The 56,885-nt window shown below is 69.9% G+C and carries 55 protein-coding genes (1 of these 55 running past the window's edge); 29 read left to right on the top strand and 26 right to left on the bottom strand.

What is annotated here, in order from left to right:
• A protein-coding gene (locus tag ABZX02_RS27940; protein WP_355302259.1) for an RtcB family protein crosses the window boundary here: on the bottom strand, positions 1-711 show its 5' portion. 468 nt of this gene lie to the left of the window's left edge; the window shows 711 of its 1,179 coding nt (coding positions 1-711); the start codon lies at positions 709-711; its stop codon lies off the left edge, out of view.
• A 130-nt stretch (positions 712-841) separates the two neighbouring features.
• Between ABZX02_RS27940 and ABZX02_RS27935 the strand changes: the two genes are divergently transcribed.
• Complete coding sequence (locus ABZX02_RS27935) at positions 842-2,161, top strand: NAD(P)-binding domain-containing protein (RefSeq protein ID WP_355302257.1); 1,320 nt, start codon at positions 842-844, stop codon at positions 2,159-2,161.
• Positions 2,162-2,357: 196 nt separating this feature from the next.
• A complete protein-coding gene (gene cpt / locus ABZX02_RS27930) occupies positions 2,358-2,942 on the top strand; it encodes a chloramphenicol phosphotransferase CPT (RefSeq protein ID WP_355302255.1) in 585 nt (194 codons plus the stop codon).
• A gap of 55 nt (positions 2,943-2,997) precedes the next feature.
• Here the strand turns inward: cpt and ABZX02_RS27925 are convergent, their stop codons facing one another.
• The 3 genes from ABZX02_RS27925 to ABZX02_RS27915 are packed head-to-tail and all read right to left on the bottom strand — an operon-like array spanning position 2,998 to position 6,152.
• Positions 2,998-4,500: an aldehyde dehydrogenase (NADP(+)) gene (locus tag ABZX02_RS27925; RefSeq protein WP_355302253.1), complete on the bottom strand. Its 1,503-nt coding sequence runs from the start codon at positions 4,498-4,500 to the stop codon at positions 2,998-3,000.
• Positions 4,497-5,321: an NAD(P)-dependent oxidoreductase gene (locus ABZX02_RS27920; protein ID WP_355302251.1), complete on the bottom strand. Its 825-nt coding sequence runs from the start codon at positions 5,319-5,321 to the stop codon at positions 4,497-4,499. Before ABZX02_RS27920 ends, ABZX02_RS27925 begins: the two co-directional genes overlap by 4 nt.
• A 42-nt stretch (positions 5,322-5,363) precedes the next feature.
• Positions 5,364-6,152, bottom strand: a complete 789-nt coding sequence (locus tag ABZX02_RS27915; RefSeq protein ID WP_355302249.1) for an IclR family transcriptional regulator — start codon at positions 6,150-6,152, stop codon at positions 5,364-5,366.
• A 126-nt stretch (positions 6,153-6,278) separates the two neighbouring features.
• Between ABZX02_RS27915 and ABZX02_RS27910 the strand changes: the two genes are divergently transcribed.
• From ABZX02_RS27910 to ABZX02_RS27875, 8 genes are all read left to right on the top strand, one after another.
• Entirely contained in the window at positions 6,279-7,598 is a 1,320-nt protein-coding gene (locus ABZX02_RS27910; RefSeq protein WP_355302247.1) for a sugar ABC transporter substrate-binding protein, read from the top strand.
• A 77-nt stretch (positions 7,599-7,675) separates the two neighbouring features.
• Positions 7,676-8,566, top strand: a complete 891-nt coding sequence (locus tag ABZX02_RS27905; RefSeq protein ID WP_355302245.1) for a sugar ABC transporter permease — start codon at positions 7,676-7,678, stop codon at positions 8,564-8,566.
• A complete protein-coding gene (locus tag ABZX02_RS27900; protein WP_355302243.1) occupies positions 8,563-9,441 on the top strand; it encodes a carbohydrate ABC transporter permease in 879 nt (292 codons plus the stop codon). Before ABZX02_RS27905 ends, ABZX02_RS27900 begins: the two co-directional genes overlap by 4 nt.
• 8 nt (positions 9,442-9,449) lie before the next feature.
• Complete coding sequence (locus ABZX02_RS27895) at positions 9,450-10,352, top strand: 5-dehydro-4-deoxyglucarate dehydratase (protein WP_355302241.1); 903 nt, start codon at positions 9,450-9,452, stop codon at positions 10,350-10,352.
• Between the two features lie 13 nt (positions 10,353-10,365).
• Complete coding sequence (locus ABZX02_RS27890) at positions 10,366-11,625, top strand: glucarate dehydratase family protein (RefSeq protein WP_355302239.1); 1,260 nt, start codon at positions 10,366-10,368, stop codon at positions 11,623-11,625.
• Positions 11,619-12,749 (top strand): hypothetical protein, encoded by a 1,131-nt coding sequence (locus ABZX02_RS27885; protein WP_355302237.1) that lies wholly within the window; start codon positions 11,619-11,621, stop codon positions 12,747-12,749. Before ABZX02_RS27890 ends, ABZX02_RS27885 begins: the two co-directional genes overlap by 7 nt.
• A gap of 53 nt (positions 12,750-12,802) precedes the next feature.
• On the top strand, positions 12,803-13,273 hold the full coding sequence (locus ABZX02_RS27880; RefSeq protein ID WP_355302236.1) for a hypothetical protein: 471 nt from the start codon (positions 12,803-12,805) through the stop codon (positions 13,271-13,273).
• A gap of 138 nt (positions 13,274-13,411) precedes the next feature.
• Entirely contained in the window at positions 13,412-13,957 is a 546-nt protein-coding gene (locus tag ABZX02_RS27875) for a hypothetical protein (protein ID WP_355302234.1), read from the top strand.
• 512 nt (positions 13,958-14,469) lie between these two features.
• On the opposite strand, the gene ABZX02_RS27870 is transcribed toward ABZX02_RS27875, so the two are convergent.
• The 6 genes from ABZX02_RS27870 to ABZX02_RS27845 form a co-directional block, all read right to left on the bottom strand.
• Positions 14,470-14,826 carry a glyoxalase gene (locus ABZX02_RS27870; protein ID WP_355302232.1) on the bottom strand — a complete coding sequence of 119 codons (357 nt, stop codon included), beginning with the start codon at positions 14,824-14,826 and terminating at the stop codon, positions 14,470-14,472.
• A 58-nt stretch (positions 14,827-14,884) separates the two neighbouring features.
• Positions 14,885-16,540 (bottom strand): fumarate hydratase, encoded by a 1,656-nt coding sequence (locus ABZX02_RS27865; RefSeq protein ID WP_355302230.1) that lies wholly within the window; start codon positions 16,538-16,540, stop codon positions 14,885-14,887.
• A 270-nt stretch (positions 16,541-16,810) separates the two neighbouring features.
• On the bottom strand, positions 16,811-17,800 hold the full coding sequence (locus ABZX02_RS27860) for a sigma-70 family RNA polymerase sigma factor (RefSeq protein ID WP_355302227.1): 990 nt from the start codon (positions 17,798-17,800) through the stop codon (positions 16,811-16,813).
• Between the two features lie 268 nt (positions 17,801-18,068).
• Positions 18,069-18,494: a D-aminoacyl-tRNA deacylase gene (dtd, locus tag ABZX02_RS27855; RefSeq protein ID WP_355302224.1), complete on the bottom strand. Its 426-nt coding sequence runs from the start codon at positions 18,492-18,494 to the stop codon at positions 18,069-18,071.
• On the bottom strand, positions 18,491-19,963 hold the full coding sequence (locus ABZX02_RS27850; protein WP_355302221.1) for a methyltransferase: 1,473 nt from the start codon (positions 19,961-19,963) through the stop codon (positions 18,491-18,493). Before ABZX02_RS27850 ends, dtd begins: the two co-directional genes overlap by 4 nt.
• 10 nt (positions 19,964-19,973) lie before the next feature.
• Positions 19,974-21,458, bottom strand: a complete 1,485-nt coding sequence (locus ABZX02_RS27845; RefSeq protein ID WP_355302219.1) for a helix-turn-helix domain-containing protein — start codon at positions 21,456-21,458, stop codon at positions 19,974-19,976.
• A gap of 76 nt (positions 21,459-21,534) precedes the next feature.
• On the opposite strand from ABZX02_RS27845, the gene ABZX02_RS27840 reads away from it, so the two are divergent.
• Positions 21,535-21,849: a DUF3099 domain-containing protein gene (locus ABZX02_RS27840; protein ID WP_355302216.1), complete on the top strand. Its 315-nt coding sequence runs from the start codon at positions 21,535-21,537 to the stop codon at positions 21,847-21,849.
• Between the two features lie 191 nt (positions 21,850-22,040).
• On the opposite strand, the gene ABZX02_RS27835 is transcribed toward ABZX02_RS27840, so the two are convergent.
• Both ABZX02_RS27835 and ABZX02_RS27830 read right to left on the bottom strand, forming a co-directional pair.
• Entirely contained in the window at positions 22,041-22,919 is an 879-nt protein-coding gene (locus tag ABZX02_RS27835; RefSeq protein ID WP_355302215.1) for a sugar kinase, read from the bottom strand.
• Entirely contained in the window at positions 22,916-23,806 is an 891-nt protein-coding gene (locus tag ABZX02_RS27830) for a pseudouridine-5'-phosphate glycosidase (protein ID WP_355302213.1), read from the bottom strand. Before ABZX02_RS27830 ends, ABZX02_RS27835 begins: the two co-directional genes overlap by 4 nt.
• 31 nt (positions 23,807-23,837) lie before the next feature.
• Between ABZX02_RS27830 and ABZX02_RS27825 the strand changes: the two genes are divergently transcribed.
• Positions 23,838-24,086, top strand: a complete 249-nt coding sequence (locus ABZX02_RS27825) for a DUF3039 domain-containing protein (protein ID WP_355302211.1) — start codon at positions 23,838-23,840, stop codon at positions 24,084-24,086.
• A gap of 60 nt (positions 24,087-24,146) precedes the next feature.
• Here the strand turns inward: ABZX02_RS27825 and ABZX02_RS27820 are convergent, their stop codons facing one another.
• Positions 24,147-25,232 carry a YihY/virulence factor BrkB family protein gene (locus ABZX02_RS27820; RefSeq protein WP_355302209.1) on the bottom strand — a complete coding sequence of 362 codons (1,086 nt, stop codon included), beginning with the start codon at positions 25,230-25,232 and terminating at the stop codon, positions 24,147-24,149.
• 168 nt (positions 25,233-25,400) lie between these two features.
• Between ABZX02_RS27820 and ABZX02_RS27815 the strand changes: the two genes are divergently transcribed.
• On the top strand, positions 25,401-27,086 hold the full coding sequence (locus ABZX02_RS27815) for a DEAD/DEAH box helicase (RefSeq protein WP_355302207.1): 1,686 nt from the start codon (positions 25,401-25,403) through the stop codon (positions 27,084-27,086).
• 3 nt (positions 27,087-27,089) lie between these two features.
• On the opposite strand, the gene ABZX02_RS27810 is transcribed toward ABZX02_RS27815, so the two are convergent.
• Positions 27,090-27,878 carry a class I SAM-dependent methyltransferase gene (locus tag ABZX02_RS27810; RefSeq protein ID WP_355302205.1) on the bottom strand — a complete coding sequence of 263 codons (789 nt, stop codon included), beginning with the start codon at positions 27,876-27,878 and terminating at the stop codon, positions 27,090-27,092.
• A gap of 246 nt (positions 27,879-28,124) precedes the next feature.
• Here ABZX02_RS27810 and ABZX02_RS27805 point away from each other — a divergent pair, with 246 nt between their 5' ends.
• From ABZX02_RS27805 to ABZX02_RS27790, 4 genes are all read left to right on the top strand, one after another.
• Entirely contained in the window at positions 28,125-29,249 is a 1,125-nt protein-coding gene (locus tag ABZX02_RS27805; protein WP_355302203.1) for a substrate-binding domain-containing protein, read from the top strand.
• Positions 29,250-29,326: 77 nt separating this feature from the next.
• On the top strand, positions 29,327-30,103 hold the full coding sequence (locus ABZX02_RS27800) for an ATP-binding cassette domain-containing protein (RefSeq protein ID WP_355302202.1): 777 nt from the start codon (positions 29,327-29,329) through the stop codon (positions 30,101-30,103).
• A 20-nt stretch (positions 30,104-30,123) separates the two neighbouring features.
• The gene (locus tag ABZX02_RS27795) at positions 30,124-31,554 is read left to right on the top strand and encodes an ABC transporter permease (RefSeq protein ID WP_355302200.1); all 1,431 of its coding nucleotides are present in this window, start codon (positions 30,124-30,126) and stop codon (positions 31,552-31,554) included.
• Positions 31,555-31,559: 5 nt separating this feature from the next.
• Entirely contained in the window at positions 31,560-32,717 is a 1,158-nt protein-coding gene (locus ABZX02_RS27790; RefSeq protein ID WP_355302198.1) for an ROK family protein, read from the top strand.
• A 61-nt stretch (positions 32,718-32,778) separates the two neighbouring features.
• Here ABZX02_RS27790 and ABZX02_RS27785 read toward each other — a convergent pair whose 3' ends face one another.
• From ABZX02_RS27785 to ppgK, 4 genes are all read right to left on the bottom strand, one after another.
• Positions 32,779-32,961: a hypothetical protein gene (locus ABZX02_RS27785; protein ID WP_045316573.1), complete on the bottom strand. Its 183-nt coding sequence runs from the start codon at positions 32,959-32,961 to the stop codon at positions 32,779-32,781.
• A 380-nt stretch (positions 32,962-33,341) separates the two neighbouring features.
• Positions 33,342-33,884 (bottom strand): helix-turn-helix domain-containing protein, encoded by a 543-nt coding sequence (locus tag ABZX02_RS27780; protein ID WP_355302196.1) that lies wholly within the window; start codon positions 33,882-33,884, stop codon positions 33,342-33,344.
• A gap of 143 nt (positions 33,885-34,027) precedes the next feature.
• Positions 34,028-35,338, bottom strand: coding sequence for an RNA polymerase sigma factor (locus ABZX02_RS27775; protein ID WP_355302194.1), 1,311 nt, complete (start codon positions 35,336-35,338; stop codon positions 34,028-34,030).
• A gap of 218 nt (positions 35,339-35,556) precedes the next feature.
• Complete coding sequence (ppgK, locus tag ABZX02_RS27770) at positions 35,557-36,318, bottom strand: polyphosphate--glucose phosphotransferase (protein ID WP_355302192.1); 762 nt, start codon at positions 36,316-36,318, stop codon at positions 35,557-35,559.
• A gap of 115 nt (positions 36,319-36,433) precedes the next feature.
• Between ppgK and ABZX02_RS27765 the strand changes: the two genes are divergently transcribed.
• On the top strand, positions 36,434-37,228 hold the full coding sequence (locus ABZX02_RS27765; protein ID WP_355302190.1) for an inositol monophosphatase family protein: 795 nt from the start codon (positions 36,434-36,436) through the stop codon (positions 37,226-37,228).
• Between the two features lie 121 nt (positions 37,229-37,349).
• Here the strand turns inward: ABZX02_RS27765 and ABZX02_RS27760 are convergent, their stop codons facing one another.
• Positions 37,350-37,880: a PH domain-containing protein gene (locus tag ABZX02_RS27760; protein WP_355302188.1), complete on the bottom strand. Its 531-nt coding sequence runs from the start codon at positions 37,878-37,880 to the stop codon at positions 37,350-37,352.
• 31 nt (positions 37,881-37,911) lie between these two features.
• The gene (cei, locus tag ABZX02_RS27755) at positions 37,912-38,631 is read right to left on the bottom strand and encodes an envelope integrity protein Cei (protein WP_355302186.1); all 720 of its coding nucleotides are present in this window, start codon (positions 38,629-38,631) and stop codon (positions 37,912-37,914) included.
• 421 nt (positions 38,632-39,052) lie between these two features.
• Here cei and ABZX02_RS27750 point away from each other — a divergent pair, with 421 nt between their 5' ends.
• Complete coding sequence (locus tag ABZX02_RS27750) at positions 39,053-39,352, top strand: DUF4193 domain-containing protein (protein ID WP_030474775.1); 300 nt, start codon at positions 39,053-39,055, stop codon at positions 39,350-39,352.
• 69 nt (positions 39,353-39,421) lie between these two features.
• Here the strand turns inward: ABZX02_RS27750 and ABZX02_RS27745 are convergent, their stop codons facing one another.
• Positions 39,422-39,883: a DUF3093 domain-containing protein gene (locus tag ABZX02_RS27745; protein ID WP_355302183.1), complete on the bottom strand. Its 462-nt coding sequence runs from the start codon at positions 39,881-39,883 to the stop codon at positions 39,422-39,424.
• 24 nt (positions 39,884-39,907) lie between these two features.
• Between ABZX02_RS27745 and dut the strand changes: the two genes are divergently transcribed.
• Positions 39,908-40,381 (top strand): dUTP diphosphatase, encoded by a 474-nt coding sequence (dut, locus tag ABZX02_RS27740; protein ID WP_355302182.1) that lies wholly within the window; start codon positions 39,908-39,910, stop codon positions 40,379-40,381.
• A gap of 4 nt (positions 40,382-40,385) precedes the next feature.
• Positions 40,386-41,003, top strand: a complete 618-nt coding sequence (locus tag ABZX02_RS27735; protein WP_355302180.1) for a DUF3710 domain-containing protein — start codon at positions 40,386-40,388, stop codon at positions 41,001-41,003.
• Here the strand turns inward: ABZX02_RS27735 and ABZX02_RS27730 are convergent.
• Positions 41,000-41,656, bottom strand: coding sequence for an alpha/beta hydrolase (locus ABZX02_RS27730; RefSeq protein WP_355302178.1), 657 nt, complete (start codon positions 41,654-41,656; stop codon positions 41,000-41,002). The two genes, ABZX02_RS27735 and ABZX02_RS27730, sit on opposite strands and share 4 nt — an antisense overlap.
• Before the next feature lie 69 nt (positions 41,657-41,725).
• Here ABZX02_RS27730 and ABZX02_RS27725 point away from each other — a divergent pair, with 69 nt between their 5' ends.
• The gene (locus ABZX02_RS27725) at positions 41,726-42,106 is read left to right on the top strand and encodes an OB-fold nucleic acid binding domain-containing protein (protein WP_355302176.1); all 381 of its coding nucleotides are present in this window, start codon (positions 41,726-41,728) and stop codon (positions 42,104-42,106) included.
• Positions 42,103-42,885 (top strand): DUF3159 domain-containing protein, encoded by a 783-nt coding sequence (locus tag ABZX02_RS27720; RefSeq protein ID WP_355302174.1) that lies wholly within the window; start codon positions 42,103-42,105, stop codon positions 42,883-42,885. Before ABZX02_RS27725 ends, ABZX02_RS27720 begins: the two co-directional genes overlap by 4 nt.
• Before the next feature lie 66 nt (positions 42,886-42,951).
• Here the strand turns inward: ABZX02_RS27720 and ABZX02_RS27715 are convergent, their stop codons facing one another.
• From ABZX02_RS27715 to ABZX02_RS27700, 4 genes are all read right to left on the bottom strand, one after another.
• Positions 42,952-44,412, bottom strand: a complete 1,461-nt coding sequence (locus ABZX02_RS27715) for a ricin-type beta-trefoil lectin domain protein (protein ID WP_355302172.1) — start codon at positions 44,410-44,412, stop codon at positions 42,952-42,954.
• Positions 44,413-44,461: 49 nt separating this feature from the next.
• Entirely contained in the window at positions 44,462-46,996 is a 2,535-nt protein-coding gene (locus tag ABZX02_RS27710; protein ID WP_355302170.1) for a LuxR C-terminal-related transcriptional regulator, read from the bottom strand.
• Positions 46,997-47,246: 250 nt separating this feature from the next.
• The gene (locus tag ABZX02_RS27705) at positions 47,247-47,903 is read right to left on the bottom strand and encodes a TrkA family potassium uptake protein (protein ID WP_355302169.1); all 657 of its coding nucleotides are present in this window, start codon (positions 47,901-47,903) and stop codon (positions 47,247-47,249) included.
• Positions 47,903-48,565 carry a TrkA family potassium uptake protein gene (locus tag ABZX02_RS27700; protein ID WP_355302168.1) on the bottom strand — a complete coding sequence of 221 codons (663 nt, stop codon included), beginning with the start codon at positions 48,563-48,565 and terminating at the stop codon, positions 47,903-47,905. Before ABZX02_RS27700 ends, ABZX02_RS27705 begins: the two co-directional genes overlap by 1 nt.
• A gap of 82 nt (positions 48,566-48,647) precedes the next feature.
• On the opposite strand from ABZX02_RS27700, the gene ABZX02_RS27695 reads away from it, so the two are divergent.
• The 6 genes from ABZX02_RS27695 (at position 48,648) to ABZX02_RS27670 (ending at position 56,540) form a co-directional block, all read left to right on the top strand.
• Positions 48,648-50,633 (top strand): APC family permease, encoded by a 1,986-nt coding sequence (locus ABZX02_RS27695; RefSeq protein WP_355302167.1) that lies wholly within the window; start codon positions 48,648-48,650, stop codon positions 50,631-50,633.
• Positions 50,630-51,820, top strand: a complete 1,191-nt coding sequence (locus ABZX02_RS27690) for a class I SAM-dependent RNA methyltransferase (protein ID WP_355302166.1) — start codon at positions 50,630-50,632, stop codon at positions 51,818-51,820. The genes ABZX02_RS27695 and ABZX02_RS27690 overlap by 4 nt, the downstream gene beginning before the upstream one ends.
• Before the next feature lie 62 nt (positions 51,821-51,882).
• Complete coding sequence (gene dxs / locus ABZX02_RS27685; RefSeq protein WP_355302165.1) at positions 51,883-53,787, top strand: 1-deoxy-D-xylulose-5-phosphate synthase; 1,905 nt, start codon at positions 51,883-51,885, stop codon at positions 53,785-53,787.
• Positions 53,788-54,019: 232 nt separating this feature from the next.
• Positions 54,020-54,661 (top strand): SPFH domain-containing protein, encoded by a 642-nt coding sequence (locus ABZX02_RS27680; protein WP_355302164.1) that lies wholly within the window; start codon positions 54,020-54,022, stop codon positions 54,659-54,661.
• 64 nt (positions 54,662-54,725) lie between these two features.
• Positions 54,726-55,409, top strand: a complete 684-nt coding sequence (locus ABZX02_RS27675) for a response regulator transcription factor (protein WP_285647383.1) — start codon at positions 54,726-54,728, stop codon at positions 55,407-55,409.
• Positions 55,410-55,412: 3 nt separating this feature from the next.
• A complete protein-coding gene (locus ABZX02_RS27670; protein ID WP_355302162.1) occupies positions 55,413-56,540 on the top strand; it encodes a HAMP domain-containing sensor histidine kinase in 1,128 nt (375 codons plus the stop codon).
• The last annotated feature ends 345 nt before the right edge of the window (positions 56,541-56,885 follow it).

The raw sequence follows: 56,885 nt of genomic DNA, 5'->3' as shown, positions 1-56,885 counted from the left end.
GCGGTTGCGTCGCGCGTAGTCCTGAGCCCAGTACAGGTCGTGACGGTAGGACGCCATCTCGGTCGTGCCCGCGAGGAACACCGCGAGGTCCGGGTCCGGCAGCTCGGCGTTGTGCGCGAGCGTGCGCGCCACCGCGATGTGGTGCTGCGCCAGCTCGTTGCCAATGCCGCGCGACCCCGAGTGCAGCATGACCCACACCCGCTGGTCGCCGTCCAGGCAGACCTCCAGGAAGTGGTTACCGCCCCCGAGCGTGCCCATCTGGTGCATCGCCTTGTCGGCGCGCGCCTTCACGGACGGCGTGAGGTCGTCGAACTTCCTCCAGAAGGTGCCCCAGTCGGACGCGTCCCTCTCGGTGAACGCGGTCGCCTTGTGCTGACCGAACCCGACGGGGACCACGGCCTCCATGCGCGACCGCAGGCCACGCAGAGTCGCCGGCAGGTCGTTGGCCGTGAGCGAGGTGCGCACGGCGGTCATGCCACAGCCGATGTCCACGCCGACGGCCGCGGGGGAGACGGCGTCGCGCAACGCGATCACCGAACCCACCGTGGCACCCTTTCCGTAGTGCACGTCGGGCATGACCGCGATGTGCTTCACCGCCCAGGGCAGCGCGGAGATGTTCTGGAGCTGTCGCATGGCGAACTCCTCGACCTCGTCCGGCCGAGTCCACATTCGGATGTCCACGTTCTGGCCGCGGACCACAGTTGCTGCCATGCCCACGAGGTTAGGTGGCGTTCACTCCGCTCCACAAAGGAGTTTCTTGCACGCCAACGAACTGGCCCGGTCCGGCTCCGCGCGGCGTTCGGTGATTGACAGCCGAGGCGAACGTGAAAATACTTCAGCCATGGACCGCGTGTGCGTCATCGGGGCAGGATCGTCCGGCATCGCCGCCTGTCAGGTGCTGGGGGCCCGCGGCATCGAGTACGACTGCTTCGAGACAGGCTCGGAGATCGGCGGCAACTGGCGCTACCTCAACGACAACGGCATGTCCTCGGCCTACCGGTCGCTCCACATCAACACCTCGCGGCAGATGATGGAGTTCAAGTCGTTCCCGATGCCCGCGCACCTGCCCGCGTACCCGTCGCACTTCCAGATCGCCGAGTACTTCGACGACTTCGTGAAGCACCACGGTTTCCGCGACCGCATCCGGTTCCGCACCGAGGTCACGTCGGTCTCCGCCGCACCCGGTGGCTACACCGTCACGACGCGCGACCGCGACACGGGCACCGAGGACTCGGCCGTCTACCGCTCGGTCGTCGTCGCGAACGGCCACCACTGGTCGCCGAGGCTGCCCGAGCCCGCGTTCCCCGGCACGTTCGACGGCGAGCAGATGCACGCGCACTTCTACAAGACGCCCGAACGCTTCGCGGACAAGAAGGTGCTGGTGCTCGGCATCGGCAATTCGGCCTGCGACATCGCCGTCGAGTCGTCGCGCGTCTCGGCGCGGACCTTCCTCGCGATGCGCCGCGGGGCGCACATCATGCCGAAGTACCTCTTCGGAATGCCGACCGACCACCTGACGACCTCGCCGCTCGCCCGGTTCGCGCCGGGATGGCTGCAGGGGCTGTCGCTGCGGGCGATGCTGCGGCTGGCCCGGGGCAGGCTGTCCGACTACGGGCTGCCGGAGCCGTCGCACGGCATCCTCGCCGCGCACCCGACGGTGTCCGACGACCTGCTCACCCGGCTCGGGCACGGCGACATCGTGGTGAAGCCGAACGTCGAGCGGCTCGACGGGGCCGGGGTCGTGTTCGCGGACGGGTCGCGCGAGGACGTCGACGTGATCGTCTACTGCACCGGGTACAAGGTGGAGTTCCCGTTCCTCGACGCCGCCGAGTTCCCCGCCGTGTCGTCTCCCGACAACGACGTGTCGCTGTACCGGCGGGTCGTGGACCCGGCGCATCCCGGGCTGTACTTCCTCGGGCTGATCCAGCCCCTGGGGGCGATCATGCCGCTGGCCGAGGCGCAGGCGGAGTGGATCGCGGACCTGATCTCCGGGCGTGGGGCGCTGCCGTCCGTGCCGGAGATGAAGGCCGAGATCACGACCTACCGCGAGCGGTTGCGGCGGCGGTACGTGAAGTCGAAGCGGCACACGTTGGAGGTCGACTTCCTCGGGTACCAGCGGGAGCTGGCGGAGGAGCGGCGGGCCGGCGTCGCCCGACGCTGACCGGCCTCCGGTGCCGTGTCCGGTCGCCCGCGAACGATCTTTGCAATGGGTCTTTTGACTTCGTCCGCAAACGTTTTTTGCATCCCGGAGTGCGGCGATGTGTTGCCGCGATCGGCGATAAAGCGTTGAACTGCGGTTTTGCAATGGATCTTTTGACGACGACCGCAAAAGATCTGTTGCAAGGGGTCGGGCGGCGGTGCCCGAGGAGTGGGTGCCGGGGCGGCTGGGTACGGTCGAGGGCGTGTCGTCGAGTGCTCAGGTGATCGTTCTCAACGGTGGGTCCAGCTCGGGCAAGTCGGGGATCGCGCGGTGTCTGCAGGCGGTGTTGCCGGGGGCGTGGCTCGCGATCGGGGTCGACACGTTGATCGACGTGATGCCCGCCCGGCTGCGGCTCGGGTCGGAGGGGATCGGGTTCGGCGGTGACGGCGAGGTCAGCGTCGGGGCAGAGTTCCGGGTGCTCGAGGACGCGTGGATGACCGGCGTCGCCGCGATGGTGCGGGCCGGCGCGCGGGTGATCGTGGACGACGTGTTCCTCGGCGGCGCCGAGTCGCGCGGGCGGTGGGAGCGGGCGCTCGACGGGCTGGACGTGCTGTGGGTCGGGGTGCGGTGCGAGGCCGCCGTCGCCGTCGGGCGGGAGCTCGCGCGCGGTGACCGGGTCGCCGGGATGGCCGAGGCGCAGGCCGAGGTGGTGCACCGCGGGATGAGCTACGACGTCGAGGTCGACACCGCGAAGGCCGAGGCCGTCGAGTGCGCCAGGGTGATCGCCGCGAAGCTGTCCTGAACAGCGAAAACGGGGCCGCCGACGTCGAGTCGACGGCCCCGTCTCGTCACACGGCTCAGTGCACGCCGAGCACGCCGTCCACCCGGCGCGGGATGCCGAGCGGGTTCGCGTCCTGCAGTTCGGCCGGCAGGAGTGCGTCCGGCCAGGACTGGTACGTCACCGGGGCGATCCAGCGGCGGATCGAGGTGGCGCCCACCGACGTGTGCAGCGGGTTCGTCGTCGCGGGCCACGGGCCGCCGTGGTGCTGGCCCCACGCCACCGCGACGCCGGTCGGCCAGGCGTTGAAGATGATCCGGCCCGCCACGCGCCGCAGGACCTCGGCGACCTCACCGGCCTCCGCGTGGTCCGACTCGGCCGCGTGGACCGTGCCGGTCAGCGTGCCGGGCAGCTTCGCGAGGACCGAGTGCAGCTCGGCCGGCGACGAGTACGTCACGACGAGCGCGGCCGGGCCGAAGTGCTCCTCGGTCAGCTTCTCGAGGTTCTCCTCGAAGGTCTTCACCGACGTGCTGAACAGCAGCGGCGCCACGGCCCACGCCTCGTCCGGGCGGGTGCCCGTCGACACCACGGAGACGAGGTCCGACGCGGCCAGCGCGTCCGTGCCCGCCTTGTAGGAGTCGCACATCCGCTCGTTCAGCATCGCGCCGCCCGACGACGCCGCGACCGCCTCGCCCAGTGCGGGCACGATCGACTCCGGCGCGAACACCAGACCGGGGTTGGTGCAGAACTGGCCGACGCCCATCACCAGCGACTGCGCGAAACCGGCCGCGATGTCCGGGGTGGCCGCGCCCGGCAGGATCACCGTCGGGTTCACGCTGCCGAGCTCGCCGTAGAACGGGATCGGGTCCGGCCGGCCCTGCGCCAGGTCGAACAGCGCACGGCCGCCACCGGTCGAGCCGGTGAAACCGACGGCGCGTACCGCGGAGTGCTTCACCAGCGCGACACCGGCCTCGGTGCCGTACACGATGCCGAACACGCCCTCGGGCGCACCGGCCTCGCGCAGCGCGTCCACGACGACCCGCGCGGTCTCGCGCGACGTCGACGGGTGCGCCGAATGTGCCTTCACCACAACGGAACAGCCGGACGCGAGCGCGGACGCCGTGTCACCACCGGCCACCGAGAAGGCGAACGGGAAGTTCGACGCGGAGAACACCGCGACCGTCCCCAGTGGACGGAGCACGCGCCGCAGCACCGGCCGCGGCGGGATGATGTCCGGGTTCGCCGAGTCCAAAGTGGCCTCGACGTAGCTGCCCTCGCGCAGCACCTCGGCGAACAGCCGCAGCTGGTTCGTCGTGCGCTTCAGCTCGGTCGTCAGCCGCGGCACGCCCAGCGCAGTCTCGGTGTCCGCCGTCTCGACGAGCAACGACGACTCGGCGTCCAGCGCGTCCGCGACCTTCTCCAGCACCACCGCGCGGTCCGCCGCCGCAACCACCGACCACGCCGAGAACGCGACGGCCGCGGCCGAGGCGATGCGGTCCACCTCGCTGTCGGGGGTCTTCGCAACCGGTTCGCCGAACGGCTCACCGGTGCGCGGGTTGTATCCCTGCACGCCGTGGCTCAACGCCCTGCCTCCTTGACTGCCGTGTCGAAATCGGGGCCGCACCAGGCCCCGCCCACGTACCGCGCCGCGGGCGACGAGGGGTCCAGCTCGCCGTGCTGCTCCAGCACGGCGGCCGCGTGGACCTCCGAGTCGTCCTGCGGCTCGTAACCGAGAGCGCGGGCCTCGTCCAGAGAGAACCAGCCGCGCTTGTTGTCCGAAACCCCCCACACGACCCGGAAACCGGGCGAGGGAGCGGACAGGCACGCCTCGAACAGGCGCGCGCCGTCGTCCGGCGACATCCACGTCGACAGCATCCGCACGTCGCGCGGCTTCTCGAAGCACGACCCGATGCGGATCGCGATCACGTCCATGCCGTAGCGGTCGGCGTACAGCGAGCCCAGCGCCTCCAGCGCCACCTTGGACACGCCGTAGTAGGTGTCCGGGCGCGGGAACGCGTAGTCGCCCGCCTCGCCGTCGGCGCGCTCGAGGTAACCGACGGCGTGGTTCGAGCTGGCCAGGACCACCCGGCGGACACCCGCGCGCCGTGCGGCCTCCAGGACCGTGTGCGTGCCGTCGATGTTGACGCGCAGGATCTTGTCCCACGACTCCTCGAGGCTGTGGCCGCCGAGGTGGATCACCGCGTCGACGTCCTTGAGAGCAGCTTCCATCGCGGCCATGTCGGTCACCGACGCCTCGACGAGCTCGACGTTCTCGCCGTCGGCGGCCGCGGGCAGCTCCGCGATGTCCAGCAGCCGCAGGACGCGGCCCTCCGCGGCGAGACGGGTACGCATGAGCGTGCCCACCCCGCCACCGGCGCCGGTGATCAGGATGCGTGCGGTCACGGGTTGGAACCCTCCGTCTTGTTCAGGTGATTCGGCAGGAACTCAGCGACCGAACTGGCGGAGGAGTTCGGTGATCGTGCGGGCGGCGTCGAGCAGCGCGGAGATGACCTGCTTCTCGTGCTCGGGCGTCAGCCTGCCCAGCGGCACCGAGCAGCTCATCGCGTCCAGCACGGGGTTGCGGTACGGCAGCGCCACCGCGAAACATCCCAGACCGGGCGTGTTCTCCTCGCGTTCGTGGGCGTAGCCGACGTTGCGGAACCCGGCGAGCTGCTCGTGCAACGCCGCCCTTTCGGTCACGGTGTTGGGCGTCAGCGGCGCCAGCACGTCCGGGAGGATCTGGTCGACCTCCTCCGGCGTGCGCGTCGACAGCACGGCCTTGCCGAGCGACGTGGAGTGCGCGGGCAGCCGGCGGCCGACGCGCGAGACCACGCGCAGGTGGTGCTCGGACTCGCGGCTCGCCAGGTAGACGACGTCGCCGCCGTCCAATCGGGCAAGGTGGACGGTCTCGTTGATGTCCTGGCGGACCTGCTCCATCACGCGGATCGCCGCCCGCACCACGGGGTCGTGGTCCAAATAGGACGTACCGACGAGCAGGGCGCGCACGCCGATGCCGTAGGTGCCCCGGTCCGAGTCGACCTCCACCCAGCCGCGCGCCACCAGCGTCTGCAACAGCATGTACAGGCTGGACTTGGGATAGCTGAGCTCACGGTGCAGCTCGGTGAGCGTCAGCCTGCGGTCTGACGCGGACAGCACCTCGAGCAGCTCCACCGTGCGGTCGGCGGACTTCACCGCGCCGGGACGGGCCGTGCCCTTGTCGATCGGCGACGCCACCTGCAGCCTCCTCGAAACAGGGAAGAAACTTTCCCTTGACACCTCGCTGTGCTGATTCTTACAGTCCTGACCCAGGTTCACAAGTACGACCCAGGTTCACGTATCTGAACGCGAAGGGCTCCGACGATGCGCCGTAGAACTGCCACGACACTTGCCACGCTCGGCGTGGCCGCGCTGCTCACAGGCTGTGGCGCCAGTGGCAACACGGCGACGTCGAACAAGGACCCGAACAAGCCTCTGGAGGTGTGGACCCGCTCCACCGAGGCCACCGCGAAGGTCTACGAGAAGATCTTCAAGTCGTTCACCGAGAAGACCGGTGTGCAGGTCGACTACAAGCCGATCTTCAACGACTTCGACAAGCAGGTGCAGCAGCGCGCCGCGTCCAAGGACCTCCCGGACGTCGTCATCACCGACACCGGCTCGCTCGGCAACTTCGTCAAGCAGGGCTGGACGACCGAGGTCAAGAAGGACGACGTCGCGGGTGCCGGCGACATCGTCGACCGCGCCTGGAACAACGGCAAGGGCGCGGACGGCAAGTTCTACGCCATCCCGTACTCCACCCAGGCGATGGTCACGCTGATCCGCAAGGACTGGCGCGAGAAGCTCGGCAAGCCGGTCCCCACCACGTGGGAGGAGCTCGACGACCTCGCGAAGGCCTTCACCTCCGGCGACCCGGACGGCAACGGCCAGAACGACACCTACGGCATGCTCGTGCCGGGCACGACCGACCGCGGCTACCTCGCCTGGTGGGCGTCGAGCTACATCTGGCAGGGCGGCGGCGACATCCTCGAGGACGAGGGCGACGGCAAGTTCCGCGTCGGCATCGACTCGCCGGAGTCGACCAAGGCCGTCGAACGGCTGCGCAAGCTCTTCTGCGACGACAAGGTCATGCAGCCCGGCTCGCTGACCCTCGGCACGAACGACGCGCACCCGCTGTTCGAGTCGGGCAAGAGCGGCATCTACCTCACCGGCCCGTACATGATCGGCCGCTTCGACAAGTCGCTCGGCAAGGACAAGTACGAGGTCGTCGCGTCCCCGAAGGGACCGGCCGGCGCCACGGTGCTCGGCGAGGGCGAGAACATCTACCAGATGGCCGGCTCCGCGAAGACCGCCGACCAGAAGAAGCTCGCCGAGTACCTGATCACGCCCGAGGCGCAGCAGGCGGGCATGAAGGGCGACCCGCAGCCGGTCGTGCGCCTGCCCGTCAACAAGACCGTCGACGTCAACGCGACGTACAAGGACCCGCGGTGGGCGACCGTGGCGGGCGTGTACTCGAGCGAGGCGCGGCCGTTCCCCAGCGTCCCGAACTTCGCGCCGTTCCGGCAGAAGACCTCGGAGACCCTCAACTCGATCTTCGCGAAGTGCCCCGCGGACTCCTCGGCTGAGCTGAAGACCCTGGCGGAAGCGCTGAAGAAGGAGCTCGACAACCAGAAGGCGTCGAAGTGATTTCTGTTCAGTCACTCGGCGACACCCGAGACGTGGGCTCGACGGCTAGTGGCGGCGGTGCCGTCGAAACCCACCCCGTGAGGCGGCGCCGCCGGCGCCGCCTCACGGGAGCCACCCTCATCCCGTGGTTGTTCCTGTTCCCCGCCGCGCTGATCTTCCTGGTCTTCAAGTTCATCCCGATGGCCGAGGGCATCCGGCTCTCGCTGTTCGAGGTCCGGCCGTTCCTCGGGGACATCTTCGTCGGCTTCCAGAACTACGCGACGATCCTGCAGGACGAGAAGTTCCTGACCGCCAGCTGGCACACGCTCGTGCTGGCCGGCGGTCAGACGGTCGGCGCGATGGTGATCGGCTTCTTCCTCGCGCTGCTGCTCGAAGGCCACACCAAGTCGCTGTGGTTCGTCCGGTCCGCGGTGTTCCTGCCCGTCGTGGCGGCCACCGCGGTTATCGGTGAGATCTGGCGGCTGTTCTTCTACCCGGCGCCCGAAGGCTTCCTCAACGAGCTCATCTCGTGGGTCGGTCTCGGGCCGTGGGAGTACATCCACAGCACGGACACCTCGCTGGTGTCGGTCATGTTCGTCGGCATCTGGAAGCACGCGCCGTACGACATGGTGCTGATCCTCGCGGGTCTCGCGGGCATCGACCGCCAGCAGTACGAGGCCGCCGCAATCGACGGTGCCTCGACGCCGCAGCGGATCTGGAACGTGACGCTCCCCGCCTTGCGCCCGGTCATCACGATCCTCCTGACGCTGGCGGCGATCCGCGGCCTGCGCGTGTTCACCGAGGTCTACGTGCTGACGGGCGGCGGTCCGGCCGGATCGACCGACGTCTGGATGACGCGCGTCTACACCACGGCGTTCGAGCAGTCCGAAGCCGGACTCGCTTCGGCTGGATCCGTGCTGTTGTTCCTGGTTACCTTGATTTTGACGGTCAGCGTGCAGTGGTACCGCCGCAGGAGGGAGGCGCGATGAGCGTCAACTCGAGCCGCTTCGACAGCGCCATCGGCTGGTCCACCCGCACGGACGCGTGGGCCAGCCGGGGCATCCGGTTCTTTCTGAGCGCCCTCGCTGTAATCCTTTTCTGCGGCCCGCTGCTGGTCATCTTCTCCGGAGCGTTCGACCACAACCCGGACCCGACCAAGCTGTCGGTCGTCCCGGACAGCCCGTCGCTGATCAACTTCCAGGTCGCGGCGGAGAACAAGATCTGGCACTACCTGATGAACTCGCTGGTCATCGCCGGTGGTGCGCTGCTGCTGCAGCTGTCGGTGAGCGTTTTCGCCGCATACGCGTTGGCGCGCAAGAAGTTCCGCGGTCAGGCCATCGCCCTGTTGGTCATCCTCGCCACGATGATGTTGCCGGAGGAGGTCATCGCGATCCCGCTCTCGCTGGTGATCGGAGACCTACCACTGGTGCACGTGAGTCTCAAGGGCACCCTGCTCGGTGTCATCCTCCCGCTGGGGGCTTGGGGGTTCTCCATCTTCGTCATGACGGAGTTCATGAAGGAGATCCCCAACGAGCTGGAGGAGGCGGCCAAAGTGGACGGTGCCGGGGAGCTGCGCCTCTTCGCGCAGATCATCCTCCCGCTGTGCAAACCCGCGCTCGGCGTCATCGCCGTGTTCGGTTTCAACATGATTTGGGAGCAGTACCTGCTCCCCCTGATCGTCGCCGCTGACCCCTCCGATTACACGCTCACGGTCGCACTTCTCGCGCTCCGCTCCGACGACCAGGTCGGAACGGGCATCGTGCTGGCCGGTGCGTTGCTGGCGCTGGTGCCGAGTCTCGTCGTGTACCTGTCGCTGCAGAAGTCCTTCCTGCGTGGGATCACCACCGGAGCGATCAAGGGATGAGTCTGGTTATGCAACTCGATGGTGTGCTGTTCTTTCCGGTGACCCCGTTCGACAGCGAGGGGAACATCGCGTACGACGTGCTCGCCGAGCACGTCAAGCACGGTGTCTCCGCCGGGCCGGGCGCGGTGTTCGCGGCCTGCGGCACCGGCGAGTTCCACGCGCTGGGGCTGGAGGAGTTCGAACGCGCGGTCGCCGTCGCGGTCGAGGCGACCGCGGGCAAGGTGCCGGTCTTCGCGGGCGCCGGCGGCTCGGTCGCCCTGACCAAGGAGTTCGTGAAGGCGGCCGAACGTGCCGGCGCGCAGGGCATCCTGCTGCTCCCGCCGTACCTCGTGACCAACCCGGCCGCCGGCCTCGTGCGGTACGTGGCCGACGTCGCGGGCATCACCGAACTGCCGATCATCGTGTACCAGCGCAACAACGCGCGGTTCACGCCGGAGACCGCCGTCGAGGTCGCGAAGATCCCGAACGTCGTCGGTTTCAAGGACGGCCTGGGCGACCTCGACCAGATGCAGCGGATCGTGCTGTCCGTGCGCGCCGGTGTGGACAAGCCGTTCCAGTTCTTCAACGGCCTGCCGACCGCGGAGATGACGCAGCTCGCGTACCGGGCGATCGGGGTCGAGCTGTACTCGTCGGCGGTGTTCTGCTTCGCGCCGGAGATCTCGATCGGTTTTTACAACGCTGTACAGGCGGGCGACACCGAGCTCGTGAACCGGTTCCTGTTCGAGTTCTACAAGCCGCTGGTCGAGCTGCGGGACAAGGTCCCCGGCTACGCGGTCGCGCTGGTGAAGGCCGCGGTGCGCGCGAACGGCCTCGACGTCGGGGGCGTGCGCCCGCCGCTCGTCGACCCGGCTGACGAGCACCTGGCCGCGCTGGACAAGATCATCGCCGCGGGCAAGGCACTGCTGAGCTGAGAGGGCGGTCGGCATGAAGATCACCGAGATTGTCCTGACACCGATCGCGTTCCGGGACCCGCCGCTGCTCAACTCGGCCGGCGTGCACGAGCCGTGGGCACTGCGCACGATCGTCGAGGTGCACACCGACGAGGGCATCTCCGGGCTGGGGGAGACCTACGGCGACCTCGGGCACCTGGAGCGCTCGCGGTCCGTTGTGGACTCCCTGGTCGGCCTCGACGTGTTCGCGCTCAACGAGATGCACGCGCGGGTCGCCGCGGCGCTCGGAGGCGAGGCGGGGCCGGACAAGCACGGCCTCACCGGCAAGATCACCGCCGAGAGCACCGTCGACCGCGTGTTCTCGCCGTTCGAGGTCGCGTGCCTCGACATCCAGGGCAAGGCGCTCGGACGCCCGGTGCACGACCTGCTCGGCGGCAAGGTCCGCGACGCGGTGCCTTACTCCGCCTACCTGTTCTACAAGTGGGACGGGCACCCCGGCGCCGAGCCGGACGGGTGGGGCGAGGCGGTCGACCCCGCGGGCATCGTCGCGCAGGCCACCAAGATGATCTCCGAGTACGGGTTCGGGTCGATCAAGCTCAAGGGCGGTGTCTTCCCGCCGGAGCAGGAGATCGAGGCGATCCGGGCGCTGCGCGAGGCGTTCCCCGGCCACCCGCTGCGGCTCGACCCGAACGCGGCGTGGTCGGTCGAGACCTCGCTCCGCGTCGCCGCCGAGCTCGACGGCGTGCTGGAGTACCTGGAGGACCCGACGCCGGAGATCTCCGGGATGGCGGAGGTGGCCGCGAAGGCGCCGATGCCGTTGGCCACCAACATGTGCGTGGTCGCGTTCGAGCACCTCAAGCCGTCCGTGGAGCAGGACGCCGTGCAGGTGTTGCTGTCCGACCACCACTACTGGGGCGGGCTGCAGCGCTCGCGGCAGCTGGGGATGATCTGCCAGACGTTCGGCATCGGCCTGTCGATGCACTCGAACTCGCACCTCGGCATCTCGCTCGCGGCGATGACGCACCTGGCCGCCGCCACGCCGAACCTGAACTACGCGTGCGACACGCACTACCCGTGGAACGCGGCCGACGAGGTCGTGGAACCCGGTGTTTTGTCCTTTGTGGACGGCGCGGTGCCGGTGCCGGTCACGCCCGGCCTCGGCGTCACGCTGGACCGCGACGCGCTGGCACGCCTGGCCGAGAACTACGTCCGGTGCGGCATCACGGCTCGGGACGACACGGGCTACATGCAGAAGTTCGACCCGAGCTACGAGAGGAAGCGGCCCCGGTGGTGAAGTCGGTTGTCCACGCCTACCCGTGGGACCTGATCGGGGATCCCGACGCTGTCGCGCGCTACCAGGACCTAGGGGTCGACGCGATCGCCCTGGCCGCGTCGTACCACACCGTGCGGGCCGCGACGCCGCTCCACCCGTCGCACCGCATGGTCGACGCGCGGCACGCGGCGTTCTACCTGCCGGTGCGCCAGGAGAAGTACGGCCGGCTGGTGCCCGCCGAACCGTCCTGGGTGGACGGTCCGGACTCGTTCGGCGAGGCGGCCGCACTGGTGCGTGCCGCCGGGCTGCCCGTGTACGCGTGGACCGTGCTGACGCACAGCTCGCGTCTCGGCGACCTGCACCCGGACCTGACCGTGGTGAACGCGTTCGGGGACCGCTACCCGTACGCGCTGTGCACCGCGCAGCCCGACGTCGTCGAGTACGCGTCGGTGCTGGTGTCCGAGGTGCTGGAACTCGGCGCGCCCGACGGGATCATCCTGGAGGCCGCCGGGCCGCTCGGGTTCTTCCACGGAGGGCACCACGAGAAGACCGACGGCACCGACTGGAACGCGGTGCAGCAGAAGCTGTTGTCGCTGTGCTTCTGCACTGCCTGCACCGCCCTGTACGCCGACCCGGATGCTCTGCGCGACGCGGTCCGAGCCGGAGTCGATCGCGGCGCGTCCAGCGTCGAGGAAGCGCTGGGCGCGCTCGCGGACGACGTTCGAGCTGTGCGCACCGGGGTGGTGCGGTCGTTGCGGCAACGGCTGGTCGGCGAGATCCGCGCCGCCGCGCCGTCCGTGCGAGTCGGCATGCACGTGACGGCGGACCCGTGGGGCACCGGTCCGTTCGCGACGGTGGCCGGGGGAGTGGGCGCGGACGTCGACGTGCTGACGACGATGTGCTGGCCCGGCCCCGAGGTCGCGGTGCCCGGCATCGAGGCCCTGCGCGCGGTCGCCCCGGACACGCGCATCGCCGCGTACGTGCTGGGGCTGCCGCCGAAGCCCGCCGACGGCGCGGCGCTGTCGAAGGAGTGGCTCGCCTACGTCGACGCCGGCGTGGAGGAGTTCCACCTCTACCACGGGGGTCTCGCGTCGGCGGCCAGGCTGGAAGCGTTGCGAGAGGCGGTAACCGCCGTCAGCCGGTAACTGTGAAGAGAAGTCCGTGCAACCCGTCGTGACCGCGGTTCCGTCCTCTCACCATGAGGCACATAGGAACCGTAGTTGGCACTGGCGTCCTGCTGCTCGCCCTCTCGGCCTGTGGCAGCGCCCAGAACGCGGGCACCGGAGCGGGTGGCGGTCAGGAACTGCCTGTCGCCACCTCCTCCTCCGAGGTGCCCCCGAACGTCGCACCCGGTGAGGTCCCGCCGGACGGCAAACCCGTGACGAAGCTCGACGCGAACGCGCTGCCGCCGGACCAGCCGCGGACGGTGTGGACGCAGGGCGACGGGAAGACCGTCGGCGTGGTGGCCCAGGAAGGCGGCTGCGGCAAGGCGAGCGCGTCCGTACTGGAGCAGAACGCGTCCACGGTGAAGATCGAGATGCTCGAGACGCTGCCGCTGACCAAGCAGATGTGCACCATGGACATCCGCTTCCCCCCGCTGACGGTGCAGCTGTCCGAGCCCCTCGGTGAGCGCACGGTCGTGCTGACGTCGCGGCAGGAACAGAAGTAGACCTCCCTCCCCACGGTGCCCGGCCGGCATCTGCCCCGCCGGCCGGGCACCTCCCGCTCGTGCCACCGCGCTCGGGACCGGACAGGTCGCAGGACATTTAACAGGGACTTCTTGTCCCGGTTTGCGAGGATGGACCGCATGAGAAACGCCGTCGCCGCCGTTGCTCTCGCCGCCGTTGCTCTCGCCGCCTTGCTCGTCGGCTGCTCGTCCGGCGCGCAATCGGGCGCGCCGGGCTCCAGTTCGTCGGGCACCGCGCCGACCGGCACCTCCGCGCCCGGTTCGAGCGGTACCCCGGGGTCGTCCGGCGCGAACCCCACCGCCCCGGTGCAGCCCCCGGTCTCCATCTCGGAGGAGAAGCCCGTCGTGCCGCCCAACGTCACGCCCGTGGCGAAGGAGAAGGTCGACACGACATCGTTGTCAGACACCTACCGCGACGAGGCCTACGTCTTCGGCGACGGCCGCGACGTGGAGGTGTTCGGCATCGGCGGCGGCTGCAAGGAGGCGCGCGCCGAGATCACCGGCCAGTCCGCCGACGTCGTCCAGATCACGCTGGTCACCATCACCAAGCAGCCTCCCGGCACGATGTGCACGCAGGAGGTCCGCCAGGTGCCGCTGACCGTGCGCCTGGACGCCCCGCTCGGCACCCGCCGCCTGGTCCTCGAGGCCCGCGAAGAAACCGGCTGACGTGCGCGTACAGCCTGTGGACGTGCCGTATGGCGACCGCGTACCGCGTGTATACGACGTGGGTACTGCGGTGTTCTGGCACCACGGCACGCCCAACCTGGGCCTGCCACCGGAGCCGCTTTTTCAGACCGGGCGTGCGGTGGGTCTCCTACGACAGACCCGGCTATGGCGGCTCCACTCCCGCCTGTGACCGCCCGGTGGGATCCGCCGCCACCCTGACAGCGCACATCGCCGACGAGCTCGGCCTCACGCGGTTCGCGGTGGCCGGTCATTCCGGCGGCGCACCACACGCCCTCGCGTGCGCCGCCCTGATGCCGGACCGCGTGACGGCCGTGGGCCGTGTGGAGAAGGAGCGGTACGAGGCGTCGGGCGTCGAACAGGACCCCGAGTTTCTCCGAGGCCAACCTCGTCACGCTGAGGGGCGAGTCGTCGTGGCTCGGCGAGGCGGCCGGACAACATCTCGGTGCCGATCGATGCCGCCGACGACCTCGACTGACGGTTGTCCCGCCAAGTCAGGCGTCGGCGAGGAACTCGATCCGGTTGCCCACACCGTCGAACGTGTGGAACCGCCGCCGGCCGGGGATCTCCGCCGGATCCGCCCAGACGACGGGATGACCGGCCGCGGCGACCGCTTCCGCCGTCCGCGTCACGTCGACCACGAACGCCGGGTGCGCCTTGCGCGCGGGCCGGAAGCCGTCCTCGACCCCGACGTGCACCTCGCCCCCGCCCGGCACGGCGAACCAGCACCCTCCGCGTGCCGCGAGCAGCGGTGGCTTCGGCAACTCGGTCCAGCCGAGCACGCCCGTGTAGAACGCGCGTTGGTCGTCCTCGGCGCCCGCGGGGCAGGCGACCTGCACGTGGTGGATCACGACGAGACCCCAATCAACCAGTACGAGCGTACTGGTTGATTGGGGGTCTCGGAGGAAATTACCGGCGGAAGCTGATCTGCAAGGTCGGGGTCGACGTCTCCGCGAAGAAGTCGTTGCCCTTGTCGTCGACCACGACGAACGCGGGGAAGTCCTCGACCTCGATCTTCCAGACCGCCTCCATGCCGAGCTCGGGGTACTCGAGCACCTCGACCTTGCGGATGCAGTCCTGCGCGAGCCGCGCCGCCGGGCCACCGATCGAGCCCAGGTAGAAGCCGCCGTGCGTCGCGCACGCGTTGGTGACCTGCTTGGAGCGGTTGCCCTTCGCGAGCATCACCATCGAACCGCCCGCCGCCTGGAACTGCTCCACGTACGAGTCCATCCTGCCCGCGGTGGTCGGACCGAACGAACCGGAGGCGTAGCCCTCGGGCGTCTTGGCCGGACCGGCGTAGTAGACCGGGTGGTCCTTCATGTACTGCGGCATGTCCTCGCCGGCGTCGAGGCGCTCCTTGATCTTGGCGTGCGCGATGTCGCGGGCCACGACCAGCGGGCCGGTGAGGGACACGCGGGTCTTCACCGGAAGCTTGGTGAGGATCTCGCGGATCTCCGCCATCGGGCGCGTGAGGTCGATGTTGACGACCTCGTCGGAGAGGTCCTCGCCTTCGATCTCGGGCAGGAACTGCGCCGGGTCGCGTTCCATCTGCTCCAGGAACACCCCCTCCGGCGTGATGCGGGCCTTGGCCTGGCGGTCGGCCGAGCACGAGACCGCGATGCCGACCGGCAGCGACGCGCCGTGGCGGGGGAGGCGGATGACGCGCACGTCGTGGCAGAAGTACTTGCCGCCGAACTGCGCGCCGATGCCGAAGTTCCGCGTCAGCTCCAGGACCTGCTGCTCGAGGTCCGTGTCGCGGAACGCGTGGCCCGACGCCGAGCCCTCGGTGGGCAGGGTGTCGAGGTAGCGGGCGGAGGCGAGCTTCGCGACCTTGAGGTTCTGCTCGGCCGACAGACCGCCGACGACGACCGCGAGGTGGTACGGCGGGCAGGCCGCGGTGCCGAGCGAGCGGAGCTTCTCGTCCAGGAACGACGCGAGGCGCTTCGGGTTCAGCACCGCCTTCGTCTCCTGGTAGAGGAACGTCTTGTTCGCGCTGCCGCCGCCCTTGGCCATGAACAGGAACTCGTAGACGGGCTCCTGGCCGGGCTTGTGGAACACCTCGATCTGCGCGGGCAGGTTCGTGCCGGTGTTCTTCTCGTCCCAGAACGTCACGGGAGCCATCTGCGAGTAGCGCAGGTTGAGCTCCTGGTAGGCCTCGTAGACGCCGCGGGCGAGCGCCTTCTCGTCCTCGCCGCCGGTCAGGACGGTCTCCGAGCGCTTGCCCATGATGATCGCCGTGCCGGTGTCCTGGCACATCGGCAGCACGCCGCCGGACGCGATGGCGGCGTTGCGCAGCAGGTCCATGGCGACGAAGCGGTCGTTGCCGGACGCCTCGGGGTCGTCGACGATCTTGCGCAGCTGGGCGAGGTGCGACGGACGCAGCAGGTGCTGGATGTCCTTGATCGCTTCCTTCGCGAGCAGCGTCAGCGTCTCGGGGGCGACCTCCAGGAACTTGCGGTCACCGGCCTCGATCAGCTTCACCCCGTCCGACGTGACGAGGCGGTACTCGGTCTCGGTGTCCTTCGCCAGAGGCAGGACGTCGGTGTACTCGAAAGTGGTGGGCACGGCGTACACAACTCCAACGGTGTGCAGTTCGGATCAGAAAACCGTACCGCCATCAACCGGACCTTCCGGTCCGCGTCCACCGTGTTCTTCACTACGCCTGCGCAAACGCGGAAGGCCGGGGCGGCCCCCGGCCGCCCCGACCTTCCTTCGCGTGCGAAACCCGGCTCACGACGGGCGTCGCGTGGCTCTGGTAACGCCCGACCGTGCCGTGAGTTGAGTCACAAGTCAATACTGCTGGACGGGTGAGATCCGACCGTGACGCCTCGGTTGCTAGGAGGCGTAGGCCCGCAGCTTCGCGGCCCGCTCGCCCTGGCGGAGCTTCGACATGACCTCGCGCTCGATCTGGCGCACCCGCTCGCGCGACAGGCCGAACCGCTTGCCGATCTGGTCGAGCGTGCGCGGCTGGCCGTCCTCGAGGCCGTAGCGCAGCCGGATCACGGCCTGCTCGCGCGGCTCCAGCGTCGCGAGGACGCGGCGCAGGTCGTCCTGCAGCAGCCCGGAGATGACGGCGCTCTCGGCGTCGGTGGCGTCCGAGTCCTCGATGAAGTCACCGAGGGGCGCGTCCTCCTCCGTGCCGACCGGCATGTCGAGCGATACCGGGTCACGGGCGTGGTCGAGCAGGTCGGCGACCTTGTCGACGTTGAGGCCCGCTTCCTTCGCGAGCTCCTCGTTCGTCGCCTCGCGGCCGAGCGTCTGGTGCAGGTCGCGCTTGATCCGCGCGAGCTTGTTCACCTGCTCGACGAGGTGGACGGGGAGGCGGATGGTGCGGCCCTGGTCGGCCATGCCGCGGGTGATCGCCTGGCGGATCCACCACGTCGCGTACGTCGAGAACTTGAAGCCCTTGGTGTAGTCGAACTTCTCGACCGCGCGGATCAGACCCAGGTTCCCCTCCTGGATCAGGTCCAGCAGCGGCATGCCCCGGCCCGTGTAGCGCTTGGCCAGCGACACGACGAGGCGCAGGTTCGCCTTGAGCAGGTGGTCCTTGGCGCGGCGGCCGTCGCGGACGAGCTCCCCCAGCTCGTCGCGGCGGGTGGGCGTGAGGCGCTTGGCCGTCTCCATGACGTGCTGCGCGAACACACCTGCCTCGATGCGCTTGGCGAGCTCCACCTCCTCCTCGGCGGTGAGGAGCGCGGTCTTGCCGATTCCGTTCAGGTAGACTCGAACGAGGTCGGCTGCGGGGCCCTGCGCGTCGAGTTCGTGCTCGACGACGGTGCTGGTGTTCTCTCCGACTTCACGGTCGGAGATCCTCGTGACGGTCATGGATCTCCCTCCCCCTGGTGCGGGCGACGCTGCTGTCGGTCAGGCCTGTGGCTCCTGATCGATCAGTCGCGCGTGGCGGTCAAGGCGGCGCGGCGCTGCGCCCTGGTTGCCGGTTGCGGTGGGCCCGCTCGGGATCCCATCGCTAGCTGGCTGATACCTGGGTAACGAACGCGATTCCGAATTCGTTCCCGACTTCCATGACCTGAAGACGTCACCGCTGTCACAGCGGTTGCGCGACTAATCTGAGAACTGCCTGAGAACCCTTTCCTCAGAGCTCTACGATCACCGTGAACGGACCGTCGTTCACGCTGCGTACCTTCATCTCGGCTCTGAATCGTCCTGTTTCGACGCGCGCGCCCTTTTGGCGTAGTTCCTGCACCACGGCGTTCACCAACGGTTCCGCGTGCTCGGGCCGGGCGGCCGCCGTCCAGGACGGACGGCGGCCCTTGCGAGTGTCCCCGTAGAGGGTGAACTGGCTGACGACCAGCAGCGGAGCACCGGTGGACTCACACGACTGCTCGTCGTCGAGGATCCGCAGGCCGTGCAGCTTCTGGGCCATTTTGCGGGCCTGCTCGGCCGTGTCGTCGTGGTGGACGCCGAGCAGCACCAGCAATCCGGGCTCGTCGATCGCGCCGACGATCTCCCCTTCGACTTCGACGCTCGCCTCTGTGACGCGCGCCACAACTGCTTTCATGCGGGAATCAACATTCCGTGCCGGATGAGATCACGAACGATCGGCAAGGCCGCTTCCGCGTCGATTTCTCCGTAAGCGAACTCGAGCAGCGAGAGCAGGTCTTCCAGCGGCGACGCGCCGGTGCAGCCCGCCACGAGCTTCGCGGTGGCCTCGTCGACCTCGTGCTGCCAGCCGGGCCCGTCCGTGCGGTGCAGGCGGGCGACGACCTTGCGCCAGCCCTCGTCACCGGCCTCGGACACCTCCTCGAGCAGCACGGTGTCGGCGACCCGGAACCGCTGACCGAGCAGGTCGGGGTTCGCGCGGAGCCACGCCACGTTGTCGAGCCAGCGCGCCGCCTCCGGACCCAGCGGGTCGTCGTAGGCGTGGCGCAGGTCCTCGCAGACGACCTGGGAGTGCATCTCGTCGGTGCGCCGCAGGGTCACGTAGCCGAAGCCGACGCCCTGGACGTCGTTCTCCTCGAACCAGTCGAGCCACGCCGCGGCCTTCTGCCGGCCCTCGGGGCTGCGCGGGTCGACGCCCGCGTCCTTGAGCCACGTGCCGACGTACAGGGCGGGCTCGGCGATGTCGCGCTGCACGAACCACGCGTCGATGCCGCCCCGCGGGAGCCAGCTCGAGACCCGCTCCTCCCAGTCCTCGCCCTTGCGGTGCACCCAGGACGCGAGCAGCTGGCCCACGCCGCCCTCGTTGAGGAACGCGGGCAGCTGCCGGATGACCAGCGCGGACGCGTCGTCGCCGGCGAGGCCCGAGTCGCGGTAGACGAAGTCCACGCGCGGCGGCCCGACGACGAACGGCGGGTTGCAGACGACCTGGTCGAACCGCCGGTTGCGGACCGGCCCGAACCACTCGCCCTGCAGCGTCTCGACGTCGAGCTCGTTCAGGCGGAACGTGCCCTGGGCGAGCCTCAGCGCGCGTTCGGACAGGTCGGTGGCGGTGATGCGCTCGGCGTGCGTGCTGGCGTGCAGGGCCTGGACACCGCAGCCGGTGCCGAGGTCGAGCACCGTGCCGACGGGCGTGCGCTTGGTCGCGCGGGCGAGGCTGATGGACGCGTGGCCGACGCCGAGCACGTGGTCCTCGGGGACGGCGCCGCCGCGCAGGTCGGAGTCGAGGTCGGCGACGACCCACCAGTTGTCCTCGTACGGCCGGACGTCGAGACCGGCCTTCAGGTCCTTCGTGAGGACCTCGTTCTTCACGGCGTCGTCGATGTCGACGCCGTGGAGCGCCGCGCGGACGTCCTTCTCGGGTTCGGCGTCACCGAGCAGGAACAGGCGGATCAGCGTGCCGAGCGACCCGGCGTCCTTGCTGGCGCGGCGGGCGGGCTCGGGCTCACCGCGGCCGAGCGCGGCGTGGGCCTGCGGGCCGAGCGCGTCGACGACGCCGTCCGCGGTGTAGCCGGCGGTCAGGAAGGCCTCGCGCAGACGGGCGCACAGGTCGGCAGAAAGATCGGGGTGCACGGGAGGAGATGCTTTCACGCCCGGTGGGTCAGCGCGTGATGCGGAGGGCGATGGCCATCGCGAGGCGCTGGTCCGGGTCGTCGAGGGGGAGCGGCGTCACCTCGGCCATCTTCTGCAGGCGGTACCGCAGCGTGTTCGGGTGCACGTTGAGCGCTTTGGCCGCCGCCCGCACGTCCCCCTGGGCCGCGAGCCACGCCCGGAGCGTCGTCGCGTACTGCGTCCCGTACTCGGCGTCGTACCGCACGATCTCGGAGATCGGACCCCGGCTCGGCAGCCGCCCGGCCTCGGCGACCGCGGCGAGCCGGTGCAACAGCACTTCGGCCCACGCGTCGTCGTACACAACCGGTACACCGGTGGAAAGCGCGAGGCATTCATCGGCCTCCTGCCGCGACGTCGGCAGCTGAGTGGCCTCGGCCGGCCCGCCGATGCCCGCCAGCACCGTCGCCTCCGCCGGAAGCTCCCGCACCAGTGACCGCACCCACGCGACGGCGTCGTCGGCGGCCGGGATGATCGTGTAGAGCACGTTGCCGAACAGCGCGCTGCGTCCCGGCCGCGACCAGCCGAACCCGGCCGTCGCCCGCTGGAACGCGAGCACCGCCGCACCGTGCTCGCCCTCGCCCGCGTGCGCCTGCACCGCGATCACCCGCAGGTCGGCCGACGGCAGCCCGAGGCGGGCGACGTCGGCGGACTCCGGCTGGTCGAGCAACCTGATCACCAGGTCCGCCTCGGCCTGGCGTTCGAGGTCCGTCGATGCCCGCGACCGCAGCAGGTGCAACGCCGCCGTCCGCGCCCCGTCGACCAGCGCGGCACTGCGCGCCGCGTCCACCGGCCCCGTGACCTCCACCCACACCGACCCGAGCAGCTCACGACCCGCCCGCACGGCGGCGACGAGCCGGTTGCCCAGCTGGTCGGTCAGCTTGGGCACGAAGATCGGCTCGTCCGACGACGCGAGGTGCGTGAACACCCCGAACTCGTCCAGCGCCCGCCGGGCCTCCTCCGGCACCCGCCGCCCGAGGATGGTCTGCACGCGCACGGGGTCGACGTCCTCCTGCCGGTAGGAGTACGCGAGCACGCGCGACTGCTGGTCCTCGATCGTCACCGGCCCGCCGACCACGCCCGCGATGACGTCGGCCAGCCCGAACAGGTCCCCGGTCCGCGTACCGCCGTTGACCAGCGTCTGCGTCACGTTCGCGAGCTGGCTCCACGGCACCGACGGATCCACCAGCAACACGGCGGCCCCGGACTTCTTCGCCGCCGCCACGACCCGCTCGTCCAGCGGGGGCTTGCCGTGCAGCACGACCGCGGACGCCGCCGTGGACGACACCAGCCGCACCGCCGAGGCCACCGACGGAGTGCCCAGCCCGAGCAGCACGTCGCCCGCGGCGGCCGGCGTGTTCTCCGCCGGGTCGTGCAGCGCGACCCCGCGCAGCTCGGCGTCACGCCCCCTCGGCGCGCAGGCCAGGTGCGTGCCCAGGCTGCCGAGCACGTCCACGAGCCGATCAAGGGCGACCACTCGCGGATGTTAACCGCCGACCGGCCGTCCCGGCGGTCACCCGGACGTGGGACCATTGACGGGTGGAGGTGGTGTCGTGAGCAGTCCCGACCGGAACGACACCCCGGTGTTGATCACCGAGGCGGCCCCGTCCTACGAAGAGCAGCACGCCGCCCGGCGCCGGAAGTACGCGATCATGATGAGCCTGCGGTTCCCGTGCCTCATCCTCGCGGCCCTGTTCGCGCACACCTGGTGGCTCGCCCTGTTCTTCATCGTGCTGTCCGTGCCGCTGCCGTGGATGGCCGTGCTGATCGCGAACGACCGGCCGCCGCGCAAGACCGAGAAGGCCAACCGCTACGAGGTCGAGCGCCGCGCCATCGCGCCGAAGAGCACCACCGTCATCGACGGCTGACCCGCCGTCCCCGTTCTCGCCGAGCAGCTCTCGACGCCGTCCTCGCCTTTGCAACAGCTCTTTGGACTTCGTCCGCAAAAGACCTGTTGCAAAGATCGCCACGCCTGCGCGGCTTTGCAATGAGTCTTTTGCGGATGTCCGCAAACGTTTTTTGCATGCGGGTGGGCCGGGAAGCCCAGGGGACGCGCGGGCTAGCGGGGCGGCTGGGCGCCGACGACACCGACCGCGCGAGACCCCGCCCGAACCCCGCCGAGCAACGCGTCACGCTTCGACGCCCCGGACAGCCAGGCCGCCAGGAACCCGGCGTCGAACGCGTCGCCCGCACCCGTCGAGTCGATGCACTCGGTGACTTCAGCGGGGACCGAAACCAGCTCGTCCGCGTCGACCCACGTCGCGCCGTCCGGTCCCGACGTCACCACCACGGCACCGACGTGCGAGAGCAACGACTTGGCCGCCGAAGGCTCCGACGAGCCCGCGAGCGCGAGCAGCTCGTCGGCGTTGGGCAGGAGGAAGTCGACGCCGCGCACGTCCTCCAGGAACGCCTCCGCCGAGTGGATCAGGACGGCGGCCTGGGGGTCCACCGACGTCGTCCACCCCGCGGCACGGGCCGCCTCCAGCACGGCCAGACCCGCCGGGCGTGAGGTTGCGTCGAGCAGCACGTAGCCGGACAGGTGCAGGTGGCCGCCGGGTGCGGCGAGCAGGCCCGGGGTCAGGTCGGCGGGGGAGAAGCGGGCGTTCGCGCCGCGGTCGGGCAGCATCGAGCGCTGGCCGTCCTCGTCGACGAGGACGACGACGCAGCAGGTCGCGAGGTCCGGGTCCACCGCGAAGGCGCACTGGACGCCCGCCGAGGTGAGTTCGGCGTGGACCTGGCGGCCCGCCGAGTCGGCGCCGACGCGCGCCACCAGGACCGGGGAGGCGCCGCACGCGGCGAGCCAGACGGCCGTGTTGGCGCCGGCGCCGCCCGGTTCGATGGTGACCTTGGCGCGGACGTCGCCGCCGTGCGCGATGGGGCCGGTGTGGCGGGCCACCACGTCGAGGCCCGCGTCACCGACGACGACAACCGGCCTCACCGGAACAGCTCGACGGCGACCGCGGCGGCCACGGAGGCGTTGTTGACGACGAGCTCCTCGTTCGCGTCGAGGCTCACGCCCTCGCTGGCGGTGTGGAAGTGCTCCAGCAGGACGGGCGTGACGTCCTTGCCGCGCACGTCGCCGTCGACCAGCTTCTGCAGGCCCTCGGCGAGCAGGCGGTCGTGCAGGGCGGAGTCCATCTCGAACGCGGCGGGGATCGGGTTCGCGAGCAGCATCCCGCGGTCACCGGCGGCGAAGACCGCGGCGGCCTCGGCGGGGTTCTCGACGCGCCACGGGACGTCGAACTCCGACTCGCGGCGGTAGAAGGCCGGGAACCGCGAGGTCTGGTAGCCGACGACCGGCACCGAACGGGTCTCCAGCACCTCCAGGGTCGCGCCCATGTCCAGGATCGACTTCACCCCGGAGCAGACGATGAGCACCGGCGTCGTCGCCACCACGTCGAGGTCGGCGGACACGTCCCAGGTCTCGCGGGCGCCGCGGTGCACGCCGCCGAGACCGCCGGTCGCGAAGACGCGGATGCCGGCCTGGTGGGCGAGGGCGGTGGTCGAGGCCACGGTCGTCGCGCCGTCGCGGCCCAGGGCGTAGGCGGGACCGAGGTCGCGCAGCGAGAGCTTCACCAGGTCGCCCTGGTTGCAGACGCGGTCGAGCTCGGCGGAGGTCAGGCCGATGCGCGGCACGCCGTCGAGGACGGCGATCGTCGCGGGGACGGCACCGGCCTCCCGCACGACCTTCTCCAGGCGTGCGGCGACGGCCAGGTTGCGCGGCGCGGGCAGGCCGTGGGACAGGATGGTGCTCTCGAGAGCGACGACCGGCCGGTTCTCGGCGAGGGCGGCGGCAACTTCATCGGCGATGTGCAGCGTGGTCACGAGGGGACATCATCCCAGGTACCCTGGGCGCGTGAGCACCCAGACTCTCCCCGAGGTCGACGTACGGCCGGACGAGACCGACCAGTCCTCGGACGACACCCCGAAGATGTTCCACTACGTGCGCAAGGCGAAGATCGCCGAGAGCGCCGTGATGGGCACGCACGTGGTCGCGCTGTGCGGCGAGGTCTTCCCGGTCACGCGGTCGCCGAAGCCCGGTTCGCCGGTGTGCCCGGACTGCAAGAAGATCTACGAGAACCTGCCGCCCGGCGGCGACGAGTAGGTCTCGCACGTCACGCGCCCGGCGCCTCGACCCGGTCGAGGCGCCGGGCGTTGCTGCGTTCTAACCGCGCTGCTTCTCCTCCTCGGTCTCGGGCGAGGGCTTCTGGATCGGCAGCGGCGACGTGAGCTGCGTGTCGGCCGGAGACGGCGCCGAGTAGCCCCCGTTGTTCTCCGGCCTGGGCGCGGCCGCCTCGGACCGGATGCGCGACGCCGCCCGTTCCATCTCCAGCCGGCGCCAGCGGCGGCGCTGCCGGCGGGTCATGCGCGCGGGCCACATGTCCTGGATGGCGCTGTTGAAGTACGCGCCGATCGTGATCGCCAGGCCGATGAAGAACACGAACAGCAGGAACGCGATCGGCGTCGCCAGCGCGCCGTAGGTGTAGCCGGTGGTGGTGATCCACTGGATGTACAGGCGCAGGCCGATGGACGACAGGATGAACACGGCCATCGCGAGGATCGCGCCCGGCAGCACGCGGTGGTACGGCAGGCGGCGCGGCAGCGCGACCTTGTAGAGCGCCGACAGCGACAGCACCAGCAGCAACGCGACGCCGGGGTAGTAGAACCGGCCCACCCACGTCTCGATGTAGGGCTGCCACGACTCGGGGAAGAACTGCGGCAGGACGTCCGGGCCCAGTGCCAGCACCGGCAGGCCGACCACCAGTGCCACCAGTGACACCATGTAGAGCAGCAGGGCGAAGATGCGCTGCCACAGTTCGTTGCGCACGCCGTACTGGCCGTGCGCGACCGTGATCGCGTCGACGAACGACGACATGGCCGACGAGCCCGCCCACAGCGAGATCAGGAAGCCGATCGACACGATCTCGCCCTTGCCGGTCGAGAGGATCTCCGCGACGGTCGGCTGGATCACGCCGTTGACGACGTCGGCGCTGAAGATCGTCCGGGTGAACCCGATGATCTTCTCCTCGACCGACTGGACGATCTCCGGGCCGAACCAGGTGCCGATCCAGCCCATCGAGCCCAGCACTCCGAGCAGCAGCGGGGGGAACGAGAGCGTCTGCCAGAACGCGGCCTCGGCGGCTTCTGAGAAGATGTTGCCCTGCCACGCCTTCGACAGCGTGCGCGCGAGTAGACGCAGCGGCCCCTTGCGGCCGGACCTGCGTGTGCTGTTGTCGGAAGGCGAAACCATCGCGGTGACAAGCATGGTGCATACCGCCACGTTTCGCGGCATCGACGCCCGGAACAGGTAGAGTCGCAGTGCCCTCGGCCGCGGTCCGCCTGAGGGTATTGCTATGTCTGACCTGCGCAAATGAGGAGAAACACGTCTGTGACAGCGCCAGCAGCAACGCCGGCAGCAATGCGACCGCTGCGAGCCTGGCAGCGTCGCGCGCTGACCAAGTACCTCGCCGCGAAGCCGCAGGACTTCCTCGCCGTCGCCACGCCCGGCGCGGGCAAGACGACCTTCGGGCTGCGCGTCGCGGCCGAGTTGCTGGCCGACCGGACGATCGAGGCCGTCACGATCGTCACGCCCACCGAGCACCTCAAGCACCAGTGGGCCAAGGCCGCGGCCGAGCAGGGCATCCACATCGACTCGAACTTCCGCAACACCAACGCGATGACCTCCCGCGACTACCACGGTGTGGCTGTCACGTACGCGCAGGTCGCCGCCCACCCCACGTTGCACCGGGTGCGCACCGAGAACCGCAAGACGCTCGTGCTGCTCGACGAGGTGCACCACGGCGGTGACGCCAAGTCGTGGGGCGACGCGATCCGCGAGGCCTTCACTCCCGCGGTGCGGCGCCTGTGCCTCACCGGCACGCCGTTCCGCTCGGACGACTCGCCGATCCCGTTCGTGCAGTACGAGGAGAGCAACGGCGGCTTCAAGACCTCGAAGGCCGATCACACGTACGGGTACGCCGACGCGTTGCGCGACGGCGTCGTCCGGCCCGTGCTGTTTCTCGCGTACTCGGGTGAGGCGTCGTGGCGGACCAGCGCGGGCGAGGAGTACACCGCACGGCTGGGCGAGCCGCTGACGCAGGAGCAGACCGCGCGCGCGTGGCGCACGGCCCTGGACCCGGCCGGCGACTGGATGGCGTCCGTGCTGCGCGCCGCCGACCAGCGGCTCACGCAGAAGCGCGAGAACGGCCTGCCGGACGCGGGCGGCCTGGTGATCGCCACCGACCAGACCGTCGCCAAGGCCTACGCGCAGGTCCTGCAACGCGTCACCGGCCAGATCCCCACGCTGGTGCTCTCGGACGACCCGAAGGCGTCCGGCAAGATCGCCGAGTTCTCCGCCACGACCGAACGCTGGATGATCGCCGTCCGGATGGTGTCCGAGGGCGTCGACGTGCCGCGGCTCGCGGTCGGCGTGTACGCGACGTCGTCGTCGACTCCGCTGTTCTTCGCCCAGGCCATCGGCCGCTTCGTGCGCAACCGGAAGCCCGGCGAGACCGCCACGGTGTTCGTGCCCTCGGTGCCGGTGCTGCTGCAGCTCGCCTCCGAGCTGGAGGCCGAGCGCGACCACGTCCTGGGCAAGCCGCACCGCGAGAAGGACGGCTGGGACGACGAGCTCATGGCCGCGGCCAACCAGGCCAAGGACGAGCCCGGCGAGGACGAGCGCGCCTTCACGGCCCTGGGCACCACCGCCGAGCTCGACCAGGTGATCTTCGACGGCTCGTCGTTCGGCGCCCCGACGCACGCGGGCTCCGAGGAGGAGCAGGAGTACCTGGGCCTGCCCGGCCTGCTCGAACCCGACCAGGTGCGGACCCTGCTGCTGCAGCGGCAGGAGGAGCAGATGGCCCTCGCCGCCAAGCGCCCCAAGCCCGAGGCACCCGTGCGCGAGGCACGGCCCGTGGGCGTGCAGGAACGCCTCACGTCCCTGCGCAAGGAGCTCAACACCCTCGTCGCGATGCACCACCACCGCACGAAGAAGCCGCACGGCAAGATCCACAACCAGTTGCGCGAGTACTGCGGCGGCCCGCCCACGGCGATGGCCACCATCGAGCAGCTCGAGGAGCGGATCGCGACCCTGCGGTCCTGGTAGCGGTCAGCGGCGGGGGACGGCGACGGCGAGCGTCGAGTAGCGCTGGGTGAACCGGCCGCCGATCGCGTCGATCGCGGCGCCGACCTCGTCGAGGAGCCGGGTGGCCTGCTCCGGGGCGAGCAGTGCCATCGGGCTCATGGTCCGCATGAGGTCGGCGTACTCGGCGGTCGTGAAGACCTGCTCCCAGTCCGACCGCCAGTGGACGGGCTCGCCGAACGCACCGGTGGCGACGAGCGCGTCACCCGTGCGCACGCACCCCGCCCGGTAGGCCTCGAACGCCTCGTCGTAGTCGTGCCCGACGCGGTGCTGCATCCGCGGCGCCACCTTCTCGTACGCCGCCACGTACGCGTCGGCGATCGCCTTCGGTGTGCCGAACACGTGCCACAGCGCCACGAACACGCCGCCGGGCCGCAGCACGTCCGCCGCCTTCCGCGGTCCGGCCTCGGCGTCGACCCAGTGCCACGACTGCCCAGCGACGACGGCGTCGAACGCGCGACCGGCCGGGTCCCAGGTCTCGAACTTCCCCACCTCGACATCGACCCCGGCGCCACGGGCGAACGCGGCCATCCGCTCGTCGTGCTCCACCCCGAGCACCTCCAGCCCGGCCGCCAGGAGCTGCCGGGACAGCACCCCGGTGCCGCAGCCGACCTCGACGACGCGCGGGCCGGGGCTCGCCGCGACGAGATTGGCGACCAACGCCTCCGGGTAGGGCGGACGGGTGCGGTCGTAGCGCGCCGCTTCGGCACCGAAGGAGTTCGCCAGCCTTTCGGCGGCTTCCTTGTCGATGGTCATGCACCCAACCTAGGGGTGTCCGGGAGATGAACGGCGAGCGTTCGCAGGGAGCGAGATCCGATCCGGCACCGCAGGATTCGGTAGCGCGGTGGTAACGCTCTCACGACTCTCAGTGACTAAATTTCGCCACGGTTACCGCATCGTTGCGACTTAATCGATCCAGTGTGGTTCCGGTCACGCATATGTCGGGCATACGTTGTGCGCCACAACATTCTCTGTGACACAGCGCAGTGAAAGGGATGGCGGATGCGCAGCAAGACTCTCGCTTCCATCGCCTTGACCGCGGGCCTCGCCCTGGCAGTCTCGGCATGTGGTGCCAACCAGTCCTCGAACACCGGGGGCAGCTCCAACACGAACTCTGGCAGCGCAGGCGGCGCGAAGGTCGGCGTGATCCTTCCTGAGACCGCCACCTCCGCTCGCTGGGAGGGCTTCGACAAGCCCCTCCTGGAGGCCGCTCTGAAGGCCGAGGGTCTCGACCCCGACATCCAGAACGCGCAGGGCGACGTCCAGAAGTTCAGCACCCTGGCCGACGGCATGATCAACGCCGGCGTCAAGGTCCTGATCATCGCCACGCCGAACTCCGAGGTCGGCGCTTCCGTCGCCAAGAAGGCCCAGGCGCAGGGCATCCAGGTCATCGACTACGACCGCCTGAACCTGGGTGGCTCCTCGTCGTACTACGTCTCGTTCGACAACGTGAAGGTCGGCGAGCTGCAGGGCCAGGGCCTCGCGGACGCGATGAGGGACAAGCCGCAGGGCGCTCAGGTCATCGAGATCGAGGGCGCGCCGACGGACAACAACGCCACCCTCTTCGCCGACGGCCAGAAGAAGGTCCTCAAGCCGCTGTACGACTCGGGCAAGCTCAAGCTGGTCCAGTCCCAGGCGATCGACAAGTGGGACAACCAGGTCGGTGGCCAGGTCTTCGAGCAGATCCTGACCGGCAACGGCGGCAAGGTCGACGGCGTCGTCGCCGCGAACGACGGTCTGGCCGGCGCGGTCATCACCGTGCTCAAGAAGTACGGCCTGAACGGCAAGGTCCCGGTCACGGGCCAGGACGCCACCCCGGAGGGCCTGCAGGCCGTCCTGCTCGGCGACCAGTACATGACGGTCTTCAAGCCGATCAAGGAAGAGGCCGAGGCCGCCGCGAAGCTCGCCGGTCTGCTCGCCAAGGGTGACACCGCGGGCGCCGACAAGCTGGCGTCGGGCACCACGAAGGACACCACGGGCAACCGCGACGTCAAGTCCGTGCTGCTCACGTCCCAGCTGATCACCAAGGACAAGGTCAAGACGGTCGTCGACGCCCAGTTCGTCAAGGCGTCGGACATCTGCGTGGCCGCCACCCAGGCCGCCTGCACCGAGCTCGGCATCAAGTAGTAGCGCTCGCGATGGGGGCGGGGCGTGCGAGATCACGCCCCGCCTCTCGTCGCGTGGTAACCACGGAGGAAACCCCAGTGAGCGAGCCGATTCTCGAGCTGCGCGGCATCAACAAGAGCTTCGGTCCCGTGCACGTCCTGCACGACATCGACCTCGACGTGAACCCCGGCGAGGTCACAGCCCTCGTCGGCGACAACGGCGCGGGCAAGTCGACGCTGGTCAAGTGCATCGCGGGCATCCACCCGACCGACTCGGGTGAGGTCCTTTTCAACGGCGAGCCGGTCCACATCAAGGGCCCGCGCGACGCCGCCGAGCTCGGAATCGAGGTCGTGTACCAGGACCTCGCGCTGGCCGACAACCTCGACATCGTGCAGAACATGTTCCTCGGCCGCGAGCGCACCACGAAGACCGGTCTGCTCGACGAGACCGACATGGAGCAGGCGGCGCGCAAGACGCTGGCGTCGCTGTCCGTCCGCACCGTCAAGTCCGTGCGCACGCAGGTCTCGTCGCTGTCCGGTGGCCAGCGCCAGACCGTCGCGATCGCCAAGGCCGTGCTGTGGAACAGCAAGGTCGTGCTGCTCGACGAGCCCACCGCGGCTCTCGGCGTCGCGCAGACGCGGCAGGTGCTCGACCTGGTCCGCCGGCTCGCGGAGCAGGGCCTGGGCGTCGTTCTGATCAGCCACAACATGAACGACGTCTTCGAGGTCGCCGACAAGATCGCGTGCCTCTACCTCGGCCGCATGGCCGCCGTCGTGTCGACCAAGGACGTCACGCACGGCCAGGTCGTCGAGCTGATCACCGCCGGGCGTTCCGGTGACCTGGGCATCGCCCGCCCCGAGGCGGCGACGATCTGATGAGTTCCGAAGAGGCGAGCATGACCGACACCACCGAAAAGCACGACAACGAGGCCGCCCCGCAGGGCGCGATCTCCGACTTCGGCATCGACACGACGTCCCAGTCCACGGGCGAGGCGGTCCGCGACTACTGGTCCAGGGTCCGCGGCGGCGAGCTCGGCTCGCTGCCCGCGCTGCTCGGGCTGGTCGTGCTGCTGGTCGTGTTCAGCTCGTTGTCCGACACGTTCTTCACCCTCGGCAACCTCGCCAACCTCCTCCAGCAGGGCGCCAGCATCACCATCATCGCGATGGGCCTGGTGTTCGTGCTGCTGCTCGGCGAGATCGACCTGTCCGCCGGTACCGCGTCCGGTGTGACCGCGTCGGTGATGGCACTGCACCTGATCCACGGCGGAAACCTGCTCGGCGGCATGGGCGACGGCGTCTTCTACGTCTTCTGCGGCCTGCTGGTGCTCGCGATCGTGCTCTCGTCGCTGATGAAGATCTGGGCCGGCGCGGTGCTGTCCGCGATCGCACTGGTCATCGCCGCCGTCGGCGTGCCCGCGAACCCGTGGGTCGAGATGCTGCTCGCGGTCTGCGTCGGCGCGGCCATCGGCTGCGTCACCGGCTTCCTCGTCGCGCGGGTCGGCATCCCGTCGTTCGTCGTGACCCTGGCGCTGTTCCTGGTCTGGGGCGGTGTCGTGCTGCAGCTCATCGGCCAGGGCGGCACGCTCGGCCTGCGCGACGACACGATCTTCAACGTCGCCAACGGCAACCTGAGCCCGGTCGCCTCGTGGGGCCTGTTCATCGTCGCCGTCGGCGGCTACGCGGGTGTCGTGCTCACGCGGCACTTCTCGCGGCTGCGCAAGGGCCTCGTCGCCCAGCCCACCTCGCTGGTGCTGATCAAGATCGGCGCCCTCGCGGTGCTGTCCGCCGTCATCACCTACGCGCTGTCGGTCAACCGCGCGCCGAGCGACCTCGTGATCATCGAGGGCGTCCCGTTCGTGGTGCCGATCGTGCTGGTGCTGCTGGTGATCGGCACGTTCGTGCTCGACCGCACCTCCTACGGCCGTCACCTCTACGCCGTCGGCGGCAACAAGGAGGCCGCGCGCCGCGCCGGTATCAACGTCGAGCGCATCCGCATGAGCGTGTTCGTGATCGCCTCCGCGGCGGCCGCGATCGGCGCCATCGTGTACTCGTCGAAGGTCGGCTCGGTCGACCCGAACGCCGGTGGCGGCAACACGCTGCTGCTGTCGGTCGGTGCGGCCGTCATCGGTGGCACGTCGCTGTTCGGTGGCAAGGGCCGCCTGCGCGACGCCGTCATCGGTGGTGCCGTCCTCGCGATCATCCAGAACGGCATGGGTCTGCTCCGGCAGCCCGCCGCCGTCGTGTTCATCGTGACCGGCCTGGTCCTGCTGCTCGCCGCGAGCGTCGACGCGCTGTCCCGCCGCCGGGCGGCCACCGCGGCGCGCTGACCGCGGTGACGGGACCCACGTCCGGCACCCGTCCCGACGAGATCCGCAGGCACAACAGGACGGCGCTGCTGCGCCGACTGCACGTCGACGGACCGTCCACCAGGGCGTCGCTCGCGGCTGAGCTCGGGCTCAACCGCAGCACGATCAAGGCCCTGGTGGACGGCCTCGCCGAAGCCGGTGTGGTCGCCGAACGCGTGCCCGCTCTGCGCAGCGGAGCGGGCCGGCCCTCTCTGCTGGTCCTGCCCCAGCCGCACGCCGCGGTCGTCATCGCGATCGACGTGCGGGTGGAGCACGTGGCCATGGGCTTCGTCGGTCTCGGCGGCGAGATCCTCGGTCGGGACAGCTGGAACCTGCACCGGACGCGTGATCCGGGTGAGGTCATCACGCACATCGTCGAGTCGGCGCGCCTCATGGCCGACGACCTCGACGTCACCGCCGTCGGGGTCGGTGTCTCGGTGCCCGGTGTCGTGCGACGCGCCGACGGGCACGTGCACGAGGCACCCAACCTGCACTGGACCGGTGTCGCGCTCGGCAAGCGCCTCGAGGCGGTGCTGAAGCTGCCGGTCCAGGTCGGCAACGACGCGGAACTGGGCGCTCTCGCGGAGCACGTGCGCGGGGCGGCCAGGGAGTCCTCGGACATGGTCTACATCTCCGCGGACGTCGGCGTCGGCGGGGGAGTGATCCTGTCGGGGCAACCGTTGCGCGGCTCCGGCGGGTACGTCGGCGAGCTCGGGCACATGGTGGTCAACCCGCGCGGCGGCCGCCGGTGCTACTGCGGCTGCGACGGCTGCTGGGAGACCGAGGTCGGCGAACCGGCGCTGTGCCGGGCGCTCGGCCTGCCCGACGACGCCCCGCGCGGCGCGGTCGTCGCGGCGCTGCGGGCGCTCGACGACCCGTCGGTGCTCGACGAGTTCGCCGACTGGCTCGCACTGGGGCTCGCGAACATCGTCAACGTCCTCGGACCCGAGCTCGTCGTGCTCGGCGACCTCTACACGGCGTTGCCGGCCTCGGTGGTCGACGCGGTGAGCTCGGCCGTGCAGGTGCGCAGTCTCGTGTCCCGCGCGGTCGGCGGCACCCAGGTCGTGACGTCGCCGCTGGGGCGTGACGCGAAGCTCGTCGGAGCCGCCGAACTGGCCTTCGAGCCGGTGCTCGACGCCCTCTAGAAAGCGAAGGGGGCGGAGACCCGTGAGGGTCCCCGCCCCGAGCGGCTAGGTGGGGTGGAAGTCAGCCCTGCTGAATCTCAGCAGCGAGTTCGCGCAACTTCTCACTGTGCGCGCGAGCGTGGTGCCCGCAGAACAGCAGCTCGCCCCCGGACGGGAGCAAGGCGCGAACCTGGGCAGCAGCCCCGCAGCGGTCGCAGCGGTCGGCAGCGGTCAACTCGGGGCGGGTGAGTGCTGCAGTCATGATGAATCTCCCTCCGTCCCAGCACCGGAAACGGTGTGTTTCGGTGCCCTCTTACCAAGCTGCGACCACAGCGCCCCTGGACGGTGCGCGGTGCTCGCTGGCTCCACTCTGACAGACGTTTCGGCGATAGTCAGTGTTCCCGTGTACGTGGCGACTCGCGTCACTCTGCGATTTACCCACCTGCAGCACGACTACACCTGTGTTCGCCACCGGTTCACCGTCTTGACACGCACGCTGAGCAACCGGAAACCCGCTGGTGGAGCAGTGTGTTCAGGCCATCCGGTCGGTTGCGTGCGGCCGGGAGTGTGATATCGGTTGCCCTTGTCCGCCCGCAGCGAACAGGTCACGAACGTCCCACGATTCGGACGCGAGACCGTGATCATTCAGCTCACCAGCGCCGCGCTGACGGCCTTCGCCGCGTGCCCGACGGCCGCCTCCAGAACCGCTGCAGAGCGGCCGTGGCCGAGCACCGCGGACACCGTCCCCACGACCAGACCGGCCGGCGCCCGCACCGGTGCGCTGACGAGCTCCACACCCGCCGGCACCGTCGCTCCCGGCCGCAACCGGGCCACGTCCTCGGCTCGCACGATGCTCGCCGCCGCCACCAGCACGCGGTCGTGCCGGGGCACCGCGAAGATCGCCGACGTCCTGGTCGTCGCGGACAGCGCCCGCAACGGCTGCCGCGCCGCCCGCAGGACGCCCGGTGCCGGTTCCCAGGCCTGCCCGAACCGGAACATCTGCGCACCGACCCGGTAGCGGCCGCGCACGTTCTCCACCGCGCCCAACGACTCCAGCTGGTCCAGCAGCCGGTACACCGTGGTCTTCGGCAACGCGCAGCGGTCGGCGAGCTGCGAGAGCCCCAGTTCGCCCTCGTCGGTCAGCCGGTCCAGCAGTGAGAACGCGCCTTCGAGCACGGACCTGCCCATGTGTCCCCCTCGTTCCGTTGTCCGGAACCGATGCTGGCGCGACCAGCGGGACGGCACATGAGCACGGGGATGCTCATTTCGCGAAAACGCGACAGCCCCGCACCGAACCGGTGCGGGGCTGTGTGCGTATGACTGGGTAAGACCTAGTCGAGGTAGTCGCGCAGGACCTGCGAGCGCGACGGGTGACGCAGCTTCGACATCGTCTTGGACTCGATCTGGCGGATGCGCTCACGCGTGACGCCGTAGACCTGACCGATCTCGTCCAGCGTGCGCGGCTGGCCGTCGGTGAGGCCGAAGCGCAGCCGGACGACGCCCGCCTCGCGTTCGGACAGCGTCGCGAGCACGGACTGCAGCTGGTCCTGCAGCAGCGTGAACGAGACGGCGTCGACCGCGACAACGGCCTCGGAGTCCTCGATGAAGTCGCCGAGCTGGCTGTCGCCCTCGTCACCGATCGTCTGGTCCAGCGAGATGGGCTCACGCGCGTACTGCTGGATCTCCAGCACCTTCTCGGGCGTGATGTCCATTTCCTTGGCGAGCTCCTCCGGGGTGGGCTCGCGGCCCAGGTCCTGGAGCAGTTCGCGCTGGATGCGACCGAGCTTGTTGATGACCTCGACCATGTGCACCGGGATGCGGATGGTGCGGGCCTGGTCGGCCATCGCGCGGGTGATCGCCTGACGGATCCACCAGGTGGCGTACGTCGAGAACTTGTAGCCCTTGGTGTAGTCGAACTTCTCGACCGCGCGGATCAGACCGAGGTTGCCCTCCTGGATCAGGTCCAGGAACGCCATGCCGCGGCCGGTGTAGCGCTTGGCCAGCGAGACGACGAGGCGGAGGTTCGCCTCGAGCAGGTGGTTCTTGGCGCGCTCGCCGTCGCGGACGATCCAGCGCAGGTCGCGGCGGAGCTGCGGGGTGAGCTTCTCCGCCTCCTCCTCGGACCGGCGGACGCGCTCGGCGGCGTAGAGACCCGCCTCGATGCGCTTGGCGAGCTCGACCTCCTCCTCGGCGTTGAGGAGGGCGACCTTGCCGATCTGCTTGAGGTACGCGCGGACCGAGTCGGCCGAGGCGGTGAGCTCCGCGTCCTTGCGCGCCTGGCGCAGGGCCTCGGACTCCTCCTCGTCCCAGACGAAGTCGCCCTTGTTCTCGGGGTCCTCCGCCTCCTCGGGCTCGTCGACGACCGGCTCGTCGACGATCTCGACGTCCTCCAGGTCCTCGGCGCCGGGAGCGCCCTCCATGTCCTCGGGCTCTTCGCCGTCCTTCTTGGTGCCCTTCGCGGCAGGATCGGCCTTGCCGGCCGTCTTGCGCGGGGCCTTGGCCGCGGCGGGCTTCTTCGCTGCCGCAGCGGTCGTCTTGCGCTTCGGCTTCTCCTCGGCCTCGCCGGCCGCGGTCGCCTTGGTCGTCTTGGCGGCGCTCGCGGCGGAGCTGGAGCGTCGGGTTGCGGTTTCTGCGGCTGCCACGTACGCCCTTTCGCGACGGTCGTTCAAGGCGGACCAGAGGGCGCGAAACCTCGGTCGCCAGAGTTCAGGGGATCTCCCCGCCGATCTTGCCCGGCGGGTGTGCGTTCCATTGTAACGACGTCGGTGACCCGGTGTTGCGCCCCGAGGTCGTTCGGGGCGCTCTCACCTGCGTTGTCGCAGCTAGATCGAGTCGGACACGTTTCGGTGTCGAACGCTCACTAGGGCCTGACGCCGTGCGCGGCGGCCCATGCGGCGCCCACGATGCCGGCGTCGTTCTTCAGTGCGGCGGCAACCACTTCGGTGCGAACCTTGAGCAATGGCAACCACTTGTGCGCCTTCTTGCTCACGCCGCCACCGGCGATCACGAGGTCCGGCCAGATGAGGTCCTCGAGCACGTTGACGTACCGGCTGACCCGGGGCGTCCACTCCTCCCAGGACAGCTCCTTCTCCTCCTTCACGGAGGCGGCCGCGCGCTTCTCGGCGTCGTGGCCGTCGACCTGCAGGTGGCCGAACTCGGTGTTCGGGACCAGCTTGCCGTCGAGGAAGACCGCGCTGCCGATGCCCGTGCCGAACGTCAGCAGGACCACGGTGCCGTTCTTGCCCACACCCGCGCCGAACGACATCTCCGCGATGCCGGCCGCGTCCGCGTCGTTCATCACGACGATGTCCTCGGGCCTGCGCTTGAGCCGCTCGGCGAAGAGCGCCTGCGCGTCGCAGTTGATCCAGCCCTTGTCCACGTTCGCGGCGCTGAGGGCGACCCCGTGCTTGACCACGCACGGCAGAGTGACGCCCACCGGGCCGTCCCACTGGAACTTCTCGACGATCTCCGCGACGACCTCCGCCACCGCCTCCGGTGTCGACGGCTGGGGCGTGGGGATCCGCATGCGTTCGCCGTCCAGTGCTCCTGCCTCGAGGTCGACCAGGCCGCCCTTGACGCCGGAGCCGCCGATGTCCACACCGAACCCGCGGGTGATGCCCATCCCCGTGGTCCTTCCTACTCGATCCTGCGTGCTTCGATTCAGTAACCGTGGTGCGCAGACATTAGCCTGACGTTGTCCGATAGTCCCGTGCTAGTGACGCAGGAGGGAACCGGTCGTGTTCGATCCCCGGCCACTCGTTGACATCGCGGCAGCCGTCGGACGGGAGGCGGGGGCTCTTGTTCAGCGCATGCGCGCCGCCGCGGTCGTCTCGTTCGACACGAAGAGCACCTCGACGGACGTGGTCACGGCCGCGGACCGCGCCTCGGAACAACTCGTCCGGACGCGTCTGTCCGAGTTGCGCCCCGGTGAACCGGTGCTCGGCGAGGAAGAGGGCGGCAGCGTCTTGCCTGGCCTCACCTGGGTCGTCGACCCCATCGACGGCACCGTCAACTACCTCTACGGCATCCCCTGGTACTCGGTGTCGATCGCGGCGCAGCTCGACGGCGAGTCCGTGGCGGGCGCGGTGTTCGAGCCCGCGACCGGACGCATGTGGACGGCCGCGCGCGGGTGCGGCGCGTTCCTCGACGGCGAGCCGCTGCGGGTCTCCGCGACCACCGACCTGTCGCTGTCGCTGCTCGGCTACGGGTTCGCGTACCGGCCGGAGCGGCGTCAGCGGCAGGCCGACGCGTGGGCGGGCATGTCGACCCGCGTGCGCGACCTGCGCCGTGCCGGTGCGGCGTCGCTGGACCTGTGCTCTGTGGCGGCCGGGAGGCTCGACGCCTACACCGAGCACGGGCTCGGGCGGTGGGACTGGGCGGCCGGCGGGCTGATCGCCGCGGAGGCCGGCGCGGTCGTGCGGCTGCCGGGGTCGTCGCCCGAACTGGGGGAGGACGCGACGTTCGCCGCCACCCCGGGCATCGCGGACGCCCTGTACGCCGCGCTCGTCGAGTCCGGCTACGGCAAGGTCTGAAAACCCCAGCTCAGAGCACCTGTTCGAGGGCTTATGCAAAGACGTTTGCGGTCGTCCGCAAACGTCTTTTGCATAAGCGCGGACGGTTCGAGGTTGACCAGTCAATGTCGAGGTTGACGGATCAATGCTCGTTCGCGGGCTTGTCGGTCAGCGTCGAGAGCAGGGTGACGACTTCGCGGACGTCCGGGACGTGGAGCAGTTCGGCGACGGTTCCGTTGCCGTAGCCGTCCGGCATGAGGCGGCCGTCGAGCCGCACGTAGCCGGTGCCGTCGGGCTCTTCGGAGAACCCGAGGTAGTCGATCTCTTTGAGGCGTACCGACCGCGCTCGTCGTCGTGGGATGGACACGACGCGTTGGTTGGTGACGTAGTAGGTCGTGCGCCGCAGGGTGCGGTAGCGCCAGATGAACGGTTCGACGAAGCGAACGGCCTCCGGGGCCAGGAACACGATCACGAGGATCCGGAACAGCTCCGTGTCGAACTCTCCGGTCCACAGCGCCGGCACCGCGACGACCGCCACGACGGCGAGGAGCCCGATCGCGTCGAACTTCAGGCTGAACAGCATCCAGCGCGGGTCGTGGCGCAGGAACACGGTGCGTTTCGCCGGTCTGCCCGCCCAGAGGACGTGCTCGCCGGGAAGAAGATCAACCCCCATGCCCGCAAGATAGCGGGCACCTCGGGAGAGATCAGCAGGTCACGTCGCGTGCGCCGGCCAGGTTGTCGGCGTTGAGCGACGGCGGGGTGGCCGCGGCGACCTGACCGCCCTGCTGCTCGGGCTGCTGCGCCGCCCACTCGCTGAGCTGGTCGAGGACCTTGCGGGCGTTGCTGTTCGGCTTGACCTCGTCGAACTTCTTGCCGATCGCCACGTCGACGGTGGCGTCCTGGCGGTCGTCGCGCACGAGCTCCAGGCACGGCTCCAGCAACGACAGCGTCCGCGCCGCCGAGGCACCGGGCGCGCCGAAGCGCAGCTGGCCGCGGCAGCCCATGTCGCCCGCCGGGTAGACCGGGTCGTTGCCGGGGTCGGCCGCCTGCTTCAGGCCGAGCTCGGTGAACATCGTCGCGACGGCCTTGGCGTGGTTGCGCTGCGTCGAGGCGTTGACGACCTTGAAGTTGACCTCGCCGACCGGCACCGGGTTGGTGCGGTCCAGCGCGTCGTGCTCCAGGACGGTGCCGAGCGGCGGGGGCGCCGCCGTCGAGGCGGCGGCCGGGTCGGGCGCCGCGGCGCTCGCCGACGTCGTGACGTTGCCCGGCGCGTTGCACTTGATGGCCGCGTCCACGTCGCTCGCGTTGCCGAGCACCTTCACCCACACGAACACGGAACTGACCAACAGCACCGCGAACAGGACGAGCGCGGGCACGGGCCGACGCCTCTTGTAAGGCGTCAAGCTTCCCGATGCGGATCCCACGTTCGAAGCCCTCCCCGTGATCCGTCCCTCAGATCAGCCTAGGCCTTGCCCGGCTGTAGCGCGCCCCGGCGGGAGTGACCCACCGCACCAGCCTGATTGCTCACAGTCAGGACGGTACCGGCTCGGCGTCAGGTTGCACGCCGAGGCGCGTGTGCTGCCGCACAGCCTATCGGTCCAGCGTAGAAAGGTTGTGTCACCCGTCCGGTCGGTAAGGGGTAACCCGATGTCGAGCCACTCGGACAATGAGCTACCCTCTGCGCGCTCCGCACACATTTCGATCAAGCCGACGGTCACGTCGAGGGGGTTGGCTTGCCCGCCGGGTGTGGGAGACCTACGTCACCTTGACGTGGGGCACAAAAGAGGTCGCTGGAGCGTTAACCAGCGACACGAACAGTCTCCGTAGACCGCAGGGGTGAAGAAGATGGCGACCGACTACGACGCGCCGCGTCGCAGCGAGGCGGACGAACTCGCTGAGGACTCCCTCGAGGAGTTGAAGGCCCGGCGGAACGAGACGCAGTCCGGCGTCGTCGACGTCGACGAGGACGCGAGCGCGGAGAACTTCGAGCTCCCGGGCGCCGACCTGTCCGGCGAGGAGCTCACGTTCAAGGTCCTGCCCAAGCAGGCCGACGAGTTCACGTGCTCGAAGTGCTTCCTGGTGCACCACCGCAGCAGGCTCGCCGAGGACAACGGCGGCACGTACATCTGCCGCGACTGCGCCTGATCCACGACAGCGACAGTCCGCCGAAGAAAAACTGGGCGCTCACCCTCTCGGGTGGCGCCCAGTTGTGTTTCAGGCCCTGATGGCCGCGGCGAGCTCCTCGGGGTGCCGCGTGCTGATCACCCAGTAGGGCGTCGGGTCCTCGGGGTCGGTCACGTGCACCCGCACGAGTGGTTTGACCCAGCCGCGGTGCACGACGAACGCCGCGGGGTCGAGCTCGCGGCCCATGACGCGGCGGCGGTCCGCGGTGGAGAAGATCTCGACCTCGCCGAGCAGCTCCAGGGGGATGTGCGCGTCGCCGGCGCGCAGCTCGCCGTCGGCGACCTCCACCTTGGTGGACCCCATCTTGACGATCAGCGCGACCGTCAGCGGCAGCAGGATCACGTACGGCAGCCAGGACCGGACGCCGGGGAAGCCCATGTGCACCTCGGCGGCCAGCAGCGCGGCCGCGAGCAGCGGCAGCGGCCAGATCCACCACGTCACGTACAGGCGCTCGCGGAAGGTCGTAGTGGCGGTCACGGCAGTCTCACTCACGTCGTCAGGGTAATCTCGGCCGCCGTGTCCAGCGTCGAGGTGTTGCTGACCCGGCTCGATCCGGGGGTTCCCGTGCCCGCCTACGCCCGTCTCGGCGACGCGGGCGCGGATCTGGTCACCACGTCGGACGTGGTCATTCCACCAGGAGAGCGCGCGGTCGTCGGCACCGGTGTCGCCATCGCGCTGCCCGACGGCTTCGCGGGCTTCGTCCACCCCCGGTCCGGACTGGCCGCGCGGGTGGGGCTGAGCGTCGTGAACACCCCGGGCACGATCGATTCCGGCTACCGGGGTGAGATCCGGGTGTGCCTCGTGAATCATGATCTCCGGGAGCCGGTCGTGCTGACGCGCGGCGACCGGATCGCGCAGCTCGTCGTGCAACGCGTCGAGCACGCGGTCTTCCGCGAGGTCCCCGAGTTGCCGGAGACGGAACGGGGTGCGGGAGGCTATGGCTCGACCGGTGGGCACGTGGTGCTCACCCGGATGAAGGCGGAGGGGTAGGGGCATGTTCGGAAGGCGCCGCAAGCGCGGTCGTCACTCCTCGGGCGCGGTCGACACCGGCCCGGAGCACGACGAGACGTTCGACGAGGACGTCGACGGACCGTGGGACTCCACGGTGGCGCCCCACGACGACGTGCAGCGGCTGGACCTGGGCTCGGTGCAGCTGCCGATGCCCGACGAGGCCCAGCTGCAGGTCGAGATGGACCAGCAGAACGGCTCCGTGCGCGCCGTGCACGTCCTCACGGCCGTGGGCCAGCTGACGGTCAGCGCGTTCGCCGCGCCGAAGTCCGGCGGTCTGTGGCGTGAGGTCGGCACCGAGCTGATCGACGGCCTCAAGGAGGACGGCGCCCGCATCAACCGTGAGAACGGCGAGTGGGGCGAGGAGATCACCGCGCGCAACCAGGGCGTGCAGATCCTGTTCGTCGGCGTCGACGGCCCGCGCTGGATGCTGCGCGGTGTCGCGGCGGGTCCCGAGGAGCACTTCGAGCAGAACTCCGCGGCGCTGCGCGAGATGATCCGCGGCACCGTGGTCGTGCGCGGCGAGCAGCCCATGCCGCCCCGCACGCCGCTGCCGGTCGAACTGCCGGAGGCGATCGCCCGGCACATCCAGCAGCAGGGCTAACGGGCCTGCTGCCACGCCTGCACCGCACGCCCGAGCGCGTGCGGGTAGGCGTCGAGCGTCGTCGTGACGAGCACGGCGCGGGGGAGGGCGTCGGCCCAGGCCCGCGCGACCTCGATCGGGTGCACCGGGTCGTCGGTGCACCCGACGATCCCCGTCGGCACGTCCAGCGACCTCAGCTCGTCGAGCGTGGGCGCGAGCGACCCGGCGGCTTCTTCGAGGTGCGGCACGAGCAGGTCGCCGTAGCCGTGCCACGCCCTCGTCAGCTCGTCGTGCAGCCAGCCGGTCGTGCCGGCCAGCGCCGTCGTGAGGCCCTGCGACCGCACGATCTCGGCACTCGCCCTGGCCGCGAGGGCCGCGGGGGCGCCGTCCGGTGCGCCGGTCCACGCCGGCAGTGCCAGCACCAGGCCCGCGCACCGGTCCGGGTTGGCGACGGCCCACCGCGCGGCGACGTGCGCGCCGAGAGAGACGCCGCCCACCACGATCGGGTGGCCTGCCGGGGCATTTTCGAGTGCCGTCAACCGTTCACGGAGTGTGCGGACACGTGGTGCGGTGAGAACGGCGCCGACCTGCGACAACGGCTCGGCGAACACGGAACGGACGAACACCTCGTCAGAGGCGGTTCCGGGCAGCAGGAGAACGGTCTCGGCAGGCACACCGGGGATTGTCGTCGCCCGTGCGTACCCTCACTGTCAGACGGTCCACACCACGGGGCCACCAGAGCAATGCAGGAGTCGGGGATGAGCGGCTATTGGCGCCGCTTGGTGCGTCGCTTGACCAGCGACGTCACCGAGCTCGACGCGGACGACCTGTCGCGAAAAGCGGAGGCCGTCGGCGCGGTGAAGGCCTGCGACTGCAAGTCCGGTGAGGAGGTCACCGTCCTCGGAAGGCTCCGCAGCGTGGAGCTCTGCCCCCGGGACGCGGCCGCCACCCTGGAAGCCGAGCTCTACGACGGCACCGAGGGCGTCACCCTCGTCTGGCTCGGCCGCCGTCGCATCGCGGGCATCGAGCCTGGTCGGACGATCAAGGTCCGTGGCCGCATCGCCGTGCGCAACGGGCGCAAGGTGCTCTACAACCCCTATTACGAGTTGCAGAACGCTTCATGACTTCAGTCAAGACCGAAGAAAAGCAGCCCACCGTCCTCGAGCAGATGGGCGGCGTGAGCGGAATGCTCTACTCGTCGCTGCCCGTCCTGGTCTTCGTGATCGTCAACTTCGCGACCAAGAACCTCATGGCCGCGATCATCAGCTCCCTCGCCGCCGCCCTCGTCATCGGTGTCGTCCTCGCCGTGCGCAAGGGCACCATTCAACCTGCGATCTCCGCCGTCTTCGGCGTGGGCATCGCGGCGTTCATCGCCTACAAGACGGGCGAGGCGAAGGGTTTCTTCCTCTTCGGCATCTGGCAGAGCGTCGTGTACGGCAGCGCGTTCCTGCTGTCGATCATCGTGCGCTGGCCGCTCGCCGGCGTGATCTGGACGTTCCTCAACGGCAGAGACCGCTCCTGGCGCGACGACAAGGCCACGGTCCGCGACTACGACATCGCGACCTTCGTGTGGGCGCTCGTCTTCTTCGCCCGGTTCGTGGTCCAGCGCTGGCTCTACGACGAGAACCAGGTCGGCTGGCTCGCGGTCGCCCGCCTCGGCATGGGCTACCCGCTGATGGCCATCGCGCTCCTCGCCACGGTCTGGGCGGTCCGCCGCGCGGACAAGCGCCTCAAGGCGGCCGAGGAGGCCGCCGAGGCTCGGGCCAAGGAGGAGGCCGAGGCCCGGTCCGAAGCTGAAGCCGAGGAGGTCCTCGCCCGCACGGCCGACGACCTGCTGACCCCGGACATGGACGAGCTCAAGCGCGTCGTCGACGCGGAGTCCCGCGACAGGTCCAGGGACTGACCGCAAGCGGAACAGGGCCGGTACCTCCACGACGGAGGTACCGGCCCTGTTCGCGTGTGGGGCGGGTCAGACCGCGATCGTCCACTTCTGTGCGACCGTGCCGTTGCACTCGTGCAACTGCAGCGGAGTGAAGTCGGAGGTGTCGCCGTACCGGAGGTCGAGGCACTTGCCCGACGGCGGGTTGAGGATCGAACCGTCGTCGCGCGGCAGCCACCGCTGGCCCGGGGTGCCGCCGCAGTCGAAGATCTCGATCAGCGTCCCGGTCACCGTGCTGTCACCGGCCACGCCCATGCAGCGGGCCGCCGTCGTGATCTTGCCGTCCGCCGGGCGCCACTGCTGCGCCGCCGTGCCGTTGCAGTCGTGCAGCTGCAGCTGGTTGCCCTCGGTGGCGTAGGCGCCGGGCAGGTCGAGGCAGCGGCCGAACGCCTGCAGCGTGCCGAACGCACCCGTCCACCTCTGCGCGGCCGTGCCGTTGCAGTCGTGCAGCTGCATCGGCGTGCCGTTGGCGTTGACGCCGTTGGTCACGTCGAGGCACTTGCCCAGGGCGCGGAACGACCCGTCGGGGCCCGCCGTCCAGTTCTGCCTCGGGTCGTCGACGCAGGTCGCCAGCTGGATCTTGGTGCCGTTGGCCGTGGCACCGCCCGCGACCTCGACGCACTTGTTCTGCAGCTCGATCATGCCGCTGGTCGCCACCACCCAGTTCTGGGTGCCGCCGACGTTGCACGAGTGGTACTGCACCGGGTTGCCGTTCAGCAGCCTCGCGTAGACGTTCTCGACGCACTTGCCGGCCGGGCCCGTGATCGTCCCGGCGGGCACGACGTCGATGGTCTGGCGGATCCACGGCGCGATGTCGTCGACGCGGGCCTGCGTGCCGCCCTGCCGGGTCTCGGTGACCGTGAGGCACCCGTGCTGCCACGACGTCGAGGTGATGCCGGCGAGCTTGCCGTCGAGCAGCGTCGGGCCGCCCGCGTCACCCTTGCAGGTGTCCTTCCCGGTCGGGCTGGTCATCGCGAACGTGGCCGAGCCGAGTGCCCCGACGGTGAAGGGCGCGATGCCCGCCTTGTCCGGCACCCACGTGTCGGTGGTACGGCCGTACCCGATGACCTGCACCGACGCGCCGCTCGCCGGTGCCGTGGTGGCGAGCGGCAGGAACGGCAGGTCGATGACCGGGATCGACAACTTCACCAGTGCGACGTCGCGGTCCGCGCGCGGGACGACCTTCGTCGCCTTCTGCACGCGGCCCGCTGTGCCCGTGAGGTCGCCCCGGCCGACGGTGAGCGTGGTCGGTCCGGTCGGCACGCCGTTCGCGTCGTGCGGCACGCAGTTCTTGGCGGTGAGGACCCACAGCGGCGCGACCAGGCTGCCGGTGCAGGCACCGGCAGGGCCCTGGATCTTCGCGACGTAGCGGTGGGCGTCGTTGCCGACGGTGGTGCCACCGCCGACGGCGCTCGCGGCGGTGCCGGCGAGAACGAGCAGGGCGGAGGCGAATACGCCGATGGACGCGCGTCTGTACGACGGTGATCTCATTTGTGTTCCCCCAGGTCCACGAAACCTTCCGTCGGGATCGTAGCCGCAATCAGCTCGTGCCGAGGACGGTGCGAAGTTCCTCACGACCGGTAACGCCGAGGACGCCGTAGATCGCGTGCAGGTGGTTGTCGACGGTGCGCTTGGACGTGTGGAGGCGCTCGGCGATCTGCTGGTTGGTGAGCCCGGACGTGGCGAGGTGCGCGACCTCGGCCTGGCGCCGGGTCAGGTGCGTCAGGCCGTCGGTGCGCAGGACCGGGGTGCGGGCGCCGTCGAAGTCATGCGTCAGCAGGGCCTGCCGAGCGGACGTCCGGGAGGCGGCGTGGAGGTTGCCCCGCGTTCGGTGCAGGCGGGTGGCGGCGGCCAGGGCCTCGGCGGCGTGGAGGGTGGCGCCGAGTTGCTGGAAGGACGTGGCGGTGGCCTCCAGTGCCGATGGTGACGCGTGCGCGAGGGCGGTGGCGTGCGCCGCGTACGCCGCTGTCATCGGGTCGTCCATCGTGGCCGTGAGGGCTGTCAGGCGGTGTGACGTGTTCAGACCTAGGCGGGCTGCGTCGTGCAATGCCATGGCCTCGCTGCCGTGTGCGCCTAGGGAGGCGCATTCGTTTGCGGCTGCCATAGCGGCGTCGGCGGCGGCCTTGGTCTGGCCTGTCGCGGCCAGGACCCAGGAACGCGTGACCGAGACCGTTGTTCCTGCCAGGCGCCAGGCTGGACGGCGGGCCTGCTCGGCTCTGGCCTGGGCCTGCTGCGCCAGCGTGGTGTCGCCGGTGAGTGCCGCCGAGGCGGCGAGGTTGGCCAGGGCGATGGCGTCGAAGATCAGTGGTGTGGTCGAGGACTTCGGGGTGCCTTCGCGGGCCAGGCGCAGGGCTTGGGTGCCGTTGCCGCGCATGCGCGCGCAGAACGACAGGACGCTGTAGAGCGATGTCGCGCCGGTGAAGGCCAGTTCGTCGAACGGTCGGTCGTACATCGTCAGCGCGAGGGCTTCTGCCTCGGCGAGACGGCTGGCGAACGCTAGTGCGAAGCAGCGCATGCGTAGGGCGCCGTCGTCTGGGGTTGAGTCCACGGGCTCGTAGGCGGCTATCTCGTCCGTTACCTCGCTGTAGCGGCCCGCGTGCAGGAGGCACAGGGCTCTGGTGCGTTGCATGTGGACGGACAGATGAGGTGCTACGGGTTGGTGGGTGCGTTCCAGGACTGTTGCGACGTGGGTGTGTTGGGCGTCGAGGATGACTCGGACGACCTGCAGCCACTCGCGGGCGTCTCCGGTCAGGGACGGGGTGTCCGCGGCGTCGAGCGTCTTGGTGGCGGCGTCCGCGTCGGCCAGGCCGAAGTGCAGGTTCATCGCGCGGGTGGCGGCCAGGCGGCTGAGGTCCTCCGCCGAGAGCGGGGCGGCCATCACGTCGGCGAGGGTCGTTTCGGCCCGGGCGGGATCGTGGCCGTGCATGAGCACCTGGCCGAACACGTGGCCGACGCGGTTCAGGCCGCCTGCCTCGACGGCGCCGCGGCAGAGGCGTTCGGCGAGCGCCGCGTCTCCTGCCGCCCAGGCTTGGTCGGCGGCCGCGGCGAGCAGGTCGACGGAGATGGGGGAGCCGCTGTCCAGGCGCCACGTGGCGATGCGCATGGGGTCCTCGCGACGGCGTGCGCCCGTTGCTTCCAGTGCGGTGGCCAACGCGCGTTGGTGCGACCGTGCGCGCAACGTCGGGCATGTGGTGCGGAGCAGGCTTCCGTACAAGGGGTGCCCTAGGCGCACGACCGTGCGACGGCCCGATGCCTCTACACGGATGAGACTGCGTGTCTCCAGGTCGTCGAGCACCTCCTCGCGCACCACTGACGCCAGCAGGTCGAGTTCCGCCGGCTCGGAGTAGGCCAGCAGTTCGAGGGCGTGCCGGTGGGGCGGTTCCAGGCGGCCGAGGTTGGTCCGCACGAGCTCGCCGAGGCGTCCGGCCAGGTCGATCTCGCCGTGCCACGCCCAGATGCCGTCGTCGGCGCGCCACGCCCCGATCGCCCGGCCCGACACGACGAGTTCCCTGAGGTACAACGGGTTTCCCGCGCTCACGGACCACAGCAGCGCCGCCGACCGCGTGTCCACCGGACCGTTCAGCGCGCGTTCGAGCAGCAGGTCCGACTCTGCGCGCGACAGGTCGCCGAGCGGGTAGCGGCGGAGCAGGCCCTCCTGCCACAGTTCGGTGCGCTCACCCGGTCGCGAGGTCACGAGCACCCGTGCGTGTCCGTGCCGGATCACGTGGTGCAGCAACGCGATGGAGGCGTCGTCCAGCAGATGCGCGTCGTCCACCACGATGACCAACGGCTGCCGTTCGGCCAGCAGGTGCTCCACGGCGCGACCGAGCGGGTTCGCGGAGCGCAGGTCCGCGGGCAGCATCGCGGCCATCGCGCCGAACGGGATCGCCGACGTCGCCACCGTCGCGTAACAGCGACGCACGACGAGACCCGCGTGCTCCAGCCGTGCGACGACCTCGTCGGCGAGCCTGGTCTTGCCCACTCCGGCGGGTCCGACGAGCGCGGCGCCGCCACCCGAGGTGAGCGTGGACAGCACGTCCTCGACCTCGCGCACCCTGCCCACGAACGGCCACACGACGCGCAGTGTGCCCAAGGTCCGGCACGCCGCGCACATCGTTTTACGCGCCGTGGCCGAACAGCCGTGCGGCGCTCTCCCCGTTCGTCAGCCCGGTCACGGTCCGCTCCGGTGCCGGCGCCGTCGGTCACCGCGCCCGCGGCTACGAGTTCCCTGAGGTGCAACGGATTTCCGCGGCGCTCGCCCGGCGCAAATGAGCGCTTCCACGGCGCGGATGCCCGGCAGACCGAGCCTGCCGGGCGACGCCGGCCTAGTAGCCCAGAGCGGTCTTGATGTCCTGCTCGACCGCGGCCGTGGTGACGAACAGGAGCTCGTCGCCGCCCTCGAGGGTGTCGTCCGGCTGCGGCACGATGACCCGCCCGCCGCGCAGGATCGTCACCAGGGCGGCGTCCCGCGGCAGCGTCAGCTCCGACACCGCGCGGCCGGCGAACGGCGTCGACTCGTCGAGCGTGATCTCCACGAGGTTCGCCTGTCCCTGCCGCAACGTCAGCAGCCGCACGACGTCACCGATCGTCACGGACTCCTCGACCATCGCCGCGAGCAGTCGTGGCGTCGACACGGCGACGTCGACGCCCCACGACTCGGTGAACAGCCATTCGTTCGTGGGGTCGTTCACGCGCGCGACGACACGACGGACTGCGAACTCCGTCTTGGCGAGCAGCGACACCACGAGGTTGACCTTGTCGTCACCGGTCGCGGCGATCACCACGTCGCACAGCTGCATGCCGGCGTCTTCCAAAGAGGACAGTTCGCAGGCGTCGGCCTGCACCCACTCCGCCTGCTCGACGGAGTTGGGGTCGAAGTGCGCCCGGTCCCGCTCGATCAGCATGACCTGGTGCCCGTTCGACACGAGCTCCTGCGCGATGGACCGCCCGACGGCGCCCGCACCCGCGATCGCGACCCGCATCAGCTCTCCTCCGGTGCCTGCAGCGCCGCCGCCGCGACGTCGGTGATCGTGCCGGACAGCGCCGCCACGTAGATGGTGTCGTCGGCCTGCACGACGGTCTTCGCGTCGGGCAGCACGCCCGTGCCGAAGCGCATCACGAACGCCACGCGCGCGCCGATCGCGTCCTCGAGCTCGCGCACCGGCCGGCCGACCCACGCCTCGGAGACCTCGATCGGCAGCACGGCCACGGTGCCGGACGGATCGCGCCACGCGGTCGACGCCCCTTCGGGCAGCAGCATCCGCAGGAACCGGTCGGTCGACCACGGCACGGTCGCCACGGTCGGGATGCCCAGGCGCTCGTAGACCGCCGCGCGCTTGTGGTCGTAGATGCGGGCGACGACGTGCTCGACGCCGAACGTCTCGCGGGCGACCCGCGCCGAGATGATGTTGGAGTTGTCGCCGCTGGAGACCGCCGCGAACGCGCCCGCGCGCTCGATGCCCGCCTCGATCAGGACATTGCGGTCGAAACCGTTGCCGATGACCTGCTGTCCGTGGAAGTCGCTGCCCAGCCTGCGGAACGACTGCGACTCCTTGTCGATCACGGCGACCTGGTGGTCGAGACGCTCGAGGGCCCTGGCCAGGGAGGCTCCCACCCGGCCACACCCCATGATCACCACGTGCACGACATGCCTCCTCAGGCGAACTCTCCGCAGAACCTACCCAGCATTAGCCCGTCCCGGTGAGCGGACCCCTTACGCTCTGGCCGTGTCCAAGCTCGCCACCGCTGCCAAACGCCTCCTGGTCGGCAGGCCGTTCCGCAGCGACCGCCTCGCTCACACCCTCCTGCCCAAGCGCATCGCCCTCCCCGTCTTCGCCTCCGACGCCATGTCGTCGGTCGCGTACGCGCCGGAGGAGATCTTCCTGATGCTGTCGGTGGCGGGCCTGAGCGCCTACGCCATGGCGCCGTGGGTGGGGGTCGCGGTCGTCGTGGTCATGCTCACCGTGGTCGCCAGCTACCGGCAGAACGTGCACGCCTACCCGTCCGGCGGCGGCGACTACGAGGTCGCGACGGTCAACCTCGGGCGCAGAGCGGGGCTCACCGTGGCGAGCGCCCTGCTCGTCGACTACATCCTCACGGTCGCGGTGTCGATCTCGGCGGCCGCGGCGAACATCGGCTCGGCCATCCCGTTCGTCGCGACCCACAAGGCGGAGTTCGCGGTCGCGGCCATCGTGCTGCTGACCGCGGTGAACCTGCGCGGCATCCGCGAGTCCGGCAGCGCGTTCGCCGTCCCCGTCTACGCGTTCATGATCGGCGTCTTCGGCCTGATCGGCTACGGCCTGTTCCGCGGGTTCGTCATGGGCGACGACATGCGCGCCGAGAGCTCGGGCCTCGAGATCCACGCCGAGTCCGACCACCTGATGGGGCTCGCGTTCGTGTTCCTCGTGCTCCGTGCGTTCTCATCGGGCTGTGCGGCGCTCACGGGCGTGGAGGCGATCAGCAACGGCGTGCCCGCGTTCCGCAAGCCGAAGTCCCGCAACGCCGCCACCACCCTGCTGCTGATGGGCGGCATCTCGGTGGTCATGCTGATGGGCCTGATCATCCTCGCCCAGCTGACCGACGTGCGGATGGCCGAGTTCCCCAAGCAGCAGATCACCAACGCCCCCGAGGGCTACGAGCAGAAGACGATGGTCGCGCAGATCGCGCACGCCGTGTTCGACAGCTTCCCGCCGGGCTTCTACTTCATCGCGGGCGTCACCGCGCTCATCCTCGTGCTCGCCGCGAACACCGCGTTCAACGGCTTCCCGGTGCTCGGCTCGATCCTCGCCCAGGACCGCTACCTGCCCCGCCAGCTGCACACCCGCGGCGACCGGCTCGCGTTCTCCAACGGCATCCTGTTCCTCGCCGGGTTCGCGGTCGTGCTGGTGATCGCGTTCGACGCCGAGGTCACCCGGCTGATCCAGCTCTACATCGTCGGCGTGTTCGTCTCGTTCACGCTCAGCCAGCTCGGCATGATCAAGCACTGGCAGCGGCTGCTCAAGACCGAGACCGACGCCCAGACGCGCACCAGGATGCGGCGCTCGCAGGCCATCAACACGTTCGGTCTCGCGCTGACCGCTACGGTGCTGATCATCGTGCTCATCACGAAGTTCACCAAGGGCGCGTGGATCGCCATCGCCGCGATGGCCGCCATCTACGCGTTGATGACCGCCATCCGCAAGCACTACGACACCGTCGCCGAGGAGCTGCGCAAGCAGGAGCGCGTGCGCACGATGCCCGCGCGCAACCACGCGATGGTCCTCGTGTCCAAACTGCACATGCCCACCCTCAGGGCGTTGTCCTACGCGAAGGCCACCCGCCCGGACGTGCTGGAGGCCGTCACGGTCAACGTCGATGACGGCGACACCCGCCGGCTCGTGCAGGAGTGGGAGAAGGAGAACTTCAAGATCCCGCTCAAGGTGATCGAGTCCCCCTACCGGGAGATCACCAAGCCCGTTCTCGACTACGTCAAGCGCGTCAAGACGGACAACCCGCGCGACGTTGTTACGGTGTTCATCCCCGAGTACGTGGTCGGCCACTGGTGGGAGCAGCTCCTGCACAACCAGAGCGCGTTGCGGCTCAAGGGAAGGCTGCTGTTCCAGCCGGGTGTGATGGTGACCAGTGTGCCGTGGCAGCTCGAGTCGTCGGTGAAGGTCAAGGACAAGGACGTCATCGCGCCCGGCGCTGTCCGAAGGGGACTTGACGACCGATGAGCTGGGTTGGCTCGAAGTTCGAAGTGGAAGTAGGACCTGTCGCACACGGCGGGCATTTCGTCGCACGGCACGAGGGGCGCGTTCTGTTCGTGCGCCACGCACTGCCTGGCGAACGCGTCGTGGCGTCGGTGTACGAGGACAACGGTGGCTCGTTCTGCCGTGCGGACGCCGTGGAGGTCCTGGAGCCGTCACCGGACCGCGTCGCGGCGCCGTGCCCGTTCAGCGGGCCGGGGATGTGCGGCGGCTGCGACTTCCAGCACGTGTCGTGGGACGCCCAGCGGGAGCTCAAGGCCCAGGTCGTCCGCGAGCAGCTGGCCCGTCTCGCCAAGATCGAACGGGACGTGGTCGTCGAGGCGCTGCCGGGCGGCCCGCTGGAGTGGCGGACCCGCATCCGGATGGCCGTCGACCGCGACGGACGGCCGGGTTTCCGCGGCACCCGTTCCCACGATGTGATCCCCGTCGACCACTGTGTGATCTCCCGGCCGGGCATGGTCGAGGCCGTGGCCGACCGGCGGTGGCGGGCCCAGGAGCTCACGATCGTCCAGGACGGTGACGGCACCCGTCATGTGGGTGAGGTGCGCGGCCGACACACCGCGCGCCGCGCCGGAACAGGTACGGCTGTCGAGATCGCCGCCAGCCGAAAGTGGCGAATTTCGGCCGACGGCTTCTGGCAGGTCCACCCGGCCGCCGCCGACACGTTCGCGACGGTCGTGGGGGAGTGGGCCGCGGCCGAGCCGGGACAGCGCGCGTGGGACCTCTACGGCGGTGCGGGGCTCTTCGCCTCCGTGCTCGGCCGTCAGGTCGGCGAAAGCGGATCCGTGCTGGTCGTGGAGTCCTTCCCCGGTGCTGTGGAGGACGGCCGGCGCAACCTGCGCCGCATGTCCCAGGTGGAGTGGGTGGCGGACAAGGTCGAACGCGCCGTGACGCGTCGTCTGCCCGTGGAAGACCCTCACGTCGTGGTTCTCGACCCCCCTCGCAAGGGGGCGGGCAAGGTCGTTGTGGCTGAAGTCGCACGACGCCGCCCGCAGCGGGTCGTCTACGTGGCGTGCGACCCCGCCGCCCTCGCCCGTGACCTGGCCGAATTCACAGTTCAGGGGTACCGGCTCGCGGACCTCCGGGCGTTCGACGCGTTCCCGATGACGCACCACATGGAGTGCATCGCCCTGCTCGTACCTGAGACCGGCTGACAGGTCGTCTCAGTCGCGTCTCCGTAGACTGAGCCGAAGTCTTCAGGAGTGAGGTGGGCGTGGTGACCCTGCTGGAGTCCGTGCACGGACCAGCTGATCTGAAACGGATGGACGAGGCGCAGCTGTCGCAGCTGTGCGAGGAGATCCGGCGTTTCCTGGTCGACAAGGTGTCCAAGACGGGCGGACACCTGGGCCCGAACCTGGGGGTCGTCGAGCTGACCGTGGCACTGCACCGGGTCTTCGACTCGCCGCAGGACCCGATCGTGTTCGACACCGGACACCAGTCGTACGTCCACAAGATCGTCACGGGCCGCCGCGACGGGTTCGACAAGCTCCGCCAGCAGGGCGGCATGTCGGGCTACCCGTCGCGGTCGGAGTCCGAGCACGACGTGCAGGAGAGCTCGCACGCCTCCACGGCGCTGTCGTACGCCGACGGCCTGGCGAAGGCGAAGCAGATCAACGGCGCGCACGGCCACGTGGTCGCCGTCGTCGGCGACGGCGCGCTCACCGGCGGCATGTGCTGGGAGGCGTTGAACAACATCGCGGCGGACAAGAACCGCCCGGTCGTGATCGTCGTCAACGACAACGGCCGCTCGTACTCGCCGACGATCGGCGGTCTCGCGGACCACCTGTCGTCGCTGCGGCTGCGCCCCGGCTACGAGCGCGTGCTGGAGAAGGGCAAGAGCGCCCTGCAGCAGACCCCGATCTTCGGCAAGCCCGTCTACGCCGCCCTGCACGCCGCCAAGCGCGGCATCAAGGACGCGCTGGCGCCGCAGGCGATGTTCGAGGACCTGGGCCTCAAGTACATCGGCCCGGTCGACGGCCACGACCTGGAGACGCTGGAGTCCGCACTGCAGCGCGCCAAGTCGTTCGGCGGCCCCGTGATCGTGCACGCGGTCACCCGCAAGGGCATGGGGTTCGCGCCGGCCGAGAACCACGAGGCCGACCAGATGCACGCCACCGGCGTCATCGACCCGATCACCGGTGAGGACGTCAAGCCGTCCGGCAGGACGTGGACGCACGTGTTCTCCGACGCCCTCGTCGACGTCGGCCGCGAGCGCTCCGACGTCGTGGCGATCACCGCCGCGATGCAGGGGCCGACGGGCCTCGACCCATTCGCCAAGGCGTTCCCGGAGCGCTTCTTCGACGTCGGCATCGCCGAGCAGCACGCGATGACCTCCGCCGCGGGGCTCGCGCTCGGCGGCCTGCACCCGGTCGTGGCCGTCTACGCGACGTTCCTCAACCGGGCGTTCGACCAGCTGCTGATGGACGTCGCGCTGCACAGGCAGGGCGTCACCATCGTGCTGGACCGCGCGGGCGTCACCGGCCCGGACGGCGCGTCGCACCACGGCATGTGGGACATGTCGATCCTCGGCGTGGTCCCCGGCATCCACGTGGCCGCGCCGCGTGACGCCGGATCGCTGGTCGAGGAACTGCGCGAGGCCGTCGAGATCTCGGACGCGCCGTCTGTGATCCGCTACCCGAAGGCCTCGGTCGGCCCGGACCTGCCCGCGTTGGAACGCGTGGGTGCCGTGGACGTTCTTCGGCGGTCGGGCAACGACGTGCTGTTGGTGACCGTCGGCGCGTTGGGCGAGCTCGGTCTCGAGGCCGCGCAACGGCTGGAGGACCAGGGCATCGGCGTGACGGTCGTCGACCCGCGGTGGATCTACCCGATGTCCACGGACCTCGTGGAGATGGCCGCGGCGCACAAGCTCGTCGTGACCGTCGAGGACGGTGGCCGCCACGGTGGCTTCGGCTCCTCTCTCGCGGCGGCGTTGCGTGACGCCGACGTCGACGTGCCCTTGCGCGACATCGCGTTGCCGCAGGAGTTCCACGACCACGGCTCCCGTGGCGAGGTCCTCGCGCTGTGCGGCATCACGGCACAGGACGTCGCACGGCGCGTGACGGAGTGGGCCGCGCGCCTGGAATGCCTGCCCGTCGAAATTGACGAGCACGCGGAGAAGTAGGTCGGCTAACCTCCACCCCGACGGTGTTCGTTCTTGCGGCCCAGCAGGTTTACCTCGCTCGGGTCCCGCGTTCTGCGAGCGCCTTGGCGCCCTGTAACGGCACCAGGTTCAAACCCTGAACGCCACGACCCCGGTCGCACACGGGGGCGACGAGCCTTGAAGGTCCTTTCCGGACTTCCGCTCCGAGCCCCGCCGACCGGGGTCGTGGTCTGTCCGGGTGGAGGTGGAGACGATGAAGCACACGTTGTACCCGTGGGAGCGGGCAGTCCAGTTCGATCGTGGCGTGCTGGTGGGTGAGGTCGAGCCCGGCGAGCACAAGTTGCCGCGACGCGTCGTGCTGCACCGCGTCGACCTTCGGCCGCGCACGATGACTCCGGCCGCACAGGACGTGCCGACCGCGGACAGCGTGCTGGTCCGTGTGACCGTGGTCGTCCGTTGGGCCGTGTCCTCGGCCACGACGTTCGTGGTCGCGGCCGCCCGTCCTGAGGATGAGCTCTACACGGCCGTGCAGCTGGCATTGCGCGGTGCGGTGGTCACGCGCGCACACTCGGCCATCGACGCCGAGCGTGAGGCGATCGCCGCCGAGATCGCCGCAGCTGTGGCCGCCCGTGCGGAGGAACTGGGCGTGACGGTCTCCGAGGTGGCGGTCCGCGACGTGGTCATGCCTGGTGAGCTGCGGCGTGCCGCGCTGGCCGAGCTCGTGGCGGCGTCCGAGGGACGTGCGGCGCTGGAGCGGGCCCGCGGGGAGACGGCGGCGCTGCGGTCGTTGCTCAACGCGGCACGCCTGGCCGAGGAGCACCCGGCGTTGCTGGAGCTTCGCGCACTTCAGGCTGCCTCGACGGTCGTGGTCGATCGGCCTGCACGGAAGTCGTAGCCGAAAAACAGCCTGTGAAGGTGTCGTTAAGTGCTTTCTCAGGTGCGTGTGGCACCTTTGAGGCGTGCGGATTCTGGTAGTCGAGGACGAGGCGCCTCTGGCCGACGCGATCGCTCGCGGCCTGAGGCGCGAAGGTATGGCCGTGGACGTCGCCTACGACGGCGAGACCGGGCACGAGAAGTCGACCGTCACGCGGTACGACGTGGTTGTGCTCGACCGCGACCTGCCCGGCATGTCCGGCGACGAGCTGTGCAAGGAGATCCTCAGCTCCGGCGCGCTCACCAGGGTCATGATGCTGACCGCCAGCGGCTCCATCGAGGACCGTGTCTCCGGCCTCTCTCTCGGTGCCGACGACTACCTCGCGAAGCCGTTCGCGTTCCCCGAACTGGTCGCGCGCGTACGGGCGCTGGCCCGGCGCGCGACTCCGGCCACACCGCCCGTGCTCGCCGCACAGGACGTGGAGCTCGATCCGGCACGACGCACCGTCTCGCGCGGTGGCACGCCCATCGAGCTCACGCGCAAGGAGTTCGGCGTCCTCGAAGTGCTGCTCGCGGCCAAGGGATCGGTCGTCAGCAGCGAGGAACTGCTCGAGCGCGTGTGGGACGAGAACGCCGATCCGTTCACCACGACCGTGCGCGTCACCGTGATGACGTTGCGCAAGAAGCTGGGCGAACCGGGCATCATCGACACCGTCGTGGGCTCCGGGTACCGGGTGCCGAGTGCTTCGAACGGATCTGCTGAGGACTGACCTATGCGAAGGCGCGGACCAGGACTGCGTCTCCGGATCACCCTGCTCACCACCGCGCTCGTCGCGCTGGTGAGCGCTGTCCTGCTCTTCCTCGGGTGGACGCTGGTGGGCCGGGTTTTCGACTCGTCGCCGTCGTTCCCGTCCGACAGCCAGGTGACGGTGGACGGCGTGACCGTCACGGTGAAGGTGCTGACCGACGCGTTGACGGTCGCCGCACGGCAGGACCTGCTGCGCGCCGGCCTCATCGCGTTCGCGTGCATGGTCGTAGCTGCTGCTGTCCTGGCGTGGACGTTCACCGGGCGCGTGCTGAAGCCTCTGCACGATGTGACAGGTGCTGCCCGTCGGCTGTCCGCGGAGTCGTTGGGCTCGCGGTTGCGCCTGGAGGGGCCACGCGACGAGGTCGCGGAGCTCGCGGACACGTTCGACGCGATGCTCGACCGGTTGGAAGCCGCCTTCGACTCGCAGCGTCGGTTCGTGGCGAACGCATCGCACGAACTGCGCACTCCTCTCTCGGTGGTGCGCACGGAGCTGGACGTGACTCTCGCCGATCCGGACGCCGACGTCGAAGAGCTGCGGCGCATGGCCGGTGTCGTGCGGTCGGCGGGGGAGCGTGCCGAACAGTTGGTGTCCGCGCTGCTGCTGCTCGCGCGCACGGACGGGATCGGGCTTGCGGTGCGTGAGCCGGTCGACCTGTCCGCTGTGGTCGAGTCCGCGTGGAGAGCCGCACGGGCCGAGGCCGAGGCACGCGACCTGCGCACGGTGTTCCGGTGCGTGCCGGCGCTCGCCGTCGGGGATCCCGCACTGCTGGAGCGGATCGCCGGCAACCTGCTGGAGAACGCCGTCCGCCACAACCACGTGGGCGGGTGGATCGAGACCGTGGTGGAGACCGGGCCGCAGTGGTCGGTGCTGCGGGTGTCGTCGTCCGGCCCGATGATCCCGCCGGACCGCGTGGAAGAGCTGTTCGAACCGTTCCGCCGCGGGGTCAAGGACCGGACCAGCCAGTCCGGCACAGGCCTCGGGCTGTCGATCGTGCGCGCCGCGGTGGCCGCCCACGGCGGGTTTGCGCAGGCAGTGGCTGTGCCGACCGGTGGTTTGTCCGTCACCGTGCACCTGCCGAGCGCACCCCACTAGCCGTGGATACGAGATTTCTAACGTGGCCCCGGTCACACTGCGCGTCGATCTTGGCCTGTTTGGGCCGTCCGCGTGGCGCCTGACCTGCGGTTACTCCGTACGGGACCCCCGATTTGGATCTCGCAGGGCGCCCGTGTAAATTTCTCTCTGCCAGCGCGGAACGGGCCGGGAAACAGACCGGAACGGAGCGCGGCGAAAGACTTCTAAGCCTGACACAGCCCCGGAAGTGACTCTCTTCGGAGAAGAGCTGCGGTGAGCGCGTGTTCTTTGAGAACTCAACAGCGTGCCGAAACACAGCCAGTAATATGAATACCCCTCGTCGGGGTATTCCTTTGAGAGTAATAC

This window comes from Lentzea sp. NPDC003310, from assembly GCF_040610935.1.
Classification (GTDB): domain Bacteria; phylum Actinomycetota; class Actinomycetes; order Mycobacteriales; family Pseudonocardiaceae; genus Lentzea.
Note: the sequence above shows the minus strand (reverse complement) of the source record. Positions and strands in the feature narration are given on the sequence as shown.

Coding starts and splice junctions, on each gene's coding strand:
- ABZX02_RS27780 (WP_355302196.1), bottom strand. CDS start 33,884: ATGGGCAGGTCCGTGCTCGAAGGCGCGTTCTCACTGCTGGACCGGCTG.
- ABZX02_RS27705 (WP_355302169.1), bottom strand. CDS start 47,903: ATGCGGGTCGCGATCGCGGGTGCGGGCGCCGTCGGGCGGTCCATCGCG.
- ABZX02_RS27725 (WP_355302176.1), top strand. CDS start 41,726: ATGCAGGAGTCGGGGATGAGCGGCTATTGGCGCCGCTTGGTGCGTCGC.
- ABZX02_RS27910 (WP_355302247.1), top strand. CDS start 6,279: ATGCGCCGTAGAACTGCCACGACACTTGCCACGCTCGGCGTGGCCGCG.
- ABZX02_RS27875 (WP_355302234.1), top strand. CDS start 13,412: ATGAGAAACGCCGTCGCCGCCGTTGCTCTCGCCGCCGTTGCTCTCGCC.
- ABZX02_RS27935 (WP_355302257.1), top strand. CDS start 842: ATGGACCGCGTGTGCGTCATCGGGGCAGGATCGTCCGGCATCGCCGCC.
- ABZX02_RS27810 (WP_355302205.1), bottom strand. CDS start 27,878: ATGACCATCGACAAGGAAGCCGCCGAAAGGCTGGCGAACTCCTTCGGT.
- ABZX02_RS27880 (WP_355302236.1), top strand. CDS start 12,803: ATGAGGCACATAGGAACCGTAGTTGGCACTGGCGTCCTGCTGCTCGCC.
- ABZX02_RS27750 (WP_030474775.1), top strand. CDS start 39,053: ATGGCGACCGACTACGACGCGCCGCGTCGCAGCGAGGCGGACGAACTC.
- ABZX02_RS27805 (WP_355302203.1), top strand. CDS start 28,125: ATGCGCAGCAAGACTCTCGCTTCCATCGCCTTGACCGCGGGCCTCGCC.
- ppgK (WP_355302192.1), bottom strand. CDS start 36,318: ATGGGCATCACCCGCGGGTTCGGTGTGGACATCGGCGGCTCCGGCGTC.
- ABZX02_RS27890 (WP_355302239.1), top strand. CDS start 10,366: ATGAAGATCACCGAGATTGTCCTGACACCGATCGCGTTCCGGGACCCG.
- ABZX02_RS27895 (WP_355302241.1), top strand. CDS start 9,450: ATGCAACTCGATGGTGTGCTGTTCTTTCCGGTGACCCCGTTCGACAGC.
- ABZX02_RS27735 (WP_355302180.1), top strand. CDS start 40,386: ATGTTCGGAAGGCGCCGCAAGCGCGGTCGTCACTCCTCGGGCGCGGTC.
- ABZX02_RS27680 (WP_355302164.1), top strand. CDS start 54,020: ATGAAGCACACGTTGTACCCGTGGGAGCGGGCAGTCCAGTTCGATCGT.
- ABZX02_RS27820 (WP_355302209.1), bottom strand. CDS start 25,232: ATGGTTTCGCCTTCCGACAACAGCACACGCAGGTCCGGCCGCAAGGGG.
- dtd (WP_355302224.1), bottom strand. CDS start 18,494: ATGAAAGCAGTTGTGGCGCGCGTCACAGAGGCGAGCGTCGAAGTCGAA.
- ABZX02_RS27690 (WP_355302166.1), top strand. CDS start 50,630: ATGAGCTGGGTTGGCTCGAAGTTCGAAGTGGAAGTAGGACCTGTCGCA.
- ABZX02_RS27795 (WP_355302200.1), top strand. CDS start 30,124: ATGACCGACACCACCGAAAAGCACGACAACGAGGCCGCCCCGCAGGGC.
- ABZX02_RS27670 (WP_355302162.1), top strand. CDS start 55,413: ATGCGAAGGCGCGGACCAGGACTGCGTCTCCGGATCACCCTGCTCACC.
- ABZX02_RS27900 (WP_355302243.1), top strand. CDS start 8,563: ATGAGCGTCAACTCGAGCCGCTTCGACAGCGCCATCGGCTGGTCCACC.
- ABZX02_RS27720 (WP_355302174.1), top strand. CDS start 42,103: ATGACTTCAGTCAAGACCGAAGAAAAGCAGCCCACCGTCCTCGAGCAG.
- ABZX02_RS27760 (WP_355302188.1), bottom strand. CDS start 37,880: ATGGGGGTTGATCTTCTTCCCGGCGAGCACGTCCTCTGGGCGGGCAGA.
- ABZX02_RS27815 (WP_355302207.1), top strand. CDS start 25,401: ATGCGACCGCTGCGAGCCTGGCAGCGTCGCGCGCTGACCAAGTACCTC.
- ABZX02_RS27860 (WP_355302227.1), bottom strand. CDS start 17,800: ATGACCGTCACGAGGATCTCCGACCGTGAAGTCGGAGAGAACACCAGC.
- ABZX02_RS27715 (WP_355302172.1), bottom strand. CDS start 44,412: ATGAGATCACCGTCGTACAGACGCGCGTCCATCGGCGTATTCGCCTCC.